Source organism: Cohnella sp. GCM10020058, assembly GCF_042683485.1.
In the GTDB taxonomy this organism is placed as follows: Bacteria; Bacillota; Bacilli; order Paenibacillales; family Paenibacillaceae; genus Cohnella.
This window is the reverse complement of the sequence record NZ_JBHUJV010000019.1, coordinates 113693-171363: the sequence shown is the minus strand read 5'-3', so window position 1 is coordinate 171363 and position 57671 is coordinate 113693. Positions and strand designations below refer to the sequence as shown.

At 58.6% G+C, this 57671-nt stretch carries 47 protein-coding genes and 1 other annotated feature (2 of these 48 running past the window's edge); of the genes, 12 read left to right on the top strand and 35 right to left on the bottom strand.

Going from position 1 to position 57671, the window contains the following annotated elements:
- Nucleotides 1-1042, bottom strand: the 5' portion of a protein-coding gene (locus ACFSR7_RS31415) for a stage II sporulation protein P (protein ID WP_378168469.1). It extends 167 nt beyond the left edge of the window; only the first 1042 of its 1209 coding nucleotides appear in the window; it begins with the start codon at nt 1040-1042; the stop codon falls past the left edge of the window.
- Nucleotides 1043-1718: 676 nt separating this feature from the next.
- On the opposite strand from ACFSR7_RS31415, the gene ACFSR7_RS31410 reads away from it, so the two are divergent.
- Complete coding sequence (locus tag ACFSR7_RS31410; RefSeq protein WP_378168467.1) at nt 1719-1940, top strand: hypothetical protein; 222 nt, start codon at nt 1719-1721, stop codon at nt 1938-1940.
- Here ACFSR7_RS31410 and ACFSR7_RS31405 read toward each other — a convergent pair.
- From ACFSR7_RS31405 to ACFSR7_RS31390, 4 genes are all read right to left on the bottom strand, one after another.
- Entirely contained in the window at nt 1937-3271 is a 1335-nt protein-coding gene (locus ACFSR7_RS31405; RefSeq protein WP_378168466.1) for an ABC transporter substrate-binding protein, read from the bottom strand. The two genes, ACFSR7_RS31410 and ACFSR7_RS31405, sit on opposite strands and share 4 nt — an antisense overlap.
- Nucleotides 3272-3512: 241 nt before the next feature.
- On the bottom strand, nt 3513-4718 hold the full coding sequence (locus tag ACFSR7_RS31400) for a glycoside hydrolase family 130 protein (protein ID WP_378168464.1): 1206 nt from the start codon (nt 4716-4718) through the stop codon (nt 3513-3515).
- Nucleotides 4719-4721: 3 nt separating this feature from the next.
- Nucleotides 4722-5942 carry an AGE family epimerase/isomerase gene (locus tag ACFSR7_RS31395; RefSeq protein WP_378168462.1) on the bottom strand — a complete coding sequence of 407 codons (1221 nt, stop codon included), beginning with the start codon at nt 5940-5942 and terminating at the stop codon, nt 4722-4724.
- A gap of 44 nt (nt 5943-5986) precedes the next feature.
- Complete coding sequence (locus ACFSR7_RS31390; RefSeq protein ID WP_378168460.1) at nt 5987-6955, bottom strand: glycoside hydrolase family 113; 969 nt, start codon at nt 6953-6955, stop codon at nt 5987-5989.
- A gap of 232 nt (nt 6956-7187) precedes the next feature.
- Here ACFSR7_RS31390 and ACFSR7_RS31385 point away from each other — a divergent pair, with 232 nt between their 5' ends.
- Entirely contained in the window at nt 7188-9134 is a 1947-nt protein-coding gene (locus ACFSR7_RS31385) for a stalk domain-containing protein (RefSeq protein ID WP_378168458.1), read from the top strand.
- A 202-nt stretch (nt 9135-9336) separates the two neighbouring features.
- On the opposite strand, the gene ACFSR7_RS31380 is transcribed toward ACFSR7_RS31385, so the two are convergent.
- From ACFSR7_RS31380 to gpr, 6 genes are all read right to left on the bottom strand, one after another.
- Nucleotides 9337-10398 (bottom strand): LacI family DNA-binding transcriptional regulator, encoded by a 1062-nt coding sequence (locus ACFSR7_RS31380; protein WP_378168456.1) that lies wholly within the window; start codon nt 10396-10398, stop codon nt 9337-9339.
- A gap of 109 nt (nt 10399-10507) precedes the next feature.
- Nucleotides 10508-11335: a carbohydrate ABC transporter permease gene (locus ACFSR7_RS31375; protein ID WP_378168454.1), complete on the bottom strand. Its 828-nt coding sequence runs from the start codon at nt 11333-11335 to the stop codon at nt 10508-10510.
- Between the two features lie 3 nt (nt 11336-11338).
- Entirely contained in the window at nt 11339-12217 is an 879-nt protein-coding gene (locus tag ACFSR7_RS31370) for a carbohydrate ABC transporter permease (RefSeq protein ID WP_378168452.1), read from the bottom strand.
- A gap of 122 nt (nt 12218-12339) precedes the next feature.
- On the bottom strand, nt 12340-13866 hold the full coding sequence (locus tag ACFSR7_RS31365) for a response regulator (RefSeq protein ID WP_378168451.1): 1527 nt from the start codon (nt 13864-13866) through the stop codon (nt 12340-12342).
- Nucleotides 13863-15683, bottom strand: a complete 1821-nt coding sequence (locus ACFSR7_RS31360) for a cache domain-containing sensor histidine kinase (RefSeq protein ID WP_378168449.1) — start codon at nt 15681-15683, stop codon at nt 13863-13865. Before ACFSR7_RS31360 ends, ACFSR7_RS31365 begins: the two co-directional genes overlap by 4 nt.
- A 519-nt stretch (nt 15684-16202) precedes the next feature.
- Nucleotides 16203-17186, bottom strand: coding sequence for a GPR endopeptidase (gpr, locus tag ACFSR7_RS31355; protein ID WP_378168802.1), 984 nt, complete (start codon nt 17184-17186; stop codon nt 16203-16205).
- 209 nt (nt 17187-17395) lie between these two features.
- Here gpr and rpsT point away from each other — a divergent pair, with 209 nt between their 5' ends.
- Nucleotides 17396-17668 carry a 30S ribosomal protein S20 gene (gene rpsT / locus ACFSR7_RS31350; protein WP_378168447.1) on the top strand — a complete coding sequence of 91 codons (273 nt, stop codon included), beginning with the start codon at nt 17396-17398 and terminating at the stop codon, nt 17666-17668.
- 184 nt (nt 17669-17852) lie between these two features.
- Here the strand turns inward: rpsT and ACFSR7_RS31345 are convergent, their stop codons facing one another.
- The 6 genes from ACFSR7_RS31345 to ACFSR7_RS31320 all read right to left on the bottom strand — a co-directional run bounded on the left by ACFSR7_RS31345 (nt 17853) and on the right by ACFSR7_RS31320 (nt 27751).
- Complete coding sequence (locus ACFSR7_RS31345; RefSeq protein ID WP_378168445.1) at nt 17853-18278, bottom strand: PaaI family thioesterase; 426 nt, start codon at nt 18276-18278, stop codon at nt 17853-17855.
- Nucleotides 18279-18325: 47 nt separating this feature from the next.
- On the bottom strand, nt 18326-20017 hold the full coding sequence (locus ACFSR7_RS31340) for a long-chain-fatty-acid--CoA ligase (protein ID WP_378168443.1): 1692 nt from the start codon (nt 20015-20017) through the stop codon (nt 18326-18328).
- A 29-nt stretch (nt 20018-20046) separates the two neighbouring features.
- Nucleotides 20047-21831, bottom strand: a complete 1785-nt coding sequence (locus ACFSR7_RS31335; RefSeq protein ID WP_378168441.1) for an acyl-CoA dehydrogenase family protein — start codon at nt 21829-21831, stop codon at nt 20047-20049.
- 76 nt (nt 21832-21907) lie between these two features.
- Nucleotides 21908-23092 carry an acetyl-CoA C-acyltransferase gene (locus ACFSR7_RS31330; protein ID WP_378168439.1) on the bottom strand — a complete coding sequence of 395 codons (1185 nt, stop codon included), beginning with the start codon at nt 23090-23092 and terminating at the stop codon, nt 21908-21910.
- A 23-nt stretch (nt 23093-23115) separates the two neighbouring features.
- A complete protein-coding gene (locus ACFSR7_RS31325) occupies nt 23116-25512 on the bottom strand; it encodes a 3-hydroxyacyl-CoA dehydrogenase/enoyl-CoA hydratase family protein (protein WP_378168437.1) in 2397 nt (798 codons plus the stop codon).
- Nucleotides 25513-25591: 79 nt separating this feature from the next.
- Nucleotides 25592-27751: a (Fe-S)-binding protein gene (locus tag ACFSR7_RS31320; protein WP_378168435.1), complete on the bottom strand. Its 2160-nt coding sequence runs from the start codon at nt 27749-27751 to the stop codon at nt 25592-25594.
- A 173-nt stretch (nt 27752-27924) separates the two neighbouring features.
- On the opposite strand from ACFSR7_RS31320, the gene ACFSR7_RS31315 reads away from it, so the two are divergent.
- The 3 genes from ACFSR7_RS31315 to ACFSR7_RS31305 are packed head-to-tail and all read left to right on the top strand — an operon-like array spanning nt 27925 to nt 30342.
- Nucleotides 27925-28509: a fatty acid metabolism transcriptional regulator FadR gene (locus ACFSR7_RS31315; protein ID WP_378168433.1), complete on the top strand. Its 585-nt coding sequence runs from the start codon at nt 27925-27927 to the stop codon at nt 28507-28509.
- Nucleotides 28510-28550: 41 nt separating this feature from the next.
- A complete protein-coding gene (locus ACFSR7_RS31310) occupies nt 28551-29318 on the top strand; it encodes an electron transfer flavoprotein subunit beta/FixA family protein (RefSeq protein ID WP_378168431.1) in 768 nt (255 codons plus the stop codon).
- A gap of 43 nt (nt 29319-29361) precedes the next feature.
- Complete coding sequence (locus tag ACFSR7_RS31305) at nt 29362-30342, top strand: electron transfer flavoprotein subunit alpha/FixB family protein (protein WP_378168429.1); 981 nt, start codon at nt 29362-29364, stop codon at nt 30340-30342.
- 527 nt (nt 30343-30869) lie between these two features.
- Here the strand turns inward: ACFSR7_RS31305 and holA are convergent.
- The 3 genes from holA to ACFSR7_RS31290 all read right to left on the bottom strand — a co-directional run bounded on the left by holA (nt 30870) and on the right by ACFSR7_RS31290 (nt 33829).
- Nucleotides 30870-31907, bottom strand: coding sequence for a DNA polymerase III subunit delta (holA, locus tag ACFSR7_RS31300; RefSeq protein WP_378168427.1), 1038 nt, complete (start codon nt 31905-31907; stop codon nt 30870-30872).
- 204 nt (nt 31908-32111) lie between these two features.
- Nucleotides 32112-33284, bottom strand: a complete 1173-nt coding sequence (locus ACFSR7_RS31295) for an anti-sigma factor family protein (RefSeq protein ID WP_378168425.1) — start codon at nt 33282-33284, stop codon at nt 32112-32114.
- Entirely contained in the window at nt 33281-33829 is a 549-nt protein-coding gene (locus ACFSR7_RS31290) for an RNA polymerase sigma factor (protein ID WP_378168423.1), read from the bottom strand. The genes ACFSR7_RS31295 and ACFSR7_RS31290 overlap by 4 nt, the downstream gene beginning before the upstream one ends.
- A gap of 429 nt (nt 33830-34258) precedes the next feature.
- Between ACFSR7_RS31290 and ACFSR7_RS31285 the strand changes: the two genes are divergently transcribed.
- From ACFSR7_RS31285 to ACFSR7_RS31270, 4 genes are all read left to right on the top strand, one after another.
- On the top strand, nt 34259-35707 hold the full coding sequence (locus tag ACFSR7_RS31285) for a spore germination protein (protein WP_378168422.1): 1449 nt from the start codon (nt 34259-34261) through the stop codon (nt 35705-35707).
- Nucleotides 35708-35723: 16 nt separating this feature from the next.
- The gene (locus ACFSR7_RS31280; RefSeq protein WP_378168420.1) at nt 35724-36812 is read left to right on the top strand and encodes a GerAB/ArcD/ProY family transporter; all 1089 of its coding nucleotides are present in this window, start codon (nt 35724-35726) and stop codon (nt 36810-36812) included.
- Nucleotides 36809-37888 (top strand): Ger(x)C family spore germination protein, encoded by a 1080-nt coding sequence (locus tag ACFSR7_RS31275; protein WP_378168418.1) that lies wholly within the window; start codon nt 36809-36811, stop codon nt 37886-37888. Before ACFSR7_RS31280 ends, ACFSR7_RS31275 begins: the two co-directional genes overlap by 4 nt.
- A gap of 170 nt (nt 37889-38058) precedes the next feature.
- Nucleotides 38059-39330, top strand: a complete 1272-nt coding sequence (locus ACFSR7_RS31270; RefSeq protein ID WP_378168416.1) for a hypothetical protein — start codon at nt 38059-38061, stop codon at nt 39328-39330.
- 106 nt (nt 39331-39436) lie between these two features.
- On the opposite strand, the gene ACFSR7_RS31265 is transcribed toward ACFSR7_RS31270, so the two are convergent.
- From ACFSR7_RS31265 to ACFSR7_RS31255, 3 genes are all read right to left on the bottom strand, one after another.
- On the bottom strand, nt 39437-42187 hold the full coding sequence (locus ACFSR7_RS31265; protein ID WP_378168415.1) for a ComEC/Rec2 family competence protein: 2751 nt from the start codon (nt 42185-42187) through the stop codon (nt 39437-39439).
- 91 nt (nt 42188-42278) lie between these two features.
- The gene (locus ACFSR7_RS31260) at nt 42279-42797 is read right to left on the bottom strand and encodes a deoxycytidylate deaminase (protein WP_378168413.1); all 519 of its coding nucleotides are present in this window, start codon (nt 42795-42797) and stop codon (nt 42279-42281) included.
- 43 nt (nt 42798-42840) lie between these two features.
- Nucleotides 42841-43548, bottom strand: a complete 708-nt coding sequence (locus ACFSR7_RS31255; protein WP_378168411.1) for a ComEA family DNA-binding protein — start codon at nt 43546-43548, stop codon at nt 42841-42843.
- A gap of 147 nt (nt 43549-43695) precedes the next feature.
- Between ACFSR7_RS31255 and comER the strand changes: the two genes are divergently transcribed.
- Entirely contained in the window at nt 43696-44532 is an 837-nt protein-coding gene (comER, locus tag ACFSR7_RS31250; RefSeq protein WP_378168409.1) for a late competence protein ComER, read from the top strand.
- A 102-nt stretch (nt 44533-44634) separates the two neighbouring features.
- Here the strand turns inward: comER and leuS are convergent, their stop codons facing one another.
- Together leuS and ACFSR7_RS31240 are read right to left on the bottom strand one after the other, a co-directional pair.
- The gene (gene leuS, locus ACFSR7_RS31245) at nt 44635-47073 is read right to left on the bottom strand and encodes a leucine--tRNA ligase (protein WP_378168407.1); all 2439 of its coding nucleotides are present in this window, start codon (nt 47071-47073) and stop codon (nt 44635-44637) included.
- A 72-nt stretch (nt 47074-47145) separates the two neighbouring features.
- Nucleotides 47146-47391 (bottom strand) — a binding site (T-box leader).
- 33 nt (nt 47392-47424) lie between these two features.
- Complete coding sequence (locus ACFSR7_RS31240) at nt 47425-48030, bottom strand: TetR/AcrR family transcriptional regulator (protein ID WP_378168405.1); 606 nt, start codon at nt 48028-48030, stop codon at nt 47425-47427.
- A gap of 113 nt (nt 48031-48143) precedes the next feature.
- Between ACFSR7_RS31240 and ACFSR7_RS31235 the strand changes: the two genes are divergently transcribed.
- Nucleotides 48144-50360, top strand: a complete 2217-nt coding sequence (locus ACFSR7_RS31235) for an MMPL family transporter (RefSeq protein WP_378168403.1) — start codon at nt 48144-48146, stop codon at nt 50358-50360.
- A gap of 749 nt (nt 50361-51109) precedes the next feature.
- Here the strand turns inward: ACFSR7_RS31235 and ACFSR7_RS31230 are convergent.
- The 10 genes from ACFSR7_RS31230 to ACFSR7_RS31185 all read right to left on the bottom strand — a co-directional run.
- Nucleotides 51110-51904, bottom strand: a complete 795-nt coding sequence (locus ACFSR7_RS31230) for a class I SAM-dependent DNA methyltransferase (protein WP_378168401.1) — start codon at nt 51902-51904, stop codon at nt 51110-51112.
- A 135-nt stretch (nt 51905-52039) separates the two neighbouring features.
- Complete coding sequence (locus ACFSR7_RS31225) at nt 52040-52993, bottom strand: CvfB family protein (RefSeq protein WP_378168399.1); 954 nt, start codon at nt 52991-52993, stop codon at nt 52040-52042.
- Complete coding sequence (gene rsfS / locus ACFSR7_RS31220; RefSeq protein ID WP_378168398.1) at nt 52990-53331, bottom strand: ribosome silencing factor; 342 nt, start codon at nt 53329-53331, stop codon at nt 52990-52992. The genes ACFSR7_RS31225 and rsfS overlap by 4 nt, the downstream gene beginning before the upstream one ends.
- A gap of 3 nt (nt 53332-53334) precedes the next feature.
- Nucleotides 53335-53931: a bis(5'-nucleosyl)-tetraphosphatase (symmetrical) YqeK gene (gene yqeK, locus ACFSR7_RS31215; protein ID WP_378168396.1), complete on the bottom strand. Its 597-nt coding sequence runs from the start codon at nt 53929-53931 to the stop codon at nt 53335-53337.
- Nucleotides 53909-54526 (bottom strand): nicotinate-nucleotide adenylyltransferase, encoded by a 618-nt coding sequence (nadD, locus tag ACFSR7_RS31210; RefSeq protein ID WP_378168394.1) that lies wholly within the window; start codon nt 54524-54526, stop codon nt 53909-53911. The genes yqeK and nadD overlap by 23 nt, the downstream gene beginning before the upstream one ends.
- A gap of 14 nt (nt 54527-54540) precedes the next feature.
- On the bottom strand, nt 54541-54831 hold the full coding sequence (gene yhbY, locus ACFSR7_RS31205) for a ribosome assembly RNA-binding protein YhbY (RefSeq protein ID WP_378168392.1): 291 nt from the start codon (nt 54829-54831) through the stop codon (nt 54541-54543).
- A 31-nt stretch (nt 54832-54862) separates the two neighbouring features.
- Nucleotides 54863-55717, bottom strand: coding sequence for a shikimate dehydrogenase (locus ACFSR7_RS31200; protein WP_378168390.1), 855 nt, complete (start codon nt 55715-55717; stop codon nt 54863-54865).
- Between the two features lie 20 nt (nt 55718-55737).
- Nucleotides 55738-56856, bottom strand: a complete 1119-nt coding sequence (gene yqeH / locus ACFSR7_RS31195; protein WP_378168801.1) for a ribosome biogenesis GTPase YqeH — start codon at nt 56854-56856, stop codon at nt 55738-55740.
- Nucleotides 56857-56867: 11 nt separating this feature from the next.
- Complete coding sequence (locus ACFSR7_RS31190; RefSeq protein ID WP_378168389.1) at nt 56868-57392, bottom strand: YqeG family HAD IIIA-type phosphatase; 525 nt, start codon at nt 57390-57392, stop codon at nt 56868-56870.
- Nucleotides 57393-57540: 148 nt separating this feature from the next.
- On the bottom strand, nt 57541-57671 hold the end of the coding sequence (locus tag ACFSR7_RS31185) for a DUF4129 domain-containing transglutaminase family protein (protein WP_378168800.1). Its footprint extends 2113 nt past the window's final position; the window shows 131 of its 2244 coding nt (coding positions 2114-2244); its start codon lies off the right edge, out of view; its stop codon occupies nt 57541-57543.

The window sequence follows — 57671 nt, the reverse complement described above, 5'->3', positions numbered from 1 at the left end:
GCGACTGATTGTATTCGCCGTTGCCCGTGGCGGCCGTCTTGCCCCAGATGCCGCGCGACAAGCCGGGATAGGAAGACTCCAGCTTTTCATGGATCTCGTTGGCGAAGCTTTCGTTCTGCTTCCAATTCGGATTGCGCTGTCCGATGATGAAAAAAACTTGCGCGTAATCCTTGCCGCCGATCGTGACGGTCGATTCCTTGCGGCGAAGCGAGTCTCTATGAATATCGAAGAAAAAGGTCAAGTCCTTGTCGCCTGCCATCGCCTGCGTGACCGTCTGCTTGGAATACTTGTAGGATTGGTTCCAATCGTAGTCTTTAACCGTGCCGGCGTAATCTTTGGAAGAGTGAAGCGCACCGATCCCCCGCTTCTCCAGTTGATCCGCGAGGCGCTTGCCGACCGAGGTTACGTTGACCTTGCCCGAGTTCGGATCCTTGGTGCTAGGCGGCAGCTCGGGATAGTAGGATTCGCGGTTGTGAGAATGATAGATAAACACGACCTTGCGGCCCTCGGTCGTCTTCGTCTCGCCCGGCGGCACATTCTCCTTATCGGGCGTCGGCGTCGGGCCGGAGGCCTCTCCGTTCTGATCCGGATCGGTCGTGGCGGTCGCATCCGGCTTGTCCGTGCCGCCGCCCGGCCGGGTCCCCGGGTCCGTACCGGGATCGTCCGTCGTACCGGAGGCCGGTGGGCTGTAATCTTCCGGCGCGCTGTCCGAGCCGCCGGAGCCCGTCCGGAACAAGATCGGCTCGTCCCCGCCCGCGCCCGGCATCTCGGCCGCGAGCAGGCTTTTCGGATCGCCCGGATTGACGTCTGTTAGAAACCGCAGCAGAAATGCCGCGATTCGCTCCCCGTCCATCCGGCCTCCTCCGCCTTTCTTGTCCATCTGCGGCAGCTCGAGCCCGAGCATGGAGGAGAAGAACGTATCGGAGACGGAAGCCGCGAAGCCCTTCATCGATTGCGCGGGCGAGGCAGCCAGCTTGATCTGCAAGATGCCGCCGAGGCCCAGGAGAACGAACATGACCATCGAACAAAAGCTGAGAAGCAAAAATGCACGCCCCGATGCCAAAAATCTACGGAACTGTCTGTGCCAGACCGGCAAGTAATGCGATAGCGCCGCACGGATCATCCCGCACCTCCGTTTCCCCTGTCAGGGGTCTCTTAGACTTCCTATTCTTCCGGCTTGCGAACGCGATAGTGAAGTCTATGAGCATCTGAGAGATGCTAGAACTAGATTCGTCGCGGTATTCGATGGGCGAGATCCACGTCTCGCCCCCCCCCCGCCTCCCCGCCTCTCGACCTCTCCACACGCCACCGCGTCCTCACTACTCCCCACTTCTCGACCGCTTCACCTCTTCGCCAACTCGAGAAACGCATAAAGCCTGCAGATTTACATCCTTTTCATATAGGAGGGACCTTGCGCGATAAAAGGATGCGAATGTGCAGGCTTTTATCTCTCTTTCTTAGAGATTTCGCGCTGCGCAGCTTAAAAGATGCTGATTTGCAGGCATTTCCGCTTCATCTCGCATATTCGGGCTTAAAGCCTGCACGGATGCAGGCTTTTATTTTTCGTCCCGTCTTTATCTCGGACTCCCCTCTGCCGCCTCTGTTTTTACTCGCATATCTCGCCGCTTACCCCTGCTCCTTGTTTACAAGAGGCAAAGGTGTTTTTAACGTTGCGAATATGCCGAAAAAACCTCCCGGCGTCTGCCGGGAGGCTTGGGTTGGACGGCGTCCTGCGCCGTCGCTATGCGGTTCTGGCTGTAGCTCCTGATGCGACTCCTGATGCGGTTCTGGCTGTAGCTCTTGATGCGACTCTTGATGCGACTCTTGATGCGGTTCTTGTTGCGGTTCTTGTTGCGGTTCTTGAACCGATTCTGGATAATGCGGTTCTTGTTGCAGCTCTCGATGTTGCGGCCGGTCTAGCTGGCTTGGTTACGGCTTAATAGCCGAGGTCCTTGCGAGCCTTCGCCCACTTGGCATTGAGATCGTCGAACGCTTTCTTCAGATCCTTCGCCACGATCAGGTCTTGGTCGACGGAGCCGGTGCCCAGCGCGATCTCGGCCTTCTTGGCGATCTCGTTGTAGCGAGGGTCGACTGCGACGCCTTCGATGTACGTCGGGTTGGAAGCGTTGAATTCTGCCAGCTGCGGTACGGCAGGCGTCTTGGTCTTGTCGACAGGCATGAAGCCGGAATCGGTGTCATAGCCGGATTCTTTGACGAAGAATTCGACCCAAGCCGTTGCGAGTTCCTTGTTCTTGCTGTCCTTGCTTACGCCGACGAAGTAGTCGCCGCCGAGCGGAGCGTTGTACTTGCCGCTGTTGTCGTAAGGGAACGGGAAGAAACCGATGTCTTCGGAAGCCGCGCCGGCGCCGATGACTTGCGGGATAACCCAGTTGCCGAGGAAATACATGGCGGCTTTGCCGGATGCGACTTCGCCCTTGGACATTTCCCAGTTGTTGGTGGAAAGATCGGATTCGACCCACTTGTTCTCGACGAACTTGCGCGCGATCGTGATCAGTTGGCCCCAAGGTCCGTCTACGGTGAACGGCGTGTCCGTGGAGATCAAGGAATCCGTCCACTTGGCGTCGCCCGCTACGGTCGTGTAGGAATTCTCGCCCCAGCTGCCCATCGGCCACTGCGCGCCGAAGTTCATGTAAAGCGGGATGATGCCGGCATCCTTCAGCTTCTGTGCGTCCGCGTACAGCTCGTCGAGCGTCTTCGGCGTCGAGGTGATGCCCGCTTTTTCGAACGCTTTCTTGTTGTAAACGAGCCCTTGCGTGTTGACGCCGGAAGTAATGCCGTAGCGCTTGCCTTCGAATGCGTCGAAGTCTGCGAAGTAGACGTTATCGAACATCGCGTCCGGCAGCGGCTCGTAGTACTTCGGATACTCGCTTGCAGCAAGACCCGTCGGGATCATGTTGACGTCGCCGGCTTCGCCGGTCGTCAGACGCGTGTTGATGTCGGTCGCGTAGTTGGTCAGGCCTTCGAATTCGACTTCGGCCTTCGGATATTTTTCTTTGAACTTGGCTACGTACTTGTCGAACGTGCCGTCGCTGATGTAGTCGGTACGGTGAGTCAGCACGAGAATCTTGCCGGACAGGTCGGCGTTCGCTTCGCCGCTCGATGCGGACGCGGAAGCGGATGCCGAAGCGCTGGCGGACGACGATGCCGATGCGGAAGGAGATGCGTTGTTATTGTTGTTGTTGCTGCCGCAAGCGGAGAGTACGGCGGAAGCCGTCAGCAACGACAAGATGGCCAGCGTGCTTTTCTTCATTTGTTTGACCCCCAGATTGATGGTTTTAGCTGAGTATCCAGCTTTGTAAGCGCTGCGTTGGGATCGCTTACATGACCTAATTATACGCCGTTCCCTATGCAAAAACAGGCAATCGTTTTGTTTTTATTGTCATCAATTATGATAACAAATAAAAACTTTTAGCTTAAAATCCCCTAACCGGGCATTAGTATGCGCCGATTAGGGGATTTTTACCCATTCGATATGATTTTACTCGCAGGCGTCAGCCGCGCTTCAAAAACGCGTATTCCGGGCGGTCCAGCAGCTCGAGATTGCGCGCGATCAGCTCATGGCGCGTCTCAACGCTGGCGCGCGAGCGAAGCCCGTCTTCAGGGGTGTTGACCACATAATCGAGCATGCGACCGATCGTCGTCGAGGCAACGTGCAAGCGCGTGTCGGACGAAGCATAGTAAATGTACAATTCGCCGGTCTCCTCGGCGATCAGGCCGTTCGTGAAGACGACGTTGGACACGTCGCCGACGCGCTCGATGCCTTCCGGCGCGATCAGGTGTCCGGCCGGCGCGTGAATGACGCGGCTCGGATCGTCAAGCGCGGTCATGAACGCGTAGATGACGTAGCGCAGGCCGGCAGCCGTGTTGCGCACGCCGTGAGCGATATGCAGCCAGCCTTTGTCCGTTTTGATCGGCGCGGCACCCTGGCCGTTTTTCACTTCCTTGATCGTGTGGTACACCTTCTCGTCCACGATCGCCTCATGGTCGACGACTGCCGGATTCATGCTGTCGGACAGCCCCCAGCCGATGCCGCCGCCGGCGCCCGTGTCGATAAAGCCATCCTGCGGACGCGTGTAAAAAGCGTATTTGCCGTTCACGAACTCGGGATGCAGCACGACGTTGCGCTGCTGCGGCGAAGGAGTCGCCAGATCCGGGAGACGCTCCCAGTTGATCAGGTCCTTCGTGCGGGCGATGCCGCCTTTGGCGTTGGCGCTGGACGTGTCGCCCTTCGGCGCGTCCGGGTCCTTGCGCTCGCTGCAGAACAGGCCGTAGATCCAGCCGTCCTCATGCTGCACGAGACGCATGTCGTATACGTTGATGTCCGGGTCTTCGGTCTCGGGAAGCAGTACCGGAAAGTCCCAGAAACGGAAGCCTTCGGTTGGCTTGTCGCTCTCCGCGACGGCAAAAAACGATTTGCGGTCGACGCCTTCGACGCGCACCATGAGATAATATTTGCCGTTCAGCTTGATGGCGCCCGCATTAAAAGCAGCGTTGACGCCGATCCGCTCCATCAGGTACGGATTCGTCTCGGGATTCAGGTCGTAGCGCCAGTAGAGGGGCGCGTGCGCGTTGGTCACGACCGGGTACTCATGGCGCCAGTAGATGCCGTTGCCGGGTTCGACCTTCGGGTTGGGCTGCGCGATCAGCTTTTCGTACTGCTCATTGAGCTGCTTGATTTGGTTCAGAAAATCGCTCATGGATTATACCTCCGTTTTCAAATGTTCGAGTCTCTCCAGCACTTCGATGCATGCGCGGCTGTTGTGGTAAGGGCATTTCCATTGGCCGACCTTCGGCTGGTTCGCGCTTACGACCGGCTCCCCGGCACGCGTCACTTGCCAGTGCCATTCCCCGCCCTCGCGGTCGCTTACAAAGTTGGAGATGAACGACCAGCTATGCTTGGCCGCTTCCAAATACTTCGTTTCTCCCGACAGCTGGTAAGCGTTCAGGAAGCCGACCATCGCCTCGGCCTGCGGCCACCAATCCTTGCTGTCGTCGAGGTGATATCCGTCATACTCGTTGAACAAACCGCCATCCTCGTCCACGCCCTGCTCGAGCGTCGCCTTCGCCATGCGGACGGCCGCTTCCTTGACGCGCGGGAGCAGCGACTCGTCGCCGAGCACCTCGGCCGCTTCCCACAGGAGCCAGCTGCCTTCGATGTCGTGGCCGTAGGACACATGCGAGACCTTGGAGTTCCACTCGTCGTCGAAAAACAGCAGGAAGTGGTCGGTTTTCGCATCGATGATCTTGTCCAGGTGGACCTCGATCAGTTCCTTGAGCTTCGCCTTGAGACCTTCAGGCTTCCATACACGGTACAGGTTCGTGTAGGCTTCCAGCACGTGCAGATGCGTGTTCATCGACTTGCGCTCGTTCAGATCCTTGCCGGAGAGGCTCAGTTCGTCCGTCTCGGTCCAGTCTCGCGCGAGTGCCTCGATGTAGCCGAGATGCACCGGATCGTAAGCATGCTTTTCGAGCAGCCGATAGATCTCCTCTGCCCAAGCCAGCGCTTCCTGATCGCCGGTCACGCGCACGTACTCGGACAAGGCGTAGATAACGAATGCTTGGCCGTACACTTGCTTTTTATCGGATACCGCCGCTCCGTTTACGTCGATCAACCAGTACAGGCCGCCATGCTCGGGATCGCGGAAATGCGTATTGAGCGCCTCGTAAGCGCGCTTCGATGCGGACAGGTATTTCTCGTCCTTGTACAGGCGATAAGCGGACGCGAACGTCCACATGATACGGGCGTGCAGCACGAGTCCTTTATCCGCTTCCGGCAGCTTCTCGCCGCTGCTCGCAATCTCGCCGATGTATCCAAAATACTTTTCGTCAATCGTATGGTTCAGCCAATAGCCGAGGATGTTGTCTTTAAGCTCCGCGGTCAACTCTTCCCGCCACCGCGCGCTCGTCAATTGCTGCGTCATGCGTAGTCCTCCTCTTGGTGGTCCGTCAGCGGACTTTCAAATGTTCAGGCATTCAAGCCTTCCGGCTTCTGCCCCGACTTGTAATAGTCGCCGACCGTCTTCGCCGCCGATTTGCCGTACATGCAGTAATCGTCGTTGGCCGCCGCATCCCTCGCGTCGTACAGTTTCGCCGGCCAATCCCAAAGCATATAGCCGCGCATCCAGTCGCGCTTGGCGCAAGCGCCGAACATCGCTTCGTAATAGCGCTTCTGCTCCTCTTCCGACGGACCGCCGGGCAGCGACCAGTCATTCGGACGCAGCGGCGAGCCTTCGCGGCTCGGACAGCCGGCTTCCATGAAGAAGAACGGCTTGTTCCACTGGGCAAGCACGCCTTCGATGCGATCGAGATGTTCCTCCCACTCGTGAATCGGGTAGTAGCCGCTCGAAGAGATAATATCGACCGCGTCCCACCATTTGACCCGGCCCTCTTGATATTTATCGCAGTTATAGGTAATCAGGCCGGAATAGATCGGGCGGATGTCAGCGATCAGGGCGCGCCATTCGGACTCGCGCTTGTCGGTCTGCACCATCTCGCAGCCGATGCACAGCATCTCGCAGCCTTCTTCCTCCGCGATCGCCGCGTAATGGGCGATGAACTTGCCGTAGCTTGCGAACCATTGCGCCCAGCTAGGCTCACCAGGTACCTCTTCGTCAAAAAAGCCGATGTGCGCGCGCCACGTCCCGTTATTCACGTTGACGACCGGCTTGAGGCACACCTTCATGCCCAGCGACTTCGCCTTGCGGATCGCCGCGCGCACCTCGTCGTCGGTCACCGTCGGCGCGTCCCAGTAAGGGATCTCCGTCGATTGCGGCGTCTCCTGCAGCGCGGACAGCGCGATGGCCGTCCAGTTCACGCCAAGCTTCGCCATCTCCTCCATCGAGAAGTCCGCTTCGCTCCCCGTCCACGTGCCGCGCGTGCCGACCCAGCCCCAGGTCATGCCGCTGACCGTCTCGTTCCAAGCCTGTTTGCTCATGCGTGCAGCTCCTTTTGCGCGAACTTTTGTAAACGCGTCTTGTTGTATTGTTATCCATTTTGTTAGCTAATTAAGATAACAATATTCTCAAGGTGATTGTACCACCTCGGGGAGAGAAGTCAACAAAATCCACCCGATTCAACTAAATGAAGCTTTATAAAAAAGGAACCTTTCATAAAAATGTCGAATACTGGTAGCGGCACTCAAAACGCATGCCAAAGGGAGAGTACAAATGGGTTTAAAGAGATTGATGTGGATGATCCTTTGCTTGACAATCGGCAGCTTCGCTCTGATGTTGGCGGACCACAAAGCAAGCGCAGCCGAGCCGACGGGAATCCGAACAGTAATCGACAGCAAGACGCTTCTGCTCAACGACGGGTCGATGTGGGTCCTTGTAGGCGATCGGTACGCCCTTACGAAAGGTCTTGACTTGACCGATGTCGCAGGTTCCGCGTACTACGGTATCGCGCTCACCAAGGACAGCAAGCTGGCAGAGTATTCCATTGGTGCGCCAAGTCTCGTCGAAGGCCAGACCGGCGTCGCGCAGATTGTCAGCGGCTACTGGCTGAAAAAAGACGGAACGGTCTGGACGAAGAAGGGCAAGGTCAAAGGTTTTCAAGACGTGCTTCGCATCGCTTCCAAAGACAAAAACTTTGCGGCGTTGACCGGAGACGGGCAGGTATTGTATATCAACGAGGACTACGGTGTTCTAAATAAGCTGGGTCAGATCAATGATGCCGAATCGATCGTGTCGATTCAAACGACCTACGACCGTGTCGCCCTTCTTTACGAGTCGGGCAAAGTCGTCGTCTTCGAGGGGGCCAACTTCGACGACAACGGCAAGATCATCCCTGTCTTGGTAACGGACGATGCGACGTCTATTCAGTATGCGGGACCGGAGTCCGTCTTACTCGTCGTTCGCCAAGACGGCACGGTCTGGACGACTGGCCCTTATAGCGATCGCTTCAAATTGACGACGCAGGTTCAAGGTCTGTCGGATATCGTGAAAACTGCTGGGGCCATGGATGCGGACAACTTTTTTGCGATGAATCGGAGCGGCCGCTGGTTCAGCGTCCTCGACGGGGAGCCGTCCGCCTTCCAGGCCCCTGGCGTCTCCCGTCTGTCGGCGGCATTATCCAATGCGTCCCCAATCAAAGGCGACAAGTTGACCGTCAGCGTACAACTGGGTTACACCAACGGCTCGCTGCTCAAGGCCGCACCGGGCGAAGCCTCGATTGCAGTCGAAAAGCCTTATTTGCTTAAGCTTCAGCCTGATGGGAGCTTTGTTGCTTCCGGGGTCGGAGAGACCGCCATCACCGTATCCTCAGGCAGCGCGTCAAAGACGCTGCAAGTCGTTATCGGTCATCCCGGCAGCTTAACGTACGCGCAACTGACAAACGGTACCGTTTATTTGCCGGCCAAGTCCGTCCTCCAAGCGCTAGGGGGATCGTTCGTTGCCATCGGCGGCGGATATGAAGCCGATATCGGCGCTAGATCCGTACAATTCAAGATAGGGAGCAAAGCCGCCCAAATCAATGGCAACTCGATCAATCTCAAGGCTGCACCGCTGATGTCGGCAGGCGTCGTATACGTTCCATCCGCCCTGCTGAACTCGGGATTCGGCGTAACGACCAAATGGAATGACACCTGGCAGCAAGCCGACCTCAGCATCGGCCAAGCCAAATTGACCGTCGTCTCCAAGCAGACGGCGGCGCTCGTTAAAAAGGCCGCGCAAGGCAGCCTGGCCAAATATATCGGCAAAACGTATTGGGTGAATCATTACAACGAATGGTCCCGGTTCGCCAAAGTTACGGTAACCGATGTAATTCCGGACGGAAGCGGTTATTTTAAAATCAGCTTCAAAACGGCCTCCGGACAAACCTGGACCTCCTACTCGATGCCCACAAGTTTTATCCCGACGATTTTTAGCGACGATTATTACTTCTTAACGTTCGATCCCTATAAAAAATACAAGTGGTCGAACGCTACGTGGCAGGCGATCAAAGCTGGAAACGTCACGCTGGGCATGACGAAGGATCAAGTACAGCTTTCCTGGGGTCCTCCTTCCGGAAAAAGCACCACGAAAACTTCCGCGGGACAGGCCATCGAGACTTGGGTTTACCGGAATTTCGATACGGTCGCTTTTGTAGACGGCAAAGCGATCTTGGTGATCGAATAAAAAGAATGCACCATCTTAAAGTAAACATCGGACCGATTAAGATGAGCCGATTACTTTAAGTGGTGCATTTTTTAATTTGCATGCTCAATGATTTGACCTGTTTTTGCATTAATTTTCAAATGAAATTAAGTTTAACTTCGAAAAATTCAAATCGATGATTTTCTCGTGACATCCATCTGTTTATCTCATATTGATTCAAATCTTAACCCTTGTCCGCCAGCCCCGTCGACTGCCTGAACACAAAGTCCCCCGACAGCAGGATTCGCTCCTTGGGGCTGTCCGGATGGTTAATGCGCCAGAGCAACGTCTCCACCGCCCGCTGGCCGAGCGCCTCCTTGTTGACGTTGACCGTGCTGAGCGTCGGCGTCGAGAGCGCGGCGTCTTCGATGTTGTCGAAGCCGGTGACGGAGACGTCCTCGGGCACGCGGATGCCGTGCTTCATCAGCGCCGTGACGACGCACAGCGCGAGCGAGTCGTTCGCGCATACGAACGCGGTCGGCAGCGCTTCGCGCGCCTTCATACCGCCGACGATTTCCGTGAGCGCTTCCGTATGCTCGGAGCGGTTCTCCCCCTCGAGCGCGACCAGTCCCGGCTCTTGCTCGAAAGGCACTTCCTGCTCCTCAAGCAAGGAACGGTAGCCGAGCCAGCGGTCGTAGAAGCTGCGGGAATAGCGCGTATTGCCGACGAACTGGAGCTTGCGGTGGCCGTTGCCGAGCAGATAATTGGTCACGCGGCGCATGCACTCGTAGTTGTTCATGAACAGCGCGTCGGACGGAATCAGCGGATCCTCGTGGTCGACCATGACGAACGGGATCGACAAATTGCGTATCTCGAGCAGCAGCTGGTTGGAGATGTGGCCGACGCAGACGATGCCGAGCACGCCGTCCGGATTGATCAGTTTGATAAAGTTGTCCGTAATATGCTCCGTAACGATCATCATGCCGAGCCGATGCTGCTCGAGTCCGGTCGTAATGCCGTCAATGATGCGTCCCCAGTAAAAGGAATGGCGATTTTGCTCCCGTACGTTCGGGATGAGCACGATGATCGTTTCCCGCTGGGTCCTGCCGGCCGGATCGGCCGCAGTGCGGGACGCCGAGCTCTTGATCCGCTTGCCCGCAAAGTAGCCAAGCTGCGTTGCCGAGCTGATGATCTTTTCCCGGGTCTCCGCGCTCACGCCGGATTTGCCGGCAAGCGCCTTGGATACGGCGAATTTGGAAACGCCTACATGATCGGCGATTTGCTGCATCGTTACTTTTTTAGACATCTATGCGTACGACCCTTTCCGCCCATAAAAAATCCGAATGCGTTGATAACAAGATTAATTGTTATCATAACACATTCGGATCGTTAGCGTCATGGCCGGAAATCGTCTCTTACTTGACCGCGCCGTTCGTGACGCCTGCGAAAATGTAACGCTGCAGGAACAAGTAAATCACGAGCGTCGGGATGAAGATGATGAGAATGCCCGCCGAGATGACGTTGATCTGCGCCGCGTTCGGACCGACGAACGAATAGATCGCGGTCGAGACGACCTGCAGCTTGCGGCTTGGCATGTACAGGTAAGGCGTATAGAAGTCGTTGTAGATCGAGATCGTCTTCATGATGATCAGCGTGGCCGTCGCCGGCGCGAGCAGCGGGAAGATGATCGACCGGTAGATCTTGAACAGCGATGCGCCCTCGACCATCGCGCTCTCGTCGAGATCCTTCGGAATGTTGTTGACGAATTGCAGATAGATGACAATCTGCAGCACGTCCGCACCCAGGTACAACAGCATTGGCGCGTAAATCTCGTTGTAGGCGCCCAGGAACTTGATGACCTGGAACGTCGCGACCTGCGTCGTGATCATCGGAATGACCTGCGCGACGAGGTACATGCCCATGATCGGCTTCTTCATCTTAAAGTCGAAGCGGCCGAGCGCGTAAGCGACCATGGTGCCGATCAGCACGTTGCCGGCGAGCGACACGACGAGGATGATCGCAATGTTTTTGAAGCCGAGGCCGAGACGTCCGACCTTGAACACTTTTTTGAAGTTGTCGAAGTTAAACCAGTCGTGCGGCAGCTGCAGTCCCGAGCTGTAGTATTCCGCCTGCGTCTTGAAGGCCGAGATGAACACCGAGTAGATCGGGAAGAACACGATAAACAATGCGATCGCAATCGTCACATAACGGAATATCGTCCAAGCTTTATTTTGACGCTCCATCGCTTATTTCTCCTCCCTGAACAGCAGCTTGCGCTGCAGGATGATGAAGGCGATGACGATCATCAGCAGGACGACGGCCATTGCGGAAGCGAGTCCGGTTTGCTGGAACTTGAAGGCCATGTCAACCGTCTTCGAAACGAAGGTATGCGTATCGTTCGCACCGAGCATCATGATGTACGGAATATCGAACGCTTCGAGCGCACCCGTCAGCGTCAAGATCAGCATCAGCTCGAGAACGCTGCGAATGCTCGGAAGCGTGATGAAGCGGAACGTCTGCCAGCCCGATGCGCCGTCGATCTTGGCGGCTTCGTAGTTGTCGGCCGGAATCGACTGCAGCGCGCCGATGAAAATAACCATCGTCAGGCCGAAGTATTTCCAGATCGAGATAAAGGCGAGCGAGAAGTTGACCAGGTGCGGATTGCCCAGCCATTGCTGCTGCCAAGAGCCGAGGCCGATCGCTTCGAGGAAAATGTTCAGCGAGCCGTACTCGACGTGATATACGTTGCGGAACATGATGACGATGGCGACGCTGTGCAGGACATACGGAATGAACAGCATCGAGCGGAAAATGTTGCGTCCCTTGAGCTTGCTGGTCAGCACGACCGCGAAGTACAGCGCGACGCATGTCTGGAGCAAGCCGCCTACGAAGTAGTAGGCGTTGTTCTTAAAGACGCCGAAAATTTCCGGACGGGAGAAGATTTCCTTGTAGTTGTCGAATCCGACCCAATTCATATCCCAACCAAGGCCGCTCCAGTCCGTAAAGCTGTAGTAAAGCAACGACAGCGCCGGATAGTACGAAAAGGTCAACGACAAGAGGACCGGAATCGTGAGGAATCCGAAAAGAATGAGAATCCGCTGCGTTTTGTAACTCAGATTAAACATAGACACCCCTGCTTTCGTCGTCGGTCAAGTCACCGTATGGAAATCGCTTACAATGATTATACCCGATTCAGTTATGCCTTTTAAGGTTCTACGTTTGTTTTCCTTGTCTTCAATTTGGATAACTACAACCTAACTCGCTCCCGATACTCCTTGGGCGTCAACCCGACCACCTTTTTAAAAACCTTGTTGAAGTATGCGGGGTCCCCGTACCCGACCATCTCGCCCACCTCATACGTTTTGAGCGCGGGGTTGCGGATCAGATGCTCTTTGGCATGGGCGATGCGCACGGAAATGATGTAATCCGTGATCGTCTCGCCGGTCTCCGTCTTGAACAGCTTGCTCAGATAACTGGGCGTCAAGTAGACGCGGTCCGCGAGCCGCTGCAGCTCGAGCTCTTCCGTAAAGTGCTCCTGCACATAGGCCTTAACGGTTTCCACGACGCGATTTTCCTGTCTTGCTTCCTTAAGTATGTGAAGCAGAGCCGCTGCCGACTCCATAAACTCCGATGTAAATGTATGCCAGCTCACGAAACGTACCGGGGACAGCCGCAGCTGCTCGTCCTCGGTCTCGCCGGCCGGGAGCCGGTTCTGCCGGCCGCTTAGCTCGCCGCGCAGCAAGCCGAATACGGCGGACGCCGCTTCGCTGAGCGTCGGCCACGCCGGACGGAGCTTGCCCGCTTCCTCCAGCCAGGCGCGAAGCGCGTTCTCGGCACGAGGCAGATCGAGCAGTTGCAGCGCGGGACGGAAGTCTTTGTCCAGCAGCCGGAGCAAGCCGGATACGTCTTCCGGCCGCTTCGCCAGATGCAGAAAATCGTTCATCGCTTTGATGCCATCCTCGTACCACACCTGCTGCATGGCGGCTTCCGCTTCTTGGTAGGCGTCCCGCAGCTTGAGCGGCCCCTGGTGGACCGCGCTCACGCCGATCCGCGCATGGACCGCATGCGGGATGCGCTGGAGCAGCGTCGAGGCGATGCCGCGGGCCGTATCGTCATGGTCGCCCTTCCCGATGGCCACGACGATGACCGATTGCCTCGGCTCCCATACGAAGCTGCGGTGCTCCCGATTCCAGGCTTCCATATAAAAGGCAAGCCGTTCGCCGGTCAGCTCCGGGTCCGTCCGCAGCAGGACGACCGCGAAGTGCTCCTTGAACAGACCGATCTGAGAGAGCTCGCGCCCCGCGCCTTCCGTCATATGGCTGGGCAGGTGACGGACGTCGTTGCCGAGCAGCAGCCGGATATGCTCCTCCGCCGCGACGGCTTTGCGGTAGCTCTCAAGTTCAAGGTTGTTTTTGACGCGGCGGAGCAGCTCTTCAAGCTCGTCCTGGTCGACCGGCTTAAGCAGATAGTCCTCGACGCCCTGCCGAATGGCGCCTCTCGCGAACTCGAAGTCGCTAAAGCCGCTGAGCACGGCAAACTTTACCTTCGGCCTGCGGCGCTGTACCTGTTCGATGAGCTGCAGGCCGTTCATCTGCGGCATTTTGATATCGGTGAAAATGAGGTCCACCTCGAGACTTCCCAGCTCGCCGAGCAGCTCCAGTCCCCCCGAATAAATACCGACGATTTTGTAGTCGTCGCCCGTCATTTCGATTAATTTGGCAAGCCCCTGCCTGATTTTTTCCTCGTCGTCGACGACTGCGATATTAACGATCATGTCGCTTCTCCCCCTTGTTGCGCTGCGGGCGCCGCCGGCAGGCGGACGGTCACGACCGTACCGTGGCCGAAGCGGCTGCGGATCGAGAGCCCGTAGGTTTCTCCGTATTTCAGCTTCATGCGCTCATTGACGTTTCTGAGCCCGATGCCGGTGTTGTCGCCATCCGGCGCCTGGAGCAGAGAGGCCTGCAGCTTGAGCAGCGTCTCTTCTTCCATTCCCTCTCCGTCGTCCTCTACCTCGAACAACAGATCTTTACCCTCCTGCTTGCAAAGGACGCGGATCCGCATTCCGCTGCGGGATTCGTGAAGCCCGTGATAGACCGCGTTTTCGACGATCGGCTGGAAGAGCAGCTTGATGACGCTGAGTCCTTCGGTCTCCCGCGCATCGGGCAGCTCCAGCTCGAAGCGGCTGCCGTACCGGTAGTTCAGCAGCTGCACGTAAATACCCAGATGCTCCCACTCCTTCGCGATCGGCACGCTCTCGAGCCCGCCATGGATACTGTAACGGAGCAGCTTGCCGAGCAGCTGGGTCATCGTCGCCACTTCTTTGTTGTCGCTGAGTACGGCCGTCATGCGGATCGATTCGAGCGTATTATAAATGAAGTGCGGATTGATCTGATGCTGCAGCGACTGCAGCTCGGCTTCCTTTTTCCGCTCCTCGACCGCGTAAATGTCTTGGATCAGCGTCTTGATCCGGTCGATCATCCGGTTAAACGCGCTGCCGACGAGTCCCGCCTCGTCGCGACTGACGACGGGGAACGCCACGTCGAGATTGCCCGTCTGCACTTCTTTCATCATCCGGACCAGTCCCCGGAGCGGGCGCGTGATCGCGAACACCAGCACCAGCGAGATCAGCAGGGCGAACGCCATGATGGCGAGCGCCGCCGCGATCGTATACGTGCGGGTTCTTAGGGCATCCGCCATCAGCTCGTCCTCGGGAATCGTGATCAGCACCTTCCAGCCCGTGACCGAAGATTCCTTGAAAATCGCCAGCACGCTTTTGCCGTCGATTTTCGTATGGAAGCTGCCTTGTTCGGTCAGCGCGCCGGGCATCAGCTCGCTGTCTTTCAGATTTTGTCCGATGAACGACTTGTCGCTGTCGTACACCACGCTGCCGCTCTCGTCGACGACCAGCGTTTTACCGTGCGTCGACTTGTCCAGGTCCTTGATGATGTTGTCAATAACGCCGATGTTTGCGTCGATTGCGATCATCCCGATCGAATCGAACGTACGCGGATCGATGATTTTGCGCACGACCGTAAACACGTAGCGGCTGCTCGTCGCCCTTCCCGCGACGTCCTGGGTGCTGACGAGCACCGGCGTGCCGTGCGCCTCCTCGGCAAGCTCCGTCCACCTGGGAAGCACGTCCTGCAGGTCGGAGCGAATGGACGTATTTTTGATGGCAAAGTACGGATTGCCGTATACGTCGAACAAATACACGACATTCGTGCTGCTCTTAATATTGTTGATAAAATAAATGCTGCTGCCGATCTTGCGGTCGATGGCCAGCCGCGTGCGCTCCTGTTCCGTCAGCACGCCGCTGTCGCCCGTTTCTCCGCTCGAATGGCCGCTGTAGAAGCTGTTCGACATCTTGAGTCCTTCCATGATATCGGCCTGGTAAGAAGGAATGATCGATATTTTTTTCATGTCTTCAATATAATCGTCCATCTTCCCCATCATCTGGTCGGACAATTGGGAGACGAACGTGACGGTATTGCGCTCGATCGAATTCGAATAGCGCTGCGCGGCGACGTAAGTGAGCACCCCGATCGGCAAAATGATCAGGAACAGGAACACGATGATCAGCTTGCTCTCCATCCGTTCCGGCCACCATCTCCGAGGGCGGGCGAGCCGCCGTTTCCCTATTATCATGAGCTTCTCCTCGCAGAAGGACACGCCCCAAGGATATGACGCGTCATGTCCGGTTATCGTTAGCGATACTCATTATACATAACAAAGGCTAACGAAGTAAGCGTATACGATCAGGGGCCGGAAAATTTCCGTTCGGAACAGCTGTACTGAAGAGGTAGTCTCAGTCAGGAACAAACAAGCACTTCGCCCCTCTGCGCCACCAAAAGTAGTCCCGGCAGGGAACAAACGAGATCCTCGCCACCTGCTGTGCACAGGTAGTCCCAAACAAGAACAAACAAACACCTCGCCTCACTTGCTATGCGCAGGTAATCCCAACCAGGAGCAATTCTCCCTTTACTACGGCTGCTCCGCTTCAAGAGTCCTGGCTGGAAACAAACGCATCGGCTCGTAAAAAAGCCGCCTCCCGGCAGCCGCAAGCTGCGCAAAGAGACGGCGTATCCGATCTGCCGGGTATCCCGGATCGGATCAGTGCGTGTAAGCGGCTACGTTGTCCGTGTCGATCGCCTGGTGCATCGCCGCGTTAAGGCCGCTCGCGACGATATTGCCGAGGTCCTCGATGAAATCGTCGATCTCCTTGGGCGTGACCAGCAGATCGTGGCCGATCGGCTGCAGCACCTCTTTGACCAGCTGCAGTCTTTCCTGGCCCGCCATCGTGCCGAAGACGCCGAACAGCGGATCGGTATCGGGCGTATGCTTTTTCATATGAGCCAGCACCATGTCCATCGCGTCGTTCACGATCGTGGAGGCGTACAGCACCGTCGGCACGCCGATTGCCAGCACCGGCACGCCCAGCGTCGCACGCGTCAGTCCCTTGCGCTTGTTGCCGATGCCGGAGCCCGGGTGAATGCCCGTGTCCGCGATCTGGATCGTCGTGTTGACGCGCTCGAGCGATCTCGCCGCCAGTGCGTCGATCGCGATGACGAGCTCGGGCTTCGCCTGCTGCACGGCGCCGAGCACGATATCGCTCGACTCGATGCCCGTCGTGCCGAGCACCCCCGGCGCGATCGCGCTGACGGAGCGGTAGCCTTCGCCGACCTGGTCGGGCATCAGCTCGAAAAACTGGCGCGTCACCATCAGATTGTCGACGACGATCGGACCGAGCGCATCCGGCGTTACCTTGCCGTTGCCGAGCCCGACGACCATGACGGATGTGCTCGGTCCGACGCCGATGCGGGCGAGAAACGCCTCGAATTCTCTGGCGAACGTCGTCGCGACGCGATTCTGAAGCTCCGTATCCCCCCACCTCAGCTCCGGGACCTCCAACGTGACGTAATGCCCCTGCATTTTGCCGATCGCCTGCGCACCCTGCTCCGTCTGAATTTCCATCCGCGTGACGGTGATGCCTCCCTCGCGCGCGGTCTCGGTCCAGATGCCCGGGATGCTGCCGCCCGACATGGACTCCGCTCTCTCCTTTGCCTCTAGCGCCAAGTCCGTTCTGACGTCGTACATGCTTAGATCAAGCTCGCTCAACGCATATTCGCTCCTCTCCGACTGCTGGACGGGGCACCCGAGATCCGCACGCGTGCCGGCCGCGCATTCGCGCCTCATGGACGATGCTGCGGCGGCTCCGCGATTGTCTTGCGTTTTGCCCCCTTGCATGATAGAATGTTACAAGTTGTGTGGAGAAATACTTGCAGTTTTTGCAGGAGGTGAAATCAATGCCGAACATCAAATCCGCAATCAAGCGTACCAAGACGAACGAGAAGCGCCGCCTTCGCAACGCTTCCCAGAAGTCCTCTCTTCGTACTGCCGTTAAGCAAGCGGACGTAGCCGTAGTGGGTACGGACGTCGAAGCAGCGAAGAATGCGCTTCAAGTGGCACAGAAGAAGCTGGACAAGGCAGTAACCAAGGGCCTCATCCACAAGAACGCGGCTTCCCGCAAGAAGTCCCGTCTCGCCAAGAAGTTGAACGCGCTGTCCGCGCAAGCGTAAGCCAGCGACTGAATCCATAATGGCGTTTAAAAGCCGTACCCTCCGGGGTACGGCTTTTTTGAACGTTGGACGCGACTTGTATTTGCATCCGGCTTGTATTTTGAACACTTGTATTTTGGATCCGGCTTGTATTTTGAACACTTGTATTTTGGATCCGGCTTGCCTTACGCCCCCGGCACCCGCTTCAGCTTTTCCGCTCAAGCACGCGGAACGACGCCGTAGCCATCGACGACAGCTTGCCGTCCGCCGCGTACAGCCTTCCCTCCGCGGTCACCATCCGCCCCGACATATGCACCACGGTCGCGATCGCCCGCACCTTGCCCGCCCGCGCCGGCGACGTAAAATGGATGTTCAGGCTGGACGTCACGACGTCCTCGTCCGGGCGCGCGGTCATCGCGGCAAGCCCCATCGCCGAGTCCAGCAGCGCCGTATGCACCCCGCCGTGCATCATGCCGATCAAATTCATATGCCGCTCCTCGACCTCCAGCTCGACGACGGTCTCCCGCGCGTCCCGCCGGATCAGCTCGCACCCCAGGTATCCCCAGAACGTGCGGCGGGCCCGCTCGACCATCTCCTCATCGGACCCGGACGCCGGGTTCGGTCCTTCCATGACGCTTCCTCCCCTCGGGCCTCCCGCGAGAGCGGCGCCCGGTGCCATTAACGGTCGTTTGGACCGCGGCCGGCCGACTCTTCTTCGAGCAGCTTGCGCCGCAGCACTTTCCCCGCCATCGTTTTCGGCAGGCTGCTCCTGAATTCATAAACGCGCGGCACCTTATAAGCGGCGAGTCGCTCCTTGCACCACGCCTTGAGCTCCGATTCGGTCAGCTTCGCTCCGGGCTTCAGCACGGCGTACACCTTGACGGTCTCGCCGCGATACGGATCGGGCACGCCGAGCGCCGCCGCCTCCTCGATGGCGGGATGCTCGAACAGCACCTCCTCGATCTCCCGGGGAAATATATTGTAGCCGCCCGCGATGATCATATCCTTCATCCGGTCCATAATATAGAAATAGCCTTCCTCGTCCATGCGCGCCATGTCGCCCGTGCGCAGCCAGCCGTCCCGGAGCGCCCGCTCCGTCTCCTCCGGCCGGTTCCAATAGCCCTTCATGACCTGCGGCCCCTTGATCGCCAGCTCCCCTGTCGACCCGATCGGCAGATCCTCCCCCGTGTCGGGATGCACGATTTTAGCAAAAGTATCCGTAAAAGGTATGCCGATCGATCCCTTTTTGCGGTATTCCCAAATGTTGTTCGCATGAGTGACTGGCGACGCCTCCGTCAGCCCGTACCCTTCGATAAGCTTGCCGCCGGTAATCGCCTCGAAGCGCTCCTGTACCTCGTGCGGCAGCGACGCGGCGCCGCTGATGCAAATTTGGATCGAAGACAAGTCGTAGTCGCGAACCTTCGGATGATTGATGAGCGCGATGTACATCGTCGGTGCGCCGGGGAACACCGTCGGCTTCTGCCTGTCGATGATGCGCAGGATGTCTTCGGCTTGGAACTTGGGCACGAGGATCAGCTCGCCGCCCAGCATAATCGCCTGATTCATGAGCACGGTCAGGCCGAACACGTGGAAAAAGGGCAGGGCCGCCAAATAACGCTCTTGGCCGGGCACGCTCTTGTAAAACCACAGGCTCGTTTGAATCGTGTTGGCGACGAGATTGGCATGCGTCAGCATGACGCCTTTGGAGATGCCTGTCGTGCCGCCCGTATATTGGAGAAGCGCGAGCTCGCGCCCGGCGTCCACTTCGGCGTGAAGCGGCAGCGGGGGCATATCGCGCAGCAGCCGGGCGTACCGATGGACGCGCGGCCCGTAGGACACCTGGCGATCGAGGCCCTCCCGTCTCGCTTTGATCGGGTACAGCCAGCTTTTCGGAAGCGGAAGGCCGTCTTTAATGGAAGTCACGATCATCTGCAAATCAGGCAGTTCTTGCGCAGCCTCCTTCACTCTGCGGAACAGCAGATCGAGCGTCAGAATGACGGCGGCGCCCGAATCGTGGAGTTGATGCGCGATTTCCCGCTGGACGTACAGCGGGTTGGTCATGACCACGACGCCCCCGGCGAGCAGCGTCCCGAAATACGCGACGACAAGCTGCGGACAATTCGGAAGCATGATCGCGGCCCGATCGCCGCGACCGACGCCCAGCCTGCCCAAGACGCCCGCGAACCGGTATGCGGCGTCCAGCAGCTGCGCGTAGGTTATTTTTTTCCCCATAAAGCTGAGCGCGGTCCGGTCGGGAAAACGTTCTGCGGAGGAGATGAGGAAGGCGGCCAGATTGTGCTGCGGATACGGGTAGGTCTTGGGCACTTCGCTAGGATAATGAGCATACCAAGGCGCTTGTGACAAACCCATCACCTCACGGTCCGGAGTCTATCGCTGTCCTAGCTGATATAGCCTTCCTCCCGGATGACGGCCGCCGCGACCTGTCTCTTAAGCGCGACCGTGTCTACTGAGCTTCGGCGAGTCAGCTTTTTAAGGGCCGACAGCTGCGTCCGCAGCGAATCGCCGGAATCGACGGCTGCCAGCGTTTCTTTGGCGAGCGACTCGATCTGTCCGAAGACATCGTGCACGAACGTACGCGTCATGGCGATGGCGAGCGCCGCCCTTTCTTCCCCTTGGCTCGCGAGCAGCTTTTTCGCGCGGAGGAGCGCGCTCTCCATCGCATAGAGCTGGATCAGGATGTCGGCCAGCGCCGCTAGCGCCTCCTGCTCCTCCTCCAGCTTCGGACCGAAGCGCTGAACGGCGGCCGCGCCGGCCATCAAAAATATTTTTTTGGCCGTCGCCGTCAGATGCGTTTCTTCTTCTAGCGCGCCTTCGAAGGTTCTCCCCGGTACGAGCTGCAGCAGCTCGGCCTGGAGCGCCTGCGCTTTTTGCAGCAATGGCAGCTGCCCTTTGAGCGCCCGCTTGACGAGCGTTCCCGGGATCAGCAGCCGGTTGATTTCGTTCGTGCCCTCGAAAATGCGGTTAATGCGCGAATCGCGGTAAATCCGCTCGATTTTGTACTCCTGAATGTAGCCGTAGCCCCCGTGAATCTGGACGCCTTCGTCGGCGACGAAATCCAGCGCTTCGGAGCCGAACACCTTGTTGATGGAGCATTCGATGGCGTACTCCGCGATCGCCTTGGCCGATTGTACGCCCGAATCCGGCGACGCAAGATCGATGTCCGACAATCCCGCATCGATGAGGCCGGCGGTGCGGTAGATGACGCTCTCGAGGACGTAGGCGCGCGTGTTCATCTCGGCGAGCTTCTTCCCCACGAGCGGAAATGCGGAGATCGGCTTGCCGAACTGGACGCGCTCGTTCGCGTACTTCGCGCTTAAGGCGATCGCTTCCTTGGCGCCGCCCAGGCAGCCGACGGCAAGCTTAAAGCGGCCGATATTTAAAATGTTGAAGGCGATTAGGTGACCCTTGCCGACCTCCCACAGCAGATTTTCGGTCGGCACCTTCACGTCCTCGAGCACGAGCGGACGCGTCGAGCTCCCTTTGATGCCCATTTTTTTCTCCTCGGGTCCGACGCTCACGCCTTCAAGCGTTCGCTCGACGATAAAGGTGCTGAAATGCTGGCCGTCGACCTTCGCATAGACGATAAAGATGTCCGCGAAGCCCGCGTTCGTAATGAACTGCTTCGTGCCGCTGAGCACGTAATGGCTGCCGTCCTCGGACAGCCGGGCCGTCGTTCTGGCGCCCAGCGCGTCCGAGCCGGACGACGGCTCGGTCAGGCAGTAGGCCGCGATCCGCCGCCCGCTGGCGAGATCGGGCAAAAATTTGCGCTTCTGCGCCTGCGAGCCGAAGTAGACGATCGGCAGCGTGCCGATCCCGACATGCGCGCCGATCGACAGGGCAAAGGAAGCCGCCCGGGACAGCCGCTCGCTGATGAGCGCCGAGCTGATCTTGTCGAGCCCGAGGCCGCCATATTCCTCGGGGACGTCCGCGCCGAGCAAACCGAGCTCCCCAGCCTGGCGCATAAGCTTGACGGTCAGCTCGTAATCGAGCTTCTCGAGCCGCTCGTCATGGGGCAGCACGTCGCGGTCGACGAACGCCTCCGTCGTCTCGGCGATCATGCGCTGCTCCTCGGTCAAGTCCTCGGGCGTGGCGACCGAGGCAAAGTCGGCGTCCGCGACGACAAAGCCGCCGCCCGCCGTTTTTTCAAACGTTTTTTCTGTCATTTGCGAGGGACCTCCCTTGAACGCTTATCACGCTTATGGCGCTTATAAAACATAGATGACGAGTTTCGGCTTCCCGCTATGCAGGATATACTTCGAACGCACCGGCAGCGCCCATGCCGCCGCCGATGCACATCGACACGATCCCGCGGCCGCCGCCGCGGCGGCGCAGCTCGTAGATGAGGCTAGCGCTGAGCTTGGCTCCCGTGCAGCCGAGCGGATGGCCAAGCGCGATCGCGCCGCCGTTGACGTTCACCTTGCCTTCGTCAAGCGCCAGCGCGCGAACGATGTGCAGGCATTGCGAAGCGAACGCCTCGTTGATCTCGTACAGATCGACGTCGGCCATCGACCAGCCTGCCATCCGTACCGCCTTCGGAATGGCCTCGACAGGACCGACGCCCATGATGTCCGGGTCGACGCCGGCCAGGGCGAACGACCTGAACGCGGCGAGGGGCGCGAGCCCGAGCGCTTCCGCGCGCTCGCGGCTCATGATAAGCAAGGCTGCGGCGCCGTCGCTCATCTGCGAAGCGTTGCCCGCCGTGACCGTGCCGCCGGCCTTGAAGGCCGGCTTCAGCCTCGCGAGCCCCTCCGGCGTCGTATCCGGCCGGACGCCTTCGTCCGCCTCGAGCACAAGCCGCCGCTCCCACGGCTTGCCGTCCGCGCCGAAGCCGCGGACCGACGTCGCCACGGGCACCGTCTCCTCCCGGAACGCGCCGGACGCCAGCGCCTGCGCCGCCTTGCGGTGGCTCTCCGCGGCAAAGCGGTCCTGGTCCTCGCGGGAGATGCCGAAGCGCTCGGCGACGTTCTCGGCCGTGTGGCCCATCGCGATATAAATATCCGGCCGCTCGTCGACGATTGCCGGATGCGGCGACGGCTTGAATCCCGCCATCGGCACATGGCTCATGCTCTCGACGCCCCCCGCGACGATGACGTCCGCGCCGCCGGCGGCGATCCGCTCGGCCGCGAAGGCGATCGCCTGCAGCCCGGACGCGCAAAACCGGTTGATCGTGATGGCGGGCACCGCGGACGGATAACCCGCATACAGCGACATAATGCGCGCGAAGTTGAGGCCCTGCTCGCCCTCCGGCATCGCGCAGCCGACGATGATATCCTCGACGTCGCGCTTCGCGACGCCCGGCGCCCGCGCGATGACGGCTTCCAGCACGGTCCGGCCCAGGTCCTCTGCGCGCGTATGGACGAAGCTTCCCTTTTTGGCACGGCCGACGGGCGTGCGCACGGCCGATACGATGACTGCCTCTCTCATGGGTCCTCGGCCTCCTTCGCTCGTTAGTTGCGCAACGCCTTGCCCTTGGCGAGCATGTGCTGCATGCGCTGCTGGGTTTTCGACTCGCCGCACAGGCTGAGGAACGCCTCGCGTTCCAGGTCCAGCATGTATTGCTCGGTCACGTACGTGCCGGCCGGCACGTCGCCGCCCGCCAGCACATGTGCAAGCTTGCTCGCGATGAGCAGGTCGTGATCGCTGATGTACCCGCTCGTGTGCATGCCGCGCGCCCCCAGTTTCATAACCGCCTTGCCCTCCGCCCCCACCACGCGGATCCGCTGCGGCACCGGTGCGGGGATGCCCGTTTGCGCAAGCCGAAGCGCGCTTCTTTTGGCTTCGAAGATCAGGCGTTCCTGGCTCAAGACGATCCGGTCGCCCGTCCGCAAGTAGCCGAGCTTCTTCGCATCGTGCGCGCTCGCGGACACTTTGGCCGTGCCGATGTTCAGGAACAGCCGGTTCACGTGCGGCTGCAGGTCGATCTCCGGATCCGGATGATCCCCGCTGATCCGAAGCGTGAGCTCCTTGCATCCGCCGCCCGCCGGGATCAGGCCTACCCCGGCCTCGACCAGGCCGAAGTACGTCTCGGCCAGCATCGCGATCTCGTCCGCAGGCAGGCATACCTCCGCGCCGCCGCCGAGCGCCATCCGATGCGGCGCCGCCACGACGGGCTTCTCGAAGCGCTTCAGCTTCGTCATCGTATCCTGGAACAGGCGGATGATCGCGTCCACTTCGTCCCATTCCTCGTCCTGCGCTTCCATCAGAAGCAGCATAAGGTTCGCGCCGACGCAGAAGTTCCGGCCTTCGTTCGCGATGACGAGGGCGTCGTAGTTGCGCCGGACTTCCTCGACGCTCTCCCCGATCATCGTCAGGATGTCGCCGCCGATCGCGTTGCTGCGCGAGTGAAACTCCAGCACCGCCGCGCCGTCGCCGACGTCGATCAGGCTCGCGCCGGCGTTCGACCGCACGACGCGCCCTTGCGCCTTGAGCGCGCGCAGCGATATCGTCTCCGGCGGCGCTTCAATCTCCCGGTAGACGCCGCGGTAAGCATACGCGGTACGTCCTTCCTCCCTGCGATAGAACGACGTATGTCCGCCCGCGATCCAGTCCTTCACCCAGACCGGCACGGCCGTGCCTTCCGCCTCCATTCGCGCCGCGGACCCCGCGAGCCCGATCGCGTCCCACAGCTCGAACGGCCCGAGCTCCCAATTGAAGCCCCACCGCATCGCCTTGTCGATGTCCTCGATTGAGCCTGCGATCTCGCCGACCTTTTCCGCAGCGTAGACTAGCGTCTGCTTCAATATTTGCCACGCCAGCGCCGCATACCGGTCCTTCCCGCCGAGCAGCGCTTTCGTTTTCTCCTTCGCGCCTCTGGCCGCAGCCGCAGCCGCAAGCGACGCCCCGGCCGGCTTGGACGCCGGCACGTACGTCATCGTGCCGGGATCGAGCGACAGAATCTCGCTGCCTGCCGCGCCCTTGACTTTTTTGTAAAACCCGGCGCCCGCCTTCTCGCCGATCCATCCCCGCGATGCCAGCTCCTTGAGCAGCCGCGGCGGGTCGAACGCCGCCTTTTCCGAAGAATCGTCCGTCTTCCCGTACACGTTGCCGGCGACGTGAAGGAACGTGTCGATGCCGACCAGGTCGAGCGTGCGCAGCGTCGCGCTCTTCGGGCGGCCTATCGCCGGCCCCGTAACCGCATCCACTTCTTCTACGGTGAAGCCCCCGGCATCCATCGCGTGCAGCGTCGCGAGCAGACCGTAGGTGCCGATCCGGTTGGCGATGAAGTTGGGCGTATCCTTGGCGACGACGACCCCTTTGCCGAGGACGCGCCCCGCGAATTCGGCCATCCCGCTTACGATCGCCGGATCGGTGCCGTCTCCTGGAACGAGCTCCAGCAGCTTCATATAACGAGGCGGGTTGAAGAAGTGCGTGCCTAGAAAATGGGTTTTGAAAGGCTCGCTTCGATCCTCCGCCATCTCCCGAATCGAGATGCCGGACGTGTTGGAACTGACGACGAGACCCGGCCGCCAATAACGCTCGATACGTGCAAGCACCTCGCGCTTGACGGACAGCTTTTCGACGACGACCTCGATGACCCAATCGACCTCCCGGATGCGATGCAGATCGTCCTCGAGATTGCCGGGTTCGATCAAGCTGGCGAAGGCATCGTCGTAAAAAGGCGACGGATGGACGGACGGAAGCCGCGCCAGCGCGTCGGCCGCCAGCCGGCTGCGTACCGCGGGATCGGCGAGCGTCAACCCTTTGGCTGCTTCTCCCGGGGTAAGCGAGTCGGGTACGATGTCCAGCAGCAGACTCGGAATGCCCGCGTTCGCCAGATGCGCGGCGATGCTCGCGCCCATGACGCCGGAGCCGATGACCGCTGCTTTTCTGATCTTGAGTGCCATGCGACAATCCCTCCTTATTCGCTGCTTGCAGGCCGATCCCGCTATTCGCTTGGCCTTCCAGGCAAACAGCCGTGGCGGCTCAAGCAGCGCCGAACACCGCAAGCTCCAAAATTTCAGCGACGTCCCGTGCCTTGACCCCGTCCGCTTCCTTCTGCTTCGTTCCGTCCTCAAGCATGGTCAGACAGTATGGACACGCGCTCCCGATCATCGTTGGCCGCGTCTGCAGCGCCTGCTCCGTCCGCGCCACGTTAACACGTTTGCCGGCGGTTTCCTCCATCCACATCAGGCCGCCCCCCGCGCCGCAGCACATCGCGTTTTCCCGCGTGCGGGCCATCTCCGCCAGCTCGATTCCTGCGATCGCGCGCAAAATGTTCCGCGGCGCATCGTACTCGCCGTTGTAGCGACCGAGATAGCAGGAGTCGTGAAAGGCGATCCGCTCCTTGACCGGATACGAGGGCGCGAGCCGCCCTTCCTGCAGCAGCCGGTCGAGCAGCTGCGTATGGTGCAGCACCTCCACGCCATCCAGTCCGAACGTCGGGTACTCGTTTTTCAGCGTATTGAACGTGTGCGGGCAGGCCGTCACGATCCGGCGCACGCCGTATTTGCGAAACGTCGCGATATTGTCCGCGCACAGCTGCTGGAACAGCAGCTCGTTGCCCATCCGCCGCGGGGTATCGCCCGAGTTTTTCTCCTCGTTGCCGAGGATCGCGAAGTCGACGCCGGCCTCGTGCAGCAGTCGGACGAAGGCGCGCGAGATTTTGCGGCTGCGATTGTCGTACGCGCCCATCGAGCCGACGAAAAACAGCGTATCGAAGCCCGGATTGTCTTTGACCGTCGGAACCGCGATCCCGCCGATCTCGCCGGTCCATTTGACCCGGTCGCTGCGGCTCAGGCCCCACGGGTTGCCCTGGCGTTCGATGTTCTGCATCGCGCGCTGCGCCTCGTGCGGCACGCTGCCTTCCGTCAGCACGAGATAGCGCCTCAGATCGACGATCTTGTCGACATGCTCGTTGCCGACGGGGCATTGATCCTCGCAATTGCGGCAAGTGGTGCATGCCCAAATTTCCGATTCCGTCATCACGTCGCCGATCAGCGACAACGCCTCGGGCTTGCGGTCCGACCTTCTCCATTGCTCCCGCTGCCAGTCCGTCGTCGGCCGAATGTCGGTCAGGGCGCCGCCGGCTGCGGCTTCCTGCCAATCGGGACCCGTCCGTTCGTCCGCTCCCCCCGCCGCGGACATGCTGTGAGCGCTTCCATTTGCAAATGCGAAGACCGGCACCCAGGGCGACTTGCTCGTGATCGCAGCCCCCTTTTCCGTGAGATGGTCCCGCAGCTTCGTGATCAGGTGCATCGGCGACAGCGCCTTGCCCGTGCCGGAGGCCGGACACACGTTCGTGCATCTGCCGCACTCCACGCATGCGTAAAAATCGAGCATTTGCCCCCTGCGAAAATCTTCGATTTTGCCGACGCCGAACGATTCCGCCGTCTCGTCCTCCAGATCGAGGCTGCTCAGCCTGCCGGCGGGCTCCGCCCGTCCTACGAACAGATTGATCGGCGCGGTGATCAGATGGAAGTGCTTTGACTGCGGCACGTAAACGAGAAACGTCAGAAGTACGATCAGATGCGCCCACCAGCAGACGAAAAAAGCAGCTTGGGCGGCCGCCGGCGACAGACCGGACGCGGCGCTTGCGATCAGCGAGGACAGCGGCGCATAGGCGGATGCGTCAAGTCCCTCCCAAGCGCGGTGGAAGCCGAGCGACAGCAGCACCGTCAGCATTAAGGCGCCGATCAGCAGCAGCACGATCGCAGGCTTCCAGCCCCGCTTAAGCCGCGCCAGCTTCTCGCCGTACCGTCGGAATGCCGCGTAACCTGCCGCCGCAAGGACGAGTAGCGCGGTAATCTCTTGCGTCAGCCCGAAGACGCGGTGCCCCGGAATCGGGAGCGGTTCGCCGCCGGACAGCCCGGTATAGATCAGATCGAGCGCGCCGAATTGAAGCACGATAAAGCCGTAGAAAACGACCAGATGCATGGCGCCGCTGCGACGGTCCTTCAAAAGCTTCGTATGTCCCAGCGCCTGGGCCAGCACCTCGCGGATACGGTTCCGCCAGTCCGGCGGCTTGCCGGAAGACTTGCCCAGCTTGATGTAAGCGTAGCGACGGTAGACCGCCTGGTAAAACAAAGAAAGGGCGTAACCCGTCACGAGCAGAAACAACGCGTAATGCAGCCAGGACAGCAGCATGAGCACCCTCCCTTCCATGGAGTCTATGGGGCCGGCATGCGCTCGATCGCTTTTTCGCGGCAGAGATCCCAGGTCATTTTTCGCCGGCTCTTAAATATAGATCTAGAAATGAATGAGTATTCATTTCATTTTGACGGTGCTCGGTACCCGGTACCGGGTCGGGAGGCGGTCGCATGTCGATCGGCAGGCTGCATCGATTCGAAGGGATTCTGGACGCGGCCGTGAAGGTGTTCGCCGAGCACGGGTATCACGGCTCGCAAATATCGAGGATCGCGAAGGAAGCCGGCGTCGCGGACGGCACGATCTATTTATATTTCAAAAACAAGGAGGATATCCTCGTTTCGTTGTTTCGGGAGCGGCTGGGCGGCCTCATCGGCAAGTTCGAAGCCTCGGCGCGCGATTCCAAGACCGCGGAGGAAGCGCTGCGCACGATCTGCGCGCTTCATTACGCAGAGCTTGAGCGCCATCCGCTGCTCGCCCATGTCACGCAGATCGAGCTGCGGCAGAGCGCGATCGAACTGCGCAAAGAAATCGGCAAGACGCTGAAGCCCTATCTTCGTCTCATCGAAAACGTGCTTCTCGAAGGCATGACATCCGGGGCGTTCAGGGCAGAACTTGACGTGAAGCTATCACGCCAGCTGATCTTCGGGGCGATGGACGAGGCGGTGTCGTCCTGGCTGCTCTCGGATCGCAAGTACTCGCTGTCTGCACAGGTCGAAGGCACGGTCGATTTTTTTCTGCGCGCTTTGAGGGCATGACGGGATCTCTTGTGTCACACCTTTTGAGAGGAGCATGTCCAATGAATATTGCGGTGCTGCTGAAGCAAACGTTCGATACCGAGGAAAAAATTGTCTTGAGCGACGGTAAAGTAGTCGAGGAAGGCGTTAAGTTCGTCGTCAATCCATATGACGAATATGCGATCGAGGAAGCGATCCGGCTCAAAGAGACGCATGGCGGGCAGGTGACCGCGCTCTCGCTCGGACCGGCCAGAGCCGCCGAAGCGCTTCGCACCGCACTGGCGATGGGCGCGGACGAGGCGGTCTGGATCGACGACGCCGGGATTCCGCAGGACGAATTCGCCGCCGCCGAGGCCATCGCCGCCGCACTGCGGCAGCAATCCTACGATCTTGTGCTCGGCGGCAGCTTCTCAGTCGACACTGGCGGCGCGCAAGTCGCCGTGCGCGTAGCGGCCGCCCTCGGTCTTCCGCATGTCACCTCGATTACGAAGCTGTCGGTGGACGGCCGAACGGCTAGCGTCGAGCGCGACGCGGAGGGCGACCTCGAGCGGGTCGACGTGACCCTGCCCGCGCTGTTCACGGCGCAGCAGGGATTAAACGAGCCCCGCTACCCTTCGCTGCCGGGCATTATGAAAGCCAAGAAAAAACCCTTCAAGTCGCTGACCGCGGAAGATTTGGGCTTAGCAGCGGGCCAGAATGCCGCAAGAACCGCCCGCGTCTCCTTATCGCTGCCTCCGAGCCGGCAAGCCGGACAGGTGCTGCAGGGGTCGCTGCAGGATCAGGCGGCCGCCCTTGTCGGCTTGCTGCGCGCCGGATCCGGGGCGATCTGATGCTTCCGCCGCTTCATGCTTCCATTAGAGGAGGAATGCGTTGATGAGCAAAACGTATTTGATCGTGGCGGAGCACCGGGACGGCAAGCTTCGGCGGGTATCGCTGGAAGCGCTTCGGGCGGCGCTGGACTGCGCGGACGCGGGAGACGGGATTCACGCCGCGCTGCTTGGCGAAGGCTTGGACGGCCTGGCCGTCGAGCTGGCGGGCTATCCGCTGGCGCAGGTGCATGCGATCGAGAGCGAGGCATTGCGGCATTATAATCCGGAAGCCTATGTGCGGGCGCTGATTCCGCTGCTCGAATCCCTCCAGCCTGCAGGCCTATTCCTCGGGCATACCGCGATCGGTCGCGACCTGGCTCCGGCTCTGGCGGCCAGACTATCCGCGGGGCAAATCTCGGACGTGACGGCGATCGAGCGGGACGGCGGAAATATCGTATTCGTTCGTCCCCTTTACGCGAGCAAGGCGATCGAGCGCAAAGTATTTACCGCTTATCCGCAGGTAGTGACGGTCCGCGCCAGCAATATACCTGCGGCCGAGCCGCGCGCGGACGGCGGATCCGCGGATATCGCCAAGCGGGCTGAGGCGCCTGCGGCAGACCTGCGTACCGTCGTCAGGGAAGTCGTCCGCAAGACCGCAGGTAAAATCGATCTGGCGGAGGCCAGGATCGTCGTCTCGGGCGGGCGCGGCGTTAAAAGCGCAGAAGGCTTCCGACCGCTCGCGGAGCTGGCCGGGCTGCTCGGAGGAGCCGTAGGCGCTTCGCGGGGCGCCTGCGATGCCGGCTATTGCGACTATGGCTTGCAGATTGGCCAGACGGGGAAGGTCGTCACGCCCGAGATCTACATTGCCTGCGGCATCAGCGGCGCGATCCAGCATCTCGCAGGCATGAGCGGCTCGCGGATCATCGTCGCGATCAACAAAGATCCCGAAGCGCCGATCTTTCAGATCGCGGACTTCGGCATCGTCGGCGATTTGTTCGAAGTCGTGCCGCTGCTCACGCAGGCGTTTCGACAGGCGCTGGCCTAAGAAAAACCGGCTAATGCTGGTCAGGTCTCCATATCTTGGTTGGACTTCGGCCAACTGATCTCCTTTGTGTGCCTGCCAAATACCCTCCATTGCAGTGGAGGGTATTGGTTAAATAGGGTTTGGCCGATATCCGAAACTGGAGGCGCGCGGAACGCCTATCCATGGCTCGTAGACAGCCGTTCCGACGGTCCGACGGGCCAGCGTATCGCCGCCAGCGTCGTATCATTCTCGTTCTTTCGACGCAATGCCTGCAAATATACATCTTTTTTTGCCCATTTCGATCCTTTTGTACAGCATAGATGCAAATGCGCAGGTATTTTCCTTCATCGGCCGGGTTTTCGGCTTGTGCTTTGCATTTACCTGCCTATTTGCAGGTATTTCATCGCATCCGTTGGTCCGCGTAAAAATACATGTACAAATGCAGCTTTTTACCCGCAAACCATCCGACAAGCTCCGGCACGCGGACAGCGCGCTAGCGCTCTAACCCGTCCTCGAGTCCGCTGCAGCCCGAGCCCGTTCGCAATCCCCTATACCTTCATCCCTGCGCCGGAGCCGGTCCGCAGCAGCCATAGCTCCAGTCCAAGCGTCTTGTCGACGCGACCGGTTTTCATCTCGTAATCGAGCTCGGCAAGACCGCCAAGGAGCGCGGTCAGCCGTTCGATGCTGAACGCCTTGGCCTGCTCCGCGGTCACCTTGACGCCGTATGGATGCATGCCGAGCTGGCCCGCCATTTGCTGCGGCGAATAGCCTTGCTTGCCCAGCTCCTTGACGTACAGCATGTTCCGGAACTGCCTGACGAGCAGCGCCGTCAGTTTGATCGGCTCCTCGCGGCGCCTGAGCAGATCGTGATACAGGGCGATCGCCTTGTCGGTCCGAAGCGATGCGATCTCCTCCGTCAGCTTGAATACGCTCTGTTCGACGCCGGCCGGCACGAGCTCGGCGACGGACGCGGCCGTCACCGTACCGCCTTCGCCCGCATGCAGGCACAGCTTATCCGTTTCCGCCGACAATGCGCCCATCTCCGTGCCTGCACGGCGGATCAGCTCTTCCGCGGCCTGCCTGTCCAGCGTGCGGCCCTGCTTGGCCGCACGGCCCGACACCCACTGGAGCAGCTCGTCCGGTCCCAGGGGAGAAAAATTGACGACGATGCCGTCCTGCTTGGCCGCCTTCGACGTCTTTTTGCGTTCGTCGAGCTTGTCGTGCGGCACCATAAAGACGAGCACGGTCGTCTCGAACGGCCTGCGCATATATTCCAGCAGCCGGTCAGGCCGGTGCTCCGTCTTCGCCGATTCCTTGGCCGAGCCGAATATGACGCTGTCCCGGACGAGCACAAGCTTGCTCGGTACCAGAAAGGGCATCGTCTCCGCTTCCTCCAGAATCGCGTCCAGCGAATGCTCTGCCGTATCGAAGCGCACAATCGCCATGTCGCGATGCTCGGGCTCGGCCACCGTCGCTGCAAGACGCTCGGCGAACTCGTTCATGCGGTAGCTCTCCGTGCCGAAGCATATGTACATCGGACGTACCTGTCCGTCCCTTATTTCCTTAAAAGCCTGTTTCGATTCCAATCCGACCACCTCGCAACCATTATACAGCAAAGAGACCGCACCCGTTAACGGCAGGCGCGATCTCTTTGTCCTTGGAATCTATGTCAACGTTCGACGTGCAGGCCCATGGTGCCTTGCGCGAACGATCGTGACTGCGCCTCCAGGGGGCGCGGCAGTTGTGATAATCCCAATATACGCGGCAGAGGCTCCATTGGTGACGGCCGATCAGCGCGTCTGCTCGCGATTTTCTTTGGCGTTCCACCAGAAGTCCGTCGCCTTTCCGGAAGCGTCCGTCCAGGTGTAGTACAGATCCTGTCCGTTCTGACCCCAGGAGACGTCGGACACCGCGCCTTCCCGGTTGCCGCTCTCGAAAACCGTCTCGAGTCCTTCGGTCTTCACGATGCGCAGGCCGCCTTGGTAAGCGAGTGCCGTCAGCTTGCCGTCGGGCGATGCCCAAGATGGCATGGCGGCCGATAACGACATCTCCGGCACGTTCGCGATCGTGGGCGCTTCCGTAGCGGCCGGTCCGCTTGCGGCAGGACCGCTCCTAACAGGACCGTCGCCTTGGGCGCTTGCAAAGTTGTGCGTATCTTGATCCGTCTTGTCCGACATGCCGGACGAAGCGGCAGCAGGAGGCGCAATCTCCAGCCTCGACCCGCCAGCCGATCCGGGCGCGGCGTTCGAATCCGCAGTCGGCTTTTGCGTCTCGATCTTGGCCGTCGGCACGACACCGGTCGCGCCTGCCGAGGAACCGGACGCGCCGCCGCCGGATGCGTTCAGGCTCGTGCCGCCGACCGATGGGCTTGCGCCGTCGGCGGAGCCTTCGGACGCGCTCGAGCTTTGACTTTGTTCGCTCGAGGCACTCGCGCCGGCGATCTTGTCAGCGGCATCGGGCGCCGTTTCATCGTCCATCATGTTCTTGCGCATGAGGTCGGACGAAGCGGCACCAGCTTCCGATTGGGCTGCCGATTCCTGCTCCAGGGCCGCCTTCTGCTGATCCGAATCGGGCAGCAGCGAGAACGGATGCGCAATCAGCAGCACGCCTGCGACGACGCCGGCTGCGACGACTGCGGCCAAGCTGCGATATACGGACTTGCGGTTGCCCGTCCTCCGCGAACGCAGCTCGGGTGCAGCCGCTGCGGCAGGCGCGCGTACGGCGTCCGGCGCGGGCTCGGGCACGATCCGCTCCAGCTGGGGCAGGATCGCGTCGACCAGGCTGTATCTCGGGGTTACGTGCGGCAGCTGCGTCAGCTCTTCGGACAGCCGCGTCAGCCGTTCGAGAAGCGCGGCGCACTCCGGATAGTGTTGCAGGTACAATTGCAGTCGCGACGACTCTTCCTCGTTCAGATCGCCGTCGATCGAACGCTGCACGAGCTCCATCCCCTCTTCGCGATTCATCCCCGGACACCCCCTTTCCGATAGTCATGAAGCAATGTCTGCAGTTGTTGCCGGGCGCGGAATAAGTAAGACTTGACCGTATTCAACGGCAAGTTGAGCGAATCGGCGATCTCGTTATAAGAAAAATCCTGCAGATAACGAAGCACGACCACGGTGCGGTGATGCTCCGGAAGCTTGCCGATCGCCTCGCGAATATCTTCGGAAGCGTAGCCGCTCATCACCTCGGCCTCGACGTCTTCGCTTGCTTGAAATACCAATTCATGTTCGTCGATCGAAACGGAAGGACGTTTGCGACGAAACTTGTCGATGCAAATATTCGTTACGATGCGCTGAACCCACGTGCGGAATTGCGCCTTTTCTTCGTAGGAATTGATCTTCGTGTATACCCGAATCAACGCTTCCTGTGCGGCGTCCATCGCATCCTGCTCGTGGTTAAGCAAATAATAGGCAGTACGGTAAACCTGGTGTTCGATCTCGCGAAGCAGCGCGACGAGCGCTTCCCGATCGCCGGCCTGCGCAGCTTTGATCAATTCCGGCTCCACCACGGGAGATCCTCCTTCTCTCGCATCCCCTCTGACGCAAGCGTGCGGCAAAAGGTTGCAAAAAACGCAAGGTATAATCTAACAAAAAAATAAAGGCGTAACCGCCCTTCGGAACCGCATCGGTCCCAATGATCGATATTTTTATATATAGTCGGCAAACGGCCGAAAAGTTGTGGCAGGACGTCCTAAAGACATCCTTTCCAGTCTACCATACGGACCGATTTTTGTCGTTAATCCCGCTTGGGTCGCGCTCTCAGACCGCCTTCTTCCAATGTGAACCACGCACATCCGGACCGACTCTCTTTAAGCCTCTATAATAGACGAAAGAAATAGGCGTCCGGTTGTATCGTGTCGTGCGTGGAGATCTGAATAATTTTGCCTTCACAGGAAATAATGACATGGAGATTGTTTGCACAGGAGGTAAAGAAGGCGGTGGATTCCATTCCGTGGGTGTGGAAGGAGTGTCAGGAATCATCCGATTTTGTTTGTTACCGGCACGACGCAAGCGATGAGCCGTACTTCGTTGGCTTTTTTAAAACCTTGGTCGATTCCAAAGAATTAAACGATCATATTCTGAAATGCCTTACCAAGAACCCGGCCGTTTCTTTGAACGATTTATACAACCTTATTCCGATCGCAGAGAAAGAACTCACGAACGACGAGGAAACTATTAAAAATAAATTGCTGCACGGTTACGTAGCCATTCAATTTGGGCTCGAAGACAAGCGCAGTATTTTGGTCGATGCCGCATTGTTTAAAGGCCGAAATGTCACGATTCCAGAAATTGAATTCACGGTTGAGGGTCCGAAGGAAGCCTTCGTTGAATCCTTGAGCATCAATCTTTATTTGATCCGAAAGCGGGTTCCTTTTCCGGAATTGCGTATAAAAGAAGTTGTTATCGGAAGCTTGTCCAAGTCCAAAGTGGCGATTTGTTATATTGAGGGAATCGCAAACGAGCAATATTTAAATACGTTTAAACAACGCATCGAAGAAATACAGTTTGATCAACTCACGGATATTACGTTGCTTCAACAAATGATTGAGGATAATTCCAATTCTATTTTCCCTCAAACCATCGGAACCGAAAGACCGGATTATGTCTCCTGGGCCATTTCATCGGGACAAATTTGCGTTATGCTGGACGGATCCCCGATCGCGATCTTTGCTCCGGTCACTTTGGGATCTTTTTTCGTTTCCTACGAAGATTATTATCTGCCCTGGATGATCGGTTCCTTGGTGCGAATAATTCGTATGCTTTCCGTTGTGTTCTCGCTTTTTGCCTCACCTCTATATGTCGCCATGATCACTTACCATGGTCATGGCATTTCAACGATCTATTTGCCCACTCTCATATCCTCGAGAATAAGCGTTCCTTTTCCCCCTGTGCTGGAAGTTCTGATCATGGAGCTTGTGATTGAATTATTGCGGGAAGCCGGGGCGAGATTGCCGAATAAAATCGGGCAAACGATCGGAATTGTCGGAGGGATCGTGCTGGGGACTGCTGCAGTCGAAGCCTCGATCACAAGCAATTTTTTGCTAATTATCGTGGCTCTGTCTGCACTTGCCTCTTTCACCACGCCTATTTATCGAATGAGCGCTACCATACGCATGCTTCGTTTCCCTTTTATTATCGCGGCTCAAATTTGGGGGACACTGGGGATAGCTATTTGTTCGATTGCGATCGTTACCCATCTTTTGCGATTGACGTCTCTAGGAATGCCCTATTTGGTTCCTTTTTATCCATTTCGGCGTTCTGACCTGTACGATAGCGTGATCCGCTCTCCCTATTCGAAATTCCACCATCGGTTCAGCTTTCTCAGATCCCCCCGGCCCGTCAGATTCAACAAGCACGAAAAAATGAAAAAAGACATCGATGAATAATGGAGTTGGGATTTAATTGAAGACGGCGGACAACGAGCGATATACAGTCTCCCCTTATCTGGTGCTTGTCCTGATTCACTCGATTCAATTCGGAATCGGTTATTTATCCATGTCGGTGAAGCCGATTCAATTAGCCGGTCAGGATGCCTGGATTTCGGTTCTTCTTGGCGGAATTATTTTTTATATCGTCATTTGGATGATTTATCAAATTCTCGATCATAATAAGTCGGACATCATCGACATTCATTTTCGTTTTTTCGGCAAATGGACAGGAAGCTGCATGAATTTTATATTTATTGCGTATTTTCTCCTTAATTCAATTTATCAAGTCAGGCTGTTCATTGAAATTATTGAAGTATGGCTATTCCCGGAAATCGGCAAATGGCTGTTGGCATTGGTTTTGCTTCTGCTTACTTATTACATCATAGCGGGCGGATTCAGAGTCATTTTGGGCATTTGCGCGTTAAGTCTTGTGCAGCATGCTATTATTCTTTCCTTGCTTTTTACGGCCCCTTTCTTTCATTACGATAATTTAACGCCGACCATGGAACATTCGTTTAGCGAAATCCTGAAAGCGACAAAAGAACTGACCTTTCCTTATTCGGGTGTGGAGATTCTTTTATTTTGCTATTCGTTCATTAAAAACCCCCAAAAGTCACAGCGTTGGGCTCAACTCGGAAATTTAATTACAACCGTCTTTTATCTCATAATCATCCTTATTTCCTTATTGTTATTCAAATACGAACAGCTTTCAAACGAGATTTGGCCCGAGCTAACCAAATATAAATTCGTACATATGCCCTTTATCGAGCGGTTTGACTTTATTGGGGCAACTTTTGTGATTTTTGGTTTATTTCCAGCAAGCTGCTTGTATCTTTGGGCGTCGAGCCGAATTATAAAAAAAACGTTCGGTACGAGGCAAGTAACGATTTTAGGCATATTTCTTATTTTCGTATTTGTTGTCGTCTGTTTAATTCCAGACCGCAACAGCATCGAAATGATACGAATTTGGTTATCAAAGTTCGGAATATTCATCATTTACGCCTATATTCCATGCATGTATGTAATCGACGCCTTTAAAAGGAAAGCGAGACGATTCACGTGAACCGTTTATCTATCATGGTCGGGATAATCTGTTTCTTGCTTTTAACCGCTTGCGCAAAGCAACAAATTTTGGATCGCATCACCATATTTTTTGCTTGCGCCTTCGACGATTCCCCGAACGATCAAATTGAATTCACGCTGGTCGCGCCTAAATATCATTCAAAAGAACCCGGAACGGTCTCCAATCAATTGCTTTCAAGGGTTGGCCATACAAGCATCGGGATCAAAGAATCCATGGAGTTGCAATTGAGCCGCCCCATTAATACAGGAAAAATTTCGGTTGTTTTGTTTGGAAAGGATTTGGCGGCAAAGGGACTGTCAAAAGAACTGGATGTCATATCAAGAGATGCGCAAGCTTCTCAAATGATGTACTTGGCCATTGTGGATGGGAACGCAAGAGAGTTGTTGCGATCGAAATTTAATTTGGATGAGGAAAAAGGGATGTTCTTGTTCAATCTGCTCGATTCAAACGTAAAAAACGGACTTGTCCCCAGGCAGAACCTCTATGAATTTCAATATGCTTACTTTGGCAAAGGGATAGATCCCTTCTTACCCCTTCTTAAATTGCAAGGAGATCGGGTTGAGATCGTCGGCTTGGCATTGTTTAAGGACGACCATTATGTAACTTCAATCAACGAAAAACAGATGCAACTCTTTAAACTACTGTATCAAGATGTTCAACAGGGAAACTTTGAAATGGATTTGGGCCATCATTCTCATGTCGCTATGAAAAATGTAGGCTCGAAGGTTGCTTATAAAGTCGAGAAAGAAAAAGCAGAAACGGAAATAACCATACAACTGATCATAAATGGCGAGATTATTGATTCGGTTAACAATCATTTGAGCAATCCAAATGTGCTGCAGTTGCAACGTCTTTTTGAGAACGATTTCGCTGAAACAGCGATGAGCTTCATCAAATTATTGAAGCAAAAGAACATTGATCCGCTTGGATTTGGCGATTTGGTAAGGAGCAAAACAAGAAATTGGAATGAAAAAGAATGGCTTGAGCAGTATTCTCAGTTAAAAGTTAATTTAAATGTGAAGGTGAAATTAGTGGAAACAGGCGTTCGAAAGTAATTCATTCGTAGGCGGCAAAGAGCAAAGGTTCAATTTCTCCCGGGCCGATCGTTGCGGTTTCGACGCCGTCTCCTTTCGATTTTTCAACCGATCCCCAATTCAATGAATAAACCTTTCCGATTTGTGCAATCATTTCTATTGTTCGTCAAATTCCCTCCGAGGTTAAACAAATGTCTAAACAGGAAACCCAGCGGTATTCGCATCTGGTCCATAACATCGCATCTAACTCCAGTATCGAATATCCTCTCAATCCCTGGATCCCGCTTTGGTGGTCTGCGGCTTTTCCCGGATACGGTCATTGCATGGTCAACAGCCCGCTGATCGGATATTCGCTTATCATTTTCGAATATACAATCAACAACCTTGCGAAGGTTAACCAAGCCATCTATTGTTCGATGATCGGGGACTTCAAGGGAGCCATGCACGTCATCGATTTACGCTTTTTTTATTTGTACATCGGCGTGTATATATTTACAATGTTTGATTCGTACCGCCGATGCGTGGACATGAACAACAATTATATCTTGTCGTTCAGAACGACCACCTACACCAAGACAACCAAAGCCTCCTCCTTCAGCGTAAATACCCTGAACAAAGTCAGTCCCCTGACATCCGTTTATTGGGAAATGGTAATGCCGGGTCTGGGTTCCTTGTATTTGAACCACTTGGTCTCGTTTTTCTTCAGTGTAGCGTCATGGACCATAACCATTGCATGCTCGCGTTTTTACGTCGGTCTATACGACTCGTTTATCGGTGATTTCGACCACGCGAAAAAAATAATCGACCCGCAGTGGTTCTTATTTATACCTTCGATCTATGGCGGTTACATTTATTTCGCTTATTCGCAATCCGTTATAAACAATATTCAATTCAAACTCTCTCAATCGCAATTTTTGCGTTCTGAATACCAAGGCCCCGGATTTGCGCTGCCGATCATACCGCTCGAGGAAAAGAGGCGCGAAATGTACATTGTAGCTTCATTCGAACATTCCGTTGCAATCGAATTGGCTTTAACGGAGCTTGAAAAAATCGGCATTGCAAAAACAGATCTATTCGCTCTGCCGCTGCGAATTCGCAACGAAAAGAAGCGTATTTTTGATAATGCACATTACTCGGACGGCGTGAGTTTTATCGATTTGGCGTCGATTCTGGGCTCTGTGCTGATGCTTGTGGGGGGAATTTACGGCTTCGTACTCAAACAAGGACCGGTTCTTTGGGCGCTTTATGGCCTGATAGCCGGCGGCGTTCTGGGATTCCTGATTAAATGGATCGCAATCAGGAAGCTGCCTTCATTGGATCCGTTCGGCAGGACTAAAGCTACGGAAGTCGTCATGATGGTCCGGTGCAGCGCAGAGGACGACGAACGGATCTCAAAGATTTTATGGAAAAACCAAGCACTTGGCGTGGCAACCTATGAGCCTGGTACAGCGGTTCAACCCTAAACAGTTTCGCCATTTTTAGGAGCCGCGCGCGCTCAGCTTGTCACATCCAACGCCCGCGCAGCGCATTATAGAAGGTGGCGTAGAATTTCCATGCGGACCCTCGTTGTCAGGGCCGCTTCGTGCGCCGCTCCATCCGCCCGTCCGGCCGGATGCGGTATGCGATCTCGCCCTGCATGTCCGTCCGTTCGAGCGCAGCGCCGGATCTGAGAATCCGCTCGACGACTTCGGCATGCGGATGTCCGTACAAATTGTTTTTGCCGGCGGATACGACGACTTCGGCCGGCCGCCACCACGCGAGCCACGGCGCCGTCGTGGACGTTTTGCTGCCATGGTGGCCCGCCTTCAGCACGTCGGCGGCACGCGCTCCTTCGCCTTGCCGGCGCAGCTCGCCGAGCGTCGCGGACTCGCCCGCCGCCTCCAGATCGCCTGGGAGCACGAACACGCGGCCGTATAACGTGAGCCGCAAAACGACGCTCATGTCGTTCTGCTCGTCGACCTCCGGTATCCGATCGCCGCTCGCCGTCTTCAGCGGATAGAGCGCTTCGAGCGTCGCCGATTTATCCGCATGCCATACGTTGCCCGCCTTGACCGCATACATCGGAATGCCAGCGTCTTCCGCTTCATGAAACAGACGAAGCACGTCGTCGTCCGGTTTAATCGTTCCGTTGAAAAGAATACGCCCCACCTGAAGCTCCCTGATAATCGCGTGGGCTCCGCCGATATGGTCGCCGTCCAAATGCGTCAGCACGAGCGCATCCAGGCGCCGGATGCCTCGCTGCTTGAGCAGCGGCACCAGCGTCTTGCGGCCGACCTCGTAAGGGTCCCGGCGGAGGCGCCACGGCTGCTTCGGCGCGCCGAACGCGACGGTGCCGCCCGCATCGACGAGTACATGACGGCCGCTGCCGGTCGCGATCAGGATGCTGTCGCCCTGGCCGACGTCGAGAAAAGAAACGGAGGCCGTCCGATCGAGCTTGACGGGCGGCGCCTCCCAGACCAGCATTCCTAACCAGCTAAGCGCAAGAAGCGCGGCCGATAGCCGTCGGCAACGGCGCGATGGGAACGGGAAATTCAACTTGGTCGCGCTTGCGGCAGCGGCCGCAAGCTTGGAAGCCGGGCCGGAGACCCCTCCGGCCGCTTCGCTGTCCGAACCGACGAACGAAGGGATCCCGTTTCCGTTTCGGGGACCGTGCAGCGGCTCCGTCCAGTCGCGTCCGCCCTGCATGCCGTCGGCATAAGCCGCAATTCGTTCCGCCCGCTCCGCAGGATCGAACGGGTCCGAGGCCGCGAGCTGCTCCGCGGCAGCCGTAGCCGTCGCGGCTTGCTCCGCGGCGAGACGGAGCGAACGGCGCACGAAGGCCCGTGTGGCCAGCAGCAGCGCATAAAAAGCGATCACCCAAACCAGTGCGGGTTGATGCCATACGGTCGACAGGGCTTTGACCGATCCCATCCGTTCGGTAACCGCGAAGGTCGCGCGGTTGCAAAGCGTTGCGAGCTTCGCGGTTACGAGGCCAAGCGGCAGCCAGACGGCGCCAAGCGCCAGCGCGGCCATTCCGAGCGGCATGACGACGAAGCTGATGAACGGCACCAGTACCAGGTTCGCGAGCAGCGACAGCAAATGCAGCTGATGAAAATAAAAAGCGGTGACCGGGAAAGAAAAAAGCTGGGCCGTGAGCGCGACGGCGAGCGAAGAACGCACGAACGGAGAGCGAATTCGGAAGGCGAGCAGCTCCGTCATGACCGGTACGCAGAGCAAGAGACCCGCAGTCACGATAAAAGAAAGCTGGAAGCTGACGTCCTCCACGACGGACGGACGCCAGACGACCATAATAAGCGCGGACGCTGCAAGCAGATGAAGCCCGTCCTTCAGCTTCCCCTGCCGCGCGAGCCACAAGGCGATCATCGACATCAGGCACGCGCGGACCGCCGACGGAGAAGCGCCGGTAAGAAGCATGTAGACGGGCATCGCCGACGCCGCGAAGCCAAGCGAACGCTCCCGGGTCCAGCGTGCGAGCTTACCGAGCATCAGCAAGATATAAACGACGACGGCGACATGGAGGCCGGAAATAGCGAGCACGTGCGTCAGACCGAGCCGGGAAAAGTCGTCGTACTGGTCCGGATCGATGTCGTCTACGATGCCTGCGACCAACCCTTTCATATAACCGGCGTCTTTTTTGCCGTACAGCCGATCCGTCAACTTCCCGATCGCTTCCCGGGATTCGTCGAACCAGCGAAGCGTACGATCGGGGAGCGATACGCGGCCAGCCGTTCGATTCACGGCTTCCGCGCCTTTGACGCTTACCGTCCAATAAATGTCCTGCCCGTTCAAATAACGACGATAGTCGAAGCCGCCAAAATTGCCCGCGTCGGCGGGCAGCTTGAGCGTGCCGGCGACCTCGACGGATATCCCGCGCTTCCAGGTTGCCGCGGTCGCCAGCTCTTCCTCGGCGGACAGCCGGACGCGGACCAGCAGCTTCTCGTCGATGCGCAGCGCTGCCTCATCGCCCGAACGGACGAGACGCGCGCGTATCGGAAACGTCACCGTATCGCCGTCGATCGCCGCAGGCTCCAGCAGCCGGCCAGCCGCGATTACCGACCGTCCCTCCGGCTCGTTCCATGCCGACGCCAGATCGGAGCCGTGCCCGGATTCGCTCCATATCCGCAAGCCTGCAGACAGCAGCAAGGCCGCGGCGCATATCGCGCCTGTACGCGGCCTGATCCGCCCGGCGAGGACAAATGCCGCTAGCAAAACGACGATGCCGAGATAGACGAGCATCGCGGGCATGCCTTGACGCACCGACCATATGCCGCTGCCCGCGACCCAGAACCCCGCTACGCATACCAGCGGCCTGCGATCCATCGATTTTACGCTCCCTTCTAATAAAAAGAAGAACCCTGCGCGTTAAGCAGGGTTCTTCCCATTCGCCTTCATCGTATTCGGATTTTGTTCTTTAATCGGCTTCCTTCACTTCCGTATCCTGAGGCGGCGCATAATCCGGTATCGTCCTGAAAACGATGCGGCGCTCGGCCATCAACGCGGATACTTTGTCATGGTCCTTCGGATAGCCGCGATGGAAAACGATCTCGACGATGCCGCTGTTCGCGAGCATGTTCGCGCAGGTCCAGCACGGCTGATCGGTCACATAGACGGTCGAGCCCTCCCTGTCGATCCGATCCGTGAACAGCAACAAGTTTTGCTCCGCGTGAATCGTGCGGATGCAGCGTTCTTTTTTGACCATGACGCCAGGTTGGCCTGACGGTGACGGAGCGAACTCTTCGACGATCATGCAGCCGGCTTCCGAGCAGTCCGGTACGCCCATCGGCGCGCCATTGTAAGCCGTACCCAGCAGCTTCTTGCCCTGTACGAGCACGGCGCCTACGTGCCGCCTCGGACAACGCGACCGCGTCGATGCCATGAAGGCGATGTCCATAAAGTAAGTATCCCAATCCTTGCGAACCGCAAGCGCCATCTGGCTCTGCCTCCCTTCGTATATCCCCGGATGCCCGTCCGGCTTAGCCTGCCTTTATAAGCGGCAGCAGTTTCGCGAGCAGCTTGTCTCCGATTCCCTTAACGTCTTTTAGCGATTCGGCAGATCTGAATCGCCCGTGCGCATCCCGATATTGTACGATCGCTTCGGCTTTGGCAGGCCCGATGCCCGGCAGCGCATCCAGTTCGGCGGCGCTTGCCAGATTGATATCGAGCCTTCCGTCCGCCGCCAAATCTTCGGATCCCGCTCCCTGCGGCGCCCCGTTGCCCGTATTCGCGGCCGGTCCGGCGTTTGCTGCGGAACCTGCTTGCGCGGAAGCTTCCGTTGTCTTGTCAACGCCTCCCGAGGCAGTGCTGGAACCATCGGCAACGACAGGCGTACCGCCTGAAGCCTTGCCTGATGTTTCTGAAGCCTTCGAAACCTCGCTTGCGTTCGTTATCGCTCCGTCCGCCGCCGGCTTGGCGGCGCCCCCAGAAGCGATGGGTCGGTCGGCGGCAGTCGAATCCGTTTTGGCCGCGGCGCTTGCCGACTTGTCCGTCCCTTCCGTCTTCCCGCTCTCGATCTCTGCATCAGCCACAGCGGCCGCGATCTGCGCGTTCACCGGCTCCCAGCCGGGCACGCCCCCGTCCGTCGGCGCAAGCCATCCCCAAGCGAGCAAAGCTGCCGCTGCCGCACCGGCCAACAGCGCCGCCCGGCTCCGCAGTCCGACGCTCCGCGCCGATTTTTTTCCCATATGGCTCTCCTCCATGATCGTCGCCTGACGCGACTTGCATTCATCCATTTTCAAAACGCATAAAAAATCGAGTCATGTCGGCCAAACCTGCTGACATACAATGGAAAGAAGCCATGCATAATGCCAATAGCGGGAGGAGGACCTCAGATGAAGGTCGGCTTCATCGGCGCCGGAAGCATGGGCGGTCTGCTAGCGGGAGCCTTGCTGCGCGCCCGGGCTTTTGAGCCGTCGGAAGTGACGATCGCAACCCGCACCTCCTCCAAAGCGGAACGTCTGGCGCATCAGTTCCCGGGCCTTCGGATCGGGCCGACGAACGCGTCAGCCGTCCGGGACGCGGATATCGTCTTTCTCTGCGTGAAGCCGCTTGACTACCGGGCGGTGATCGGCGAGATTCGAGACTCGCTCCGGCCGGAGCAGCTGCTGGTGTCGATTACCAGTCCTGTCACGCTGGAGCAGCTTGAGCGTCTGTTGCCCTGCAAGACGGCGAAGATCATTCCCAGCATCGTCAACGGTGCGGCAAGCGGCGCTTCGCTGTTCATGTACGGCACGCGGCTCGAGCCTGCCGACAAAAAGCTGCTGATCTCCATGTTCGCGCGCATCAGCGAGCCAATCGAAGTGCCCGAGGACAGTGTCCGCGCCGCTTCGGACCTGTCCAGCTGCGGCCCCGCCTTTATGGCGTACCTGCTGGAGCAATTCGTGGAAACGACGGTCGAATTCGCGGGGCTCGCGCCCGAGGTTGCAGCCAGAGTGGGTGCCGAGATGCTGCTTGGCACCGCGAGACTGCTGGAGCAGGGCTGCACGACGCAGGAGCTGCAGGAGCGCGTCTGCGTGCCCGGCGGCATCACGGCGGTAGCGATGGAAGAGCTGCGGCTGGCGACGAAAGATGCCTTCCGCAAAGTGATGCGGAAAACGCACGACAAGTTCGCGGAAGATTTGACAAAGGTCGAAGCCTCGCTTTCGGAACAATCGTTTTTATCCGAATAGGCTGACGATTCGAACCTTTGGCACGAACGGAATTACGCGGAGCAAAGGCTTATGGCAACACAAAGGGCGGCCCGGTAATCTGATCGGGCCGCCCTTGACGTGTCAGTTCGCTACGATGTTGACGAGCTTGCCCTTGACCGCGATGATCTTGCGCACCGTCTTGCCTTCCGTGACGGCCTTGACTTTATCCAGTGCGAGCGCGGCTTCCTGCAGCGCCTCTCCCTCGAGATCGGCCGCGACAAAGACGCGGTCCACGATCTTGCCGTTGACTTGCACGGCGATCTCAACTTCGGCGTCGACCGTCAGCGCGGCGTCGTAAGACGGCCAAGCCGCATAGGTCACGCTCTCCGCGTAGCCGAGCTTCTCCCAGAGTTCCTCGGCGATATGCGGCGCGATCGGCGACAGCATCTGCACGAAGTGCTCCATCGCCTGCTTCGGCAGCTCCTCGACCTTGTAGGCCTCGTTGACGAAAATCATCAGCTGGCTGATCGCCGTGTTGAAGCGCAATCCCTCGTAGTCCTCGGTAATTTTCTTGATCGAACGATGCCAGGTTCTGCGGAACGCCTCTTCGCCTGCAGTGTCCTTAATCTTTTCGCTCAGCTCTCCGTTTTCCCCGACGAACAAGCGCCATACGCGGCCAAGGAAGCGATACATGCCTTCGACGCCGTTCGTATTCCACGGCTTCGTCGCTTCGAGCGGCCCCATGAACATTTCGTACACGCGCAGCGTATCCGCTCCGAACTCGCCGACGATGTCGTCGGGATTGATGACGTTGCCCCGCGACTTGGACATTTTTTCATTGTTCGTGCCGAGGATCATGCCTTGGTTGACGAGCTTGTGGAACGGCTCCTTCGTCGCTACCACGCCCAGATCGTACAGCACCTTGTGCCAGAAGCGCGCGTAGAGCAAGTGAAGCACGGCATGCTCGGCGCCGCCGATGTAAAGATCGACCGGCAGCCATTCCTGCTGCTTGGCCGGATCGCAGATCGCGTCTGCGTTTTTAGGGTCGATAAACCGCAGGTAGTACCAGCAGCTGCCCGCCCACTGCGGCATCGTGTTGGTCTCCCGGCGCGCCTTGCGGCCGTCCGGCAGCGTCACGTTCACCCACTCCTCGACAGTAGCGAGCGGCGACTCGCCGGTGCCCGAAGGCGTGATCGCGTCGACATCCGGCAGCAGCAGCGGAAGCTCTTCCTCCGGCACCGTCTCCATGCTGCCGTCTTCGAAGTGCAGCACCGGGATCGGTTCGCCCCAATAGCGCTGGCGGCTGAACAGCCAATCGCGCAGCCTGTAGGTGACCTTGCCGCGGCCTTTGCCCTGCTCCTCCAGCCAGGCGATGCTCTTCACGATCGCGTCCGGCGTGGACAAGCCGTTCAGGAAGCCCGAATTGACATGCTCCCCTTCTCCCGTATGCGCCGCTTCCTCGACGTTGCCGCCGCCGACGACCTCGACAATCGGCAGGCCGAATTTTTTAGCGAATTCCCAGTCCCGTTCGTCATGACCCGGCACTGCCATGATGGCGCCCGTACCGTAACCGCCGAGCACGTAATCGGCGATCCAGATCGGCACGAGCTCGCCGTTCACAGGATTGACGGCATACGCGCCTGTGAACACACCCGTCTTGTCCTTCGCCAGATCGGTCCGTTCGAGATCGCTCTTGCGGGCGGCCTGATCGACATAAGTCTCGACGTCTGCCTTCTGCGCTGCGGAAGCGATGACCGACACAAGCTCGTGCTCCGGCGCCAGCACGCAATACGTCGCGCCGAACAGCGTATCCGGACGCGTCGTGAACACCGTGAGGGAAGCGTCCGCATGGCCGTCGATCGCAAAGGTCACCTCGGCGCCCGTCGACTTGCCGATCCAGTTGCGCTGCATGTCCTTGATGCTCTCCGACCAGTCGAGCTCCTCGAGATCTTCGAGCAGCCGCTCGGCGTATTCGGTAATCTTCAGCATCCACTGGCGCATCGGCTTGCGGATGACCGGATGATTGCCACGTTCGCTCAGCCCGTTGATAACCTCTTCGTTCGCGAGCACCGTACCGAGCGCCGGACACCAGTTGACAGGCACCTCGGCCACGTAGGCAAGTCCCTTCTTATACAGCTGGATAAAGATCCACTGGGTCCACTTGTAATAATCGGGATCGGTCGTACTGAACTCGCGGTCCCAATCGTAGGAGAAGCCAAGCGACTTGATCTGCCGGCGGAAGTTGTCGATATTCTCTACCGTAATCTCGCGCGGATGGCGTCCCGTCTGAAGCGCATATTGCTCCGCCGGCAAGCCGAACGCGTCCCAGCCCATCGGATGGAGCACGTTGTACCCGCGCATGCGCTTGTAGCGGCTGGCGATATCGGTCGCCGTGTAGCCTTCGGGATGGCCGACGTGCAACCCGGCACCGGATGGATACGGGAACATGTCGAGCGCGTAAAACTTTTCCTTGCCCGGGTCCTCCGTCGTGCGGAACGTCTTATTCTCATCCCAGTAGCGCTGCCACTTGGGCTCCAGCGTCTGCGGCTTGTAGCCGGGTTGATTGTTGTCTTGTACCATGGTTCATGACTGCCCCTTCCGTCTGACTGCTCGTTTAAAAAATCAAAAAACCTCCCGCCCCAGCGAAATCACGCTAGGGACGAGAGGTTAAACTCGCGGTACCACCCTAGTTGACGCCAGCCCTGCCTGGGCATGCCGTCCACTCTTCCTCCTTAACGCGGAGGGACTCGCCGCGCTTGCCTGCCGAGGCAAAAAGCCTGACATGGATTGCGCGCGGGGCTCCAAGGCGAGTTCGTCGCTCACGTCAGCCGGCTCGCACCTTCCGCCGGTTCTCTGGGTTGACGCTGCACGATTACTTTTCCTTTTCACAGCCTTTATTGCCTCGATTATAGCGGTTGCCGTCAATCCGTGTCAAGCGCGCGGTCCCGCGCCTTGCCAGAAAAGATCGACGATCCGCTCGGGCAGGTCCTCGCGCGCATCTCCGCCGTAATCGCGGCTTCCGACCATCAGCAGCGACGAAAAAGCGTGCGCCAGCAGCAGCGGATCCTCTCCGCCACGCATCTCCCCGCGGGCGGCCGCCTCGGCAAAACATTCGGCCAGCACTTCGTGTATGCGGTGTTCCGCTTCGCGGATCTCGCGCCGCTGTTCCTCGCTGAGCGATGCGATCGCTTCGCGCATCATCGACTCGAACTCGACATGCGTGTCCGCCATCTTCGCTGCCGCAACCTTGTACAGCCGCTCTCTAAGCGTCCCTTCCTGCTCGAGAATCCGGCGCGTGAATAAGCCGATTCGCCCCATCATCTCGGTCACGGACGCGGCGAACAGCTCCGATTTGCCGCTGAAATAATAATAAATCGAAGCCTTCGTTACGCCCGCGCGCTCCGCGATCTGATTCAAAGACACCGGCTCGTATCCGAATTCCATAAAAAGAGCCGAAGCAGCGCCGAGCAGAACGGCCCGGCTGTCCGTATTCCCTTTGGGCCGCCCCGGGGCCCGTCCTGTTTGTTTTTGTTTCACTTGATGCGCCTTCCCCTCAAACATGTTGCAATATTAACCTTCCGGTATATATAATTATTGACGGTAACATTATAACTCATTATATCGCAATCGAATCGCGAGGGGGAGCTCAAGTGAAGGAAGTACGCGTTCACGGCAAAGGAATAACCGGCCCCGTCGGCCGATGGGTGACGCTCGCGGTATGGATCGTCGCGGCTGCCCTGTTGAGCGTTTTGCTGCCGCAGGTCGGCAAGCACGAGACCAACAATGCGCCGAATCTGACAGACGGCAGGCCGTCCGTACAGGCGGCGGCTGTCGCAGAACGGGAATTTGCAAGCGGCGCAGACGTACCTGCATTAATTGTGTGGCACAGAGAAGGCGGACTGGAGGACGGCGATCTGGAAAATGTCCGCAAGCTTGCGGGACAATGGACCGGCACGCCGCTTCCGTATCAGACCTCGGTTCCCCCGCTGCACCAAATGCCAGCGGAGGCGCTCAAAGCCCAGCTGTCCGAAGATGGCAGCACGCTCGTAACCCCTGTGTTTTTCGACAAAAACGCGGGTACGGATCAGTTAAAGGAAGGCATTGCGGCCCTGAAAAAACAAACGGCCGCCCTGGCCGGCAGCGATCCGTTCGAAGCGGACCCGGGCAAGGCGGGCGCCCTCAGCGCACGGGTTACCGGACCGGTCGGCATCCAGATCGATGCCACGGGACTATTCGAGAATGCCGACTTCGCGCTGCTCATGGGAACCGTACTGCTCGTACTCATTTTGCTGCTGCTTATTTACCGGTCGCCGATCCTTGCCTTCATCCCGCTCGTGGGCGTCGGCTTTGCCTACGGCGTCATCAGTCCGATTCTCGGCTGGATGGCCCGCGAGGGCTGGATTGTCGTCGACTCGCAGGGCATCTCGATTATGACGGTGCTTCTGTTCGGCGCCGGAACGGACTACTGCCTGTTCCTCATCTCGCGTTTCAGGCAACTGCTCAAGCATGAGCCCGATAAAGGGAAGGCGCTTCGTGCCGCGCTGACGGACGCATCCGGCGCCGTCGCGATGAGCGGCATTACCGTCGTGATCGCGCTCCTCACGCTGCTCCTGGCCGAATACGGCGCGTTCCGCCGGTTCGCCGCGCCGTTCAGCATTGCGATTTTTATCATGAGCATCGCCAGCCTGACGCTCGTGCCGGCGCTGCTCGCCGTCATCGGGCGCGCCTCCTTCTGGCCGTTCGTGCCGCGCACGCAGCAAATGCGCGAGGAACGCGCCGCGAAGCGAGGCAAGCAGAAGCCTGCACCCGAGGCAGCCCCCCGCTATCGCACGGGTACGCTCGTCGTGAAACGCCCAGGCTTGATCGCTCTCGTCTCGGTCGTTTGCCTCGCCCTGCTTGCGGGCGTATCCAGTCAGATCAAATTTACCTATGACATCTTATCATCGTTCCCCTCCACGATGGAGTCTAGAGAAGGTTACGCGCTTATCGGCTCCCAATTTTCCGAAGGCGAGCTAGCGCCCGTCAAAGTTATCGTCGATACCGGCGGCCGGGAAACGGGCCTGGCGGAAAAACTGTCCGGATTGCCCTATGTCAGCCGCGTATCCGAGCCGGTAGAGGGGCAGCAGAATAAACAAATCGTAGCGTATGACGTCGAGCTCGCCCTCAATCCTTATTCGCTGGAGGCACTGGGCAAAATTCCAGACTTGCGCGAAACCGCGAACGCAGCGCTCTCTGAGGCAGGCGACGCGGCGGCCGCCAATCATGTGTGGATCTCGGGGCAGACCGCGGAGCAGTATGACACGAAAGAGACCGGAGAGCGGGATACGCGTCTGATTTTGCCGGTCGTCATCGGGCTGATCGCGTTACTGCTGCTCCTATATTTGCGCTCCGTCGTCGCCACCGCCTATTTGGTAGGCACCGTTATTCTATCGTATTTTTCCGCGCTTGGACTCGGATGGCTCATCATCCATTACGTGCTTGGCGCAGATGCGATTCAGGGCTCCATTCCGTTGTATGCGTTCGTGTTCTTGGTGGCGCTGGGAGAGGACTACAACATCTTCATGATCTCCAGCATCTGGCGCAAGCGAAAGGAAATGCCGCTGCGGGACGCAATCCGCGAGGGTGTCGGGGAAACCGGAGGCGTCATTGCTTCGGCAGGCCTCATCCTGGCCGGTACGTTCGCGGTGCTCGCGACGCTGCCGATCCAGGTGCTCGTGCAATTCGGCGTCATCACCGCGATCGGCGTGCTGCTGGACACGTTCCTCGTCAGGCCGTTTCTGGTGCCGGCCATCACGGCGCTGCTGGGCGACCGGTCATTCTGGCCGGGAAAGAGACATCTTGCCGAGAAGGCGAAGCTGAATGGATAAAACGATATGCTAAAATAAGAGCGGTTCCCGGAGGCATTTGACTTCGGGGACCGCTCTTGTTGTGGTAGGGTTCGAAGGGTATTGCTTGGAGGTGCGTTTCGCCTGCATTACAACAAGCGTTCGCCTCGCGCATTTGCGTCCGCCAACAGGCCTAGCGCCTTCACTACAGTAGGCGACTTGCACATTTGCTCCCGCCAACAGGCCCATCGCCTGCACCACGGCAGGCAATCGCGCACTAGTCTCACCCATCAAGCCTCGCGCAATAATAAAAACCGTCAGGGACCAAACGACCAAAATATTGACGGTCCTTCTAAGTTTGGCGGATATCCGAAACTGGCATCGCGCGGAACGCCTGTCGAGGGCTCGTTCTACAGCCGGCCTGACGGGCCCGCATGTCTTCGCCCGCACTGTTCCTTTTCAGCAATGCCTGCAAATATACATCTTTTTATGCCGATCTCGACCCGTTAGAGCAGGATAGATGCAAAAACGCAATTATTTTAAGCTATCAGCCGAATTTCTGACTTGCGCATTGCATTTACCTGCATATTTGCAGGTATTTCATCAGGCGGCGCGAGTCGGTAGAGAATGCCTGTACAAATGCAGGTATTTGGCCCCCCAATCATCCATAAAACGCCGGTACGCCGAAATCGCGCCTACCTTTCCGCAAACGGCCGCCCAAATATATACTTTTTAATCTTCAAAAAAACCGCCAGGCAGCTTCGCCTGACGGTCCCTTGCATCATCAACATCTACGCCGGCCGCCGCGCGACAAAAAACAACCGCTCGCTGGCCGCCGTCGGCGCATTCCAGGAAAAATCCGCGCAGCGGTGAAGCAGCTCGAAACCCGCTTCCGCCAGTTGCCCCGCCAGCCAATCCGGCTCGTAGGCACGCTGTACGTGGCCTTCTTCAAACCGCCGGTACAAGCCTGCGCCGGAGCCGCCTTCCTCGCGTACGAAAAAAGTAAGTTCATGCTCCACTTCCCGGCGATCGGGATCGTAGTCGCACGTCCACAGATAAGCAACGTCCTTGTCGTCTAATACGAACGGCTGCTCCTCGCCGTAGCGGGCGAGCTGCGACGGCGCGTGCACGTCAAAGATGAACAACCCCCCGGGTCTGAGACCGGCATACGAATGCTTGAATGAAGAGACGACGTCTTCCGGCTCCGTCAAGTAGTTCAAGCTGTCGCAAAACGACAGCACGCAGTCGACGGGCTCGGGAATCTCCCAATCGCGCATGTCCTGCTGCAGCCAGCGGATGTTGCCTTCCTCGCCGCCCGAGGCGCGGCCGATGCCCCGCTGCGGCACGGACTCCCACTTGGCGCGGGCGACGGACAGCATGTCGGCCGACAGGTCGATGCCGAAAATGCGAAATCCGGATTTGGCAAGCGGTATGGCAATATTGCCCGTCCCGCAGCCCAAATCAACGACCGTCTTGGGCATACCGTACTTCTCCCAGCATTCTCTGGCGAAGCTTAGCCATTCCGGGTACGGCATGTCCTCCATAAGCCGGTCGTAGACCGAGGCGAACTCACGATAGCTGCGCATGGATGTCTCCTCGTCGTCGGCCCCGCCCGACATTCAAGCCGGGATCCGGAGCCTTTCATTATTCGATCGCCCGGAAGCCCGCCAGCGGCGCCCCGGGTGTTATTGACCGTCACGTAAGGCGCAAACGCCCTGCAATCACTCAGGCTTCGGAGCGTTTCCCGCATGTTGCGAAGCGCCCGCATCCTGCACGCTTACCTCAGCAGCCGCAAGACGAGTCCAGTTGCCATCCTGAACCACGAGCCTGTCCTTCATGAGCTTGCCGAGTGCGCGCTTGAAGGCGGATTTGCTGAGACCGAACCGCTTCTGGATGACGTCCGCAGGCGTCGAATCCGAATACGGCATTGCGCCGCCCGGCCTTGCCTGCAAAAAGGCCAGAATACGGTCCGAGTCCTCCAGACGTCCGACCTCCTTGGCAGGACGCATGGACAGCGTTACTCTGCCGTCGTCCCTCACCTGCGTCACGCGTGCGGTCGTCTTCTCGCCGAGCCGCAGCGGATGGATCATGGACGCGTTCGGCAAGTAGCCGAGCGCTCCGTAACCAAGCACGCCGCCATTCGCCAGCATAAACACGCCGTCCTTGTATATATCGGTCACCCAGCATTCCCGCTGCTCGTGATGCCAGGAGGACGGCGCGCGGAATACGACGCGCTCGTAATCCTCGATCTTGGCTAGCCGGGCCAGCATGCGCCCTTCCTTGTCGTGCTTCATGATCACATGAAGCTCGTCGCCCGGCTGTGGCCAGCGATCACGGTTGTCCGGCAGCTCCTTGATCGGCAGCAACAGCTGACGTCCGATGCCGAGCTCCAGGAAGCAGCCGAACCGCGGATGGAAGTCGGCCATCTCGAGCCGGCCCATTTGCCCGAGCTGCAGCAGAGGCCGACGGGTCGTCGCCGTCAGGCGCCCTTTGTCGTCATGGAAAATAAAGACGTCCGCCGAATCGCCGACCGAAGGACGATTGCCCGATGCTTCGCCGTAAGGAAGCAGCACTTCGGGCGTTGCTTCCGATTCGTCTTCGGCCAGAAACCAACCGTAAGGAGACACCTCGCGCCGCACCAGCAGACTGGCCGTCGTGCCGGCGATCAGCGTCATGCGAATTCAACCGCCTTCGCGTCCGACCACAAGCGCTCGAGCGAGTAATATTCGCGCTCGTCCCGATGGAATACATGGGCGACGACGTCGCCCATGTCGATAAGCACCCATCTTGCCGTATCCATGCCTTCCATCCGTACGCGGGCGCCGGCTTCCTCCGCGCGCTTCTTGATCTCGGTCGAGATCGATTGGACTTGCGTATCCGAATTGCCGTGACAGATGACGAAGTAATCCGCCACCAGCGAGATGTGCTGCAAATTGAGCGCAACGATATCGTTGGCTTTTTTATCGTCTGCCGCATCCACGACTTGTCTCAATAACTGTTCTGATCCTGCCATAGGTCAGCCTCCCTCAGATTCGTTCGTTGTGCTTGCTGCGCGAATTTCCCTGACCAGGTCGTTGCGCGCCAATACCGTCAACGGGAAAATCGTTTTGCCTTTTTCCAGTAAATGAATGATCGTCGAGTCAAATCCCGCGACCAGCGCTTCGTTCAAATTTGTCTCCGCCAGCTCCCGAATTCGATCCACGCCCGGGAATGCGCGGCTTGGCTCCATATAATCCGCGAGGCAGACGATGCGATCCAATAGAGTCATGTTTTCCCGGCCCGATGTATGATAGCGTACCGCATCCAGCACTTCTTCATCCTCGATGCCCAGTTCATCGCGCACCGCCCAAGCCCCGACATGCGCATGCCATAATTCTTTGTCGTAAGTCAGCAGTTCAGGCGGCAGGCTTTGCTCGCGGATGATCCGTTCCATGCGGTCCGTCGGCCAAGCCTTGGCATAATCGTGCAGCAGCGCGGCGAGCCAGGCCTTGTCCGGATCGCCGCCGAATCGCTGGGCCAGCACGAACGCCGTATCGACGACGCCTGCGACGTGCCTGTACCGCTTTTCGGGCATCTGGCGCTTGACGGCCTCAATCAACAGTTCGCGATCCATACAATCCCTTCCTTTCGATCTCCGCTCTAACGCGCTCGGGCACCATGTACCGGATCGTACGGCCTTCGGCGCATCGCCGGCGGATATCGGTGGACGAAATGCCGATTCCCGGCATCTCCCCTTGCACGATCCGGTCCCGCAGATACGGCGGCAGCTCGGATTCGGCTCCTGCATGGCCGGCATCTGCGCCTGTTGCCGGACGATCCAGCGCGATAAAGACGACAAGGCTTGCCAGCTCTTCGATCCGTCTCCAACGCGGCAGGTCGTCCCGCATGTCGGATCCGACGATCCAGTAGAACGAAACGTCCGGATATCGTTCCCGCAGCTCCAGCACGGTGTCGATCGTGTAGGAGGCGCCCTGCCGGTCGAGCTCGGCGGCCTCCACGCGGAACGACGGATGCTCCGAGATCGCAGCCTCGACGAGTGCCCGGCGCTGCTCGCCGGAAGCGCCGGGCTGAGGCTTGTGGACCGGCACGGAGGTCGGTATGAACCAGACCTCGGTTAAGTCCGCAGCCTCGCGCGCCGCTTCGGCCGCAAGCAAATGGCCGATATGCACGGGATCGAAGGTGCCGCCCATCAGCCCGATGCGTCTCATGCGCGTACCTCCTTTTACGGAAGCTCGATCGTCTTGTTGTCGCGGGATTCCTTGTACAGCACGATCGTCTTGCCGATAACCTGCACGAGCTCGGCGCCCGAGCGTTCGGACAGCTCCTTGGCGACTTCGTACCGGTCGTCGTCGTTGTTGTTCAGGATCGACACCTTGATCAACTCGCGCACTTCGAGCGCTTCTTCGATATGGCGAATCAAATGGTCGTTTGTGCCGCCCTTGCCGACCTGGAAGATCGGGGTCAGGTGATGGGCCTCGGAACGCAAAAATCGTTTTTGTTTGCCGGTCAGCATGCGTATTCCCTGCTCTCTGATAGATAAATGTTCAAACTTTCGCCGCTTCGGAAAAGGAAGCCAGCACCGCTTCGCGCATCGCCGCAGCCGGCGCAGGCCGCCCCGTCCAATATTCGAACGCATAGGCGCCTTGATAAACGAACATGCCGAGACCGCCGTGAATACGGCAGCCTCGCCGCTGTGCGCCATGCAAAAAAGCCGTCGTCAGCGGATTGTAGATGAGATCGCTCGCGACCGCACCCGGGCGGAACCAGGACGGATCGGCGGGAACCGCCTCCGTGTGGGGGGCCATGCCGACGGACGTCGTATTAATGACAATGTCCGCCGCGCCGCACGCTTCGCTCAGCGAATGCCAAGGCACGGAATTCAAGCGACCGCCGGATTCAAACGCCGCTGCAAGCTCCTCCGCCCGCGCATCGGTCCGGTTCGCGATGAGTATCTCCGACGGCGCCTCCCGCAGCAGCGCCCAGACGATCCCCCGGGCCGCGCCCCCTGCGCCCAGCACAAGGATGCGCTTGCCGGACAGATCCGGCTCCGCTTCTTCCTTGAGCGACCGGACGTAACCGATCCCGTCCGTGTTGTAGCCGGTAAGCCTTCCGTCCTCGTTCACGATCGTATTGACCGCGCCGATCGCTCTGGCGCTCTCGTCGATGTCGTCCAGATAGGCCATGACTTCGATCTTGTGCGGGATCGTTACGTTCAGGCCGCGGAAACCGAGCGCACGAATGCCTCTGATTGCCTCGCCCAGCCGCTCTGGCGCAACGTGAAAGGCGCCGTAAGCCCCGTTCACGCCGCTCTCCCTAAACGCGCTGCCCAGCATGATCGGCGATCTGGAATGGCGGATCGGATCGCCGATCACGCCGTATAGTATCGTATGACTGTCCATGCCAGCGGCGTCCTCCCGACTCACAAAATGCAATCCCTGAGCAATACCTTGACGCCCTTGGGCGCATAGATGTCCACGACGGCGCCGGTGGAGCCGTTTGCCTTGATCCAGCCGAGTCCGGATATGAATATATCTTGCGGTCCGCCGGGCGGAATGCGCAAATTATGCCTGACGAGCGGCGGCATGTCTGCAAGTTCTTCGCGCGAAGGCGGAGCCAGCATCTCGCCGCGATGGTTGTCGTACAGCTCGTCGGCCCGCTCCTGCTTGGTGCGATGCACGGGAATGCCGGACGACAAATACGCGGTGAACGACTGGCGCTCGCCTGCCGTGAAGTCGAAGCGGGCCAGTCCGCCGAAAAAGAGCGTCTGTTTTTCGTAAAATTGGTAGGTCAGCGGTTTGAGCGGCTTGTCCGGGAGCAGAGCGTGCAGCGTCTCGCGCGGCACGATCTCCGACAAGCGCGACTTGTATACGATGCCCGGCATGTCGATGATGCTGCGTCCGTCGTCCAGCGGGATGTTGATCGCGTCCAATGTCGTGCCCGGATAACGAGAAACCGTCAGTTCCCTGCCCAGATCGCTGTAATCGGCGATGAGCCGATTGACGAGCGTGCTCTTGCCGACGTTGGTCGCGCCCACGACGTAGACGTCGCGGTCGCCGCGCAGCTGCCCGATCGCCTCGACGACCCGGTCGAAGCCGATGTTGCGGCGTGCGCTGCACAGGACCACGTCGACTATGCGAAGACCGCCGGCCTTGGCTTGCTTCTGCACCCAATTGCGAAGGCGGTTCCAGTTGGTCACCTTAGGCAGCAAATCGATCTTGTTTACGACGAGCAGCACCGGGTTGTTGCCCACGAAGCGCTGCAGACCCGAGATCATCGAGCCCTCGAAGTCGAACAGGTCGACGATGTGCACGACGAGACTGTTCGTGGCGCCGATGCCGCCGAGCAAACGCAAAAAATCGTCCTGATCGATGGCGACCGACGAGGCGTCATTGTAATGTTTGATTCGGAAACAGCGCTGGCAGATGATCGGCTCGCGCTCGCGGGCGGCCTCGGGCACGAACCCCGGCCTCGATGCGTCTTGAATCTGCAGCGTCACGCCGCAGCCCGCGCATTTTTTCGTACTCCAGTTATCTTCGATTGTCGGCAATGCTACTTGTCCCCCTTATCCGGCCACAAGCCCTGCTTGGTCAGCCTTGACAGCGCGATCTTCTCGATGCGGCGATTCATCCTTGTGCCCCAGCCTTCCTCCGCTCTCGCAATCGGCGTCACGAGAATCGTGTGCAGACCCATCCGGCGTCCGCCGAGCACGTCGGTCATCATCTGATCGCCGACGACGACGGCCTGTTCGGCCTTAAGGTCCAGCAGGTTCAGCGCTTGCTTAAACGCCTTGTTGAATGGCTTGCGTGCCGCCGGAATGAATGGAATGCCGAGCGGCTCGGCGAACTTCGCCACGCGCATCAAGTTGTTGTTCGATAAAATGACGACCTGGAACCCAAGCGACTTGACCTTGTCCAGCCAGGCGATCAGTTCAGGCGTTGCAAGCGGCGTGCGCGCGCTTACGAGCGTGTTGTCCAGATCGGTAATAATGCCGCGTACGCCCATGCTTGAGAGCGACGCCAGATCTATATCGAAGACGGTGCCCACGAGTTGATCGGGCAGCAATCGTTCAAACATGCCGCAATGCTCCAGTCTTTATCGGATTGTTCAAAATATACCACACCCGCCCCGGCCTTGCAAAAGGAAAGCTTGCGCGGCGTCGATGTGCGGCGTGTCGCGCGGAAATAGAAGAAGGAGCGCCGCGATTGGCGCTCCCTCCTATACGTTACAAGGATTTGCGGATCTTGTCGGCCATGGCGGTGAATTGCTCCAGATCGCCTTCGCCTGCGGCTTGACCGCCGTAGCGGGCGGACTCGAACTTGCGCAGCACGCCATCGAATTCGGGCTGCAACGAAG

What these genes read in the sequence shown, in the direction of transcription:
- ACFSR7_RS31405 (WP_378168466.1), bottom strand. Translation starts at nt 3,271, where the DNA reads ATGAAGAAAAGCACGCTGGCCATCTTGTCGTTGCTGACGGCTTCCGCC.
- ACFSR7_RS31400 (WP_378168464.1), bottom strand. Translation starts at nt 4,718, where the DNA reads ATGAGCGATTTTCTGAACCAAATCAAGCAGCTCAATGAGCAGTACGAA.
- ACFSR7_RS31395 (WP_378168462.1), bottom strand. Translation starts at nt 5,942, where the DNA reads ATGACGCAGCAATTGACGAGCGCGCGGTGGCGGGAAGAGTTGACCGCG.
- ACFSR7_RS31390 (WP_378168460.1), bottom strand. Translation starts at nt 6,955, where the DNA reads ATGAGCAAACAGGCTTGGAACGAGACGGTCAGCGGCATGACCTGGGGC.
- ACFSR7_RS31385 (WP_378168458.1), top strand. Translation starts at nt 7,188, where the DNA reads ATGGGTTTAAAGAGATTGATGTGGATGATCCTTTGCTTGACAATCGGC.
- ACFSR7_RS31380 (WP_378168456.1), bottom strand. Translation starts at nt 10,398, where the DNA reads ATGTCTAAAAAAGTAACGATGCAGCAAATCGCCGATCATGTAGGCGTT.
- ACFSR7_RS31375 (WP_378168454.1), bottom strand. Translation starts at nt 11,335, where the DNA reads ATGGAGCGTCAAAATAAAGCTTGGACGATATTCCGTTATGTGACGATT.
- ACFSR7_RS31370 (WP_378168452.1), bottom strand. Translation starts at nt 12,217, where the DNA reads ATGTTTAATCTGAGTTACAAAACGCAGCGGATTCTCATTCTTTTCGGA.
- ACFSR7_RS31365 (WP_378168451.1), bottom strand. Translation starts at nt 13,866, where the DNA reads ATGATCGTTAATATCGCAGTCGTCGACGACGAGGAAAAAATCAGGCAG.
- ACFSR7_RS31360 (WP_378168449.1), bottom strand. Translation starts at nt 15,683, where the DNA reads ATGGAGAGCAAGCTGATCATCGTGTTCCTGTTCCTGATCATTTTGCCG.
- gpr (WP_378168802.1), bottom strand. Translation starts at nt 17,186, where the DNA reads ATGTACGACGTCAGAACGGACTTGGCGCTAGAGGCAAAGGAGAGAGCG.
- rpsT (WP_378168447.1), top strand. Translation starts at nt 17,396, where the DNA reads ATGCCGAACATCAAATCCGCAATCAAGCGTACCAAGACGAACGAGAAG.
- ACFSR7_RS31345 (WP_378168445.1), bottom strand. Translation starts at nt 18,278, where the DNA reads ATGGAAGGACCGAACCCGGCGTCCGGGTCCGATGAGGAGATGGTCGAG.
- ACFSR7_RS31340 (WP_378168443.1), bottom strand. Translation starts at nt 20,017, where the DNA reads ATGGGTTTGTCACAAGCGCCTTGGTATGCTCATTATCCTAGCGAAGTG.
- ACFSR7_RS31335 (WP_378168441.1), bottom strand. Translation starts at nt 21,831, where the DNA reads ATGACAGAAAAAACGTTTGAAAAAACGGCGGGCGGCGGCTTTGTCGTC.
- ACFSR7_RS31330 (WP_378168439.1), bottom strand. Translation starts at nt 23,092, where the DNA reads ATGAGAGAGGCAGTCATCGTATCGGCCGTGCGCACGCCCGTCGGCCGT.
- ACFSR7_RS31325 (WP_378168437.1), bottom strand. Translation starts at nt 25,512, where the DNA reads ATGGCACTCAAGATCAGAAAAGCAGCGGTCATCGGCTCCGGCGTCATG.
- ACFSR7_RS31320 (WP_378168435.1), bottom strand. Translation starts at nt 27,751, where the DNA reads ATGCTGCTGTCCTGGCTGCATTACGCGTTGTTTCTGCTCGTGACGGGT.
- ACFSR7_RS31315 (WP_378168433.1), top strand. Translation starts at nt 27,925, where the DNA reads ATGTCGATCGGCAGGCTGCATCGATTCGAAGGGATTCTGGACGCGGCC.
- ACFSR7_RS31310 (WP_378168431.1), top strand. Translation starts at nt 28,551, where the DNA reads ATGAATATTGCGGTGCTGCTGAAGCAAACGTTCGATACCGAGGAAAAA.
- ACFSR7_RS31305 (WP_378168429.1), top strand. Translation starts at nt 29,362, where the DNA reads ATGAGCAAAACGTATTTGATCGTGGCGGAGCACCGGGACGGCAAGCTT.
- ACFSR7_RS31295 (WP_378168425.1), bottom strand. Translation starts at nt 33,284, where the DNA reads ATGAATCGCGAAGAGGGGATGGAGCTCGTGCAGCGTTCGATCGACGGC.
- ACFSR7_RS31270 (WP_378168416.1), top strand. Translation starts at nt 38,059, where the DNA reads ATGTCTAAACAGGAAACCCAGCGGTATTCGCATCTGGTCCATAACATC.
- ACFSR7_RS31265 (WP_378168415.1), bottom strand. Translation starts at nt 42,187, where the DNA reads ATGGATCGCAGGCCGCTGGTATGCGTAGCGGGGTTCTGGGTCGCGGGC.
- ACFSR7_RS31260 (WP_378168413.1), bottom strand. Translation starts at nt 42,797, where the DNA reads ATGGCGCTTGCGGTTCGCAAGGATTGGGATACTTACTTTATGGACATC.
- ACFSR7_RS31255 (WP_378168411.1), bottom strand. Translation starts at nt 43,548, where the DNA reads ATGGGAAAAAAATCGGCGCGGAGCGTCGGACTGCGGAGCCGGGCGGCG.
- comER (WP_378168409.1), top strand. Translation starts at nt 43,696, where the DNA reads ATGAAGGTCGGCTTCATCGGCGCCGGAAGCATGGGCGGTCTGCTAGCG.
- leuS (WP_378168407.1), bottom strand. Translation starts at nt 47,073, where the DNA reads ATGGTACAAGACAACAATCAACCCGGCTACAAGCCGCAGACGCTGGAG.
- ACFSR7_RS31230 (WP_378168401.1), bottom strand. Translation starts at nt 51,904, where the DNA reads ATGCGCAGCTATCGTGAGTTCGCCTCGGTCTACGACCGGCTTATGGAG.
- ACFSR7_RS31225 (WP_378168399.1), bottom strand. Translation starts at nt 52,993, where the DNA reads ATGACGCTGATCGCCGGCACGACGGCCAGTCTGCTGGTGCGGCGCGAG.
- rsfS (WP_378168398.1), bottom strand. Translation starts at nt 53,331, where the DNA reads ATGGCAGGATCAGAACAGTTATTGAGACAAGTCGTGGATGCGGCAGAC.
- yqeK (WP_378168396.1), bottom strand. Translation starts at nt 53,931, where the DNA reads ATGGATCGCGAACTGTTGATTGAGGCCGTCAAGCGCCAGATGCCCGAA.
- nadD (WP_378168394.1), bottom strand. Translation starts at nt 54,526, where the DNA reads ATGAGACGCATCGGGCTGATGGGCGGCACCTTCGATCCCGTGCATATC.
- yhbY (WP_378168392.1), bottom strand. Translation starts at nt 54,831, where the DNA reads ATGCTGACCGGCAAACAAAAACGATTTTTGCGTTCCGAGGCCCATCAC.
- ACFSR7_RS31200 (WP_378168390.1), bottom strand. Translation starts at nt 55,717, where the DNA reads ATGGACAGTCATACGATACTATACGGCGTGATCGGCGATCCGATCCGC.
- ACFSR7_RS31190 (WP_378168389.1), bottom strand. Translation starts at nt 57,392, where the DNA reads ATGTTTGAACGATTGCTGCCCGATCAACTCGTGGGCACCGTCTTCGAT.